Origin of the sequence: Clostridium boliviensis, assembly GCF_033342255.1 — a bacterium.
Classification (GTDB): domain Bacteria; phylum Bacillota; class Clostridia; order Lachnospirales; family Lachnospiraceae; genus Lacrimispora; species Lacrimispora boliviensis.
The window spans coordinates 173015-230685 of sequence record NZ_JAWONS010000099.1; the positions used below are offsets into that span (position 1 = coordinate 173015).

The window sequence follows — 57671 nt, forward strand, 5'->3', positions numbered from 1 at the left end:
CGATGCCTGATTTTTCGATGCTGATGGTTGAGGTGAGTGTAAATAGCGCTGGAAAGCTAAAATAAGGATATTTACCCAAAGTGCAGGGATCTGCGCTTTCCACAGGAGTATTAAGAAGGGAATGCCTGAGGTTTAGGGGGGTAATATTATCGCCAGTGCCGTATTGCGGGACAGAGACATTATTTATAATAAGATCATAATAATTATTATCAAGAATTTTTTTCAAAAAAGACCTCCCTTCGGATAAAAGGAGTATTTGTTTCATACTATTCAAAAAAAGGGAGAATATGTGAATCATGGTCGTATGGTGCAGCAAAGAGATCTACAGCTTCTGTATGTTGTACTGAGTATTAATTATGAACCACATCTGAGCATTAAATTTCATAATTGTCCAAAGAGACAGACCCAGAAGATTGTATTGTGTCACCAGCATAGTCTGTGCCTGAAAGCTTCTTGCATCATTAAACCATATGACATGTAAAATACCATCACTGTCCATATAATAGAAATAAGGTGATTGTGCCGTTTCATTAAACTGTATCGGTATGTTATTTATTGCAGCTATTTGAATTGCTCCGTCATTGCTGATAATATTAGCGCCTGTAACACCCGGAATATAAGGCAGTTCCCAATCATAACCAACCGTTGTGAATCCCAGTAATATATCTTCAGATGGAATGTTTGAAACTGCATAATTCAATAAATTAATTAATATATTAACCGGAAATATAGAGCTTGGATAGCCAAACGTTGTCGCCCAATCGTAGGAGGCAAATATGATTTTGTCTACATATTGAAATAATTCTGTATAGTTCAGTTCTTCAAGACTGATACCAGAGGTGTTAATGTTCGTAACAGGTGTAATAGTAATAAATATTTGATAGCCTTCTGGATGAAATATATCAGAGGCTTTCTTTAAATATGCAGAAAGTTTGTCGAGATTGTGGAACGAGATTTCTTCGATATAAATATTTATGCCATAATAACCTTTATTTTTTAGTATTTGCAGCGAGTTTTCAATAAGCAGGTCCTGTATCAAAGAATCATTTAAAATGTTATAGTTAGTTCTACGATTTATCTTCCCATCCTGGGTGATGGTTGAAACAAACATAATTGGTGCAACACCATATGATAATGCCATCTGGACCAGTTCCGTGTCGTCACCAGCAGGAATTATTTCCCCTTTGTCTGTCGCTGTATAATTAAATATTGACAGATAAGTCAGATAAGGAAGAGTTTTCTTCAAAACTGCTTTATCGATATAGGAAAAAGTATATCCGTTGGTAGCGATGGTTCTTGTTTTCTTCGTCTGATATGTAATCACAATAGTTTCTCCAGGGTTCAGATAGTTACGGTCTGAAAGTGTGGGGTTGTTCCTTAAAAGATCCATAACGGTAACACTGTACTGCTTTGCAATACTCTGCAAAGTATCACCGGCTCGAACTGTGTAGACTGTTTCTGGCTGAACAATTACAATCGTCTGGCCAATTGCTAAATTATCCGGGTTTGTGATGCCGTTTTCTATAATTAATCTGTCAACTGGGATATGATAATATTCAGATATTGAAACAATAGTTTCACCGGGTTGAACAACGTGTATGATCATGGCTTCCCTCGTATTCTTATTAATACAATTATATGCGCATCTTTCATGATATTTCTTCCCGAATGAAATATTTCAGAGTTTGTTGGAAAAATATGCTGGCAGACAAATATAACAAAACCACCGGAATCCCCTGCATATACAAGTGATCCCGGTGTTTTGGCTGTTTATAGAAAAATGGAAGTAATGGGGCTCGAACCCATGACCTTTCGCGTGTGAGGCGAACGCTCATCCCGGCTGAGCTATACTTCCATTTCGTGGAGATAGCGAGACTCGAACTCGTGGCCTATGCGTTGCGAACGCATCGCTCTCCCAGCTGAGCTATATCCCCTTGTCTAAATTATAGCATGAAGATTCTGAATTACAAGTATAATTTGTACAAATTGAAAAAAAGAGGCATCTAAATACACGATGCCCCTCAGGTTTATTCTTATAGAACTTTATTAATCTGATCGCCTTCCATCCACTTTTTCAGATTCTCAAATACAATATCTGCTCTTAACTTCATGGACTCTGCAGAAGCAAATGCGATATGAGGAGTAACGATGGTATTCTTGCTGTTTAACAGTGGGTGGGCAGTATCAATGGGTGGTTCGTTCTCAAAAACATCGATTCCTGCGCCTGCAAGAAAGCCGCTGTTTAGAGCCTCTGCAAGGGCTTCAGAATCCACAACAGGACCTCTTGCAGCATTAATGATAAACGCTCCACGTTTCATTTTGGCAATTGTATCCCGATTGATCAAATGACGGGAATCTTCATTCAATGGACAGTGGAGACTTACGAGATCGGAGCTTGAAAGGAGTTCTTCCAGAGATACAAATTCCATGAAGTCCGGTTCATTTCCACTGATGTTTCGCTTGTATCCGAGAACGCGGCATCCAAAGGCTTTGCAAAGCTCTGCAGTCCTTGTTCCGATTGCACCGGCTCCGATAATTCCCACTGTTTTTCCTCTTAGTTCGCAGCCTACCAGACCATCTTTTGTCTTTCCTTCCCGGCAGCGGGTATCTGTCTTTATCACATTGCGAAGTAGTGAGAGCATAAGACCTAATGTCAGCTCTGCTACAGCTTCCGTTGAGTAACCGGCAGCATTGCTCACTGCGATATGTTTGTTTTCAGCAGCTTCCAGATTCACATGATCAACACCTGTAAAAGCAACATCTATAAATTTTAAGCTCTTACATGCACTTATTACTTCTCTGCTCAGAGGCATATTAGCAATCATGATGACATCGGCATCCTGAGCTTCTTCAATCTGAACTTTCGCATCCGTATTCTTTTCAAAAGCTTTAAAGCTATGACCTGCATCGATGAATGGCTTTGCATATTCGTTCAGCAGGCTGTCTGGAATTCCAAGAGATTCTAATAGTACGATATTCATATGTATCACTCCGATCATTCATTTAATTACAGGATTTATAAAATGATCCTGTAAAAATAATTATAGCACCAGACCACTAAATAAAAAAGGAATAATCAGGTATTTTTGCCTGCTGTCTGTGAAAAGAGCTGGCCAGCTGATTGGCAGCATTCATACCCGTATACAATGCCCCCTGCATCCAGGCATGCTTTGTGGACAAATGTTCACCGGCGAAGAAAATCCTCTGATTAAATTCGGGCTTTTGCATTTCATAAGCAAACAACTGTTTCTGACCTGGGAGTGCCTCAGCAAAAGCCCCACGGTTATAAGGCTCATTATCCCAAACTACTGTCTTATGGTCTGCCACAACGGAATCTAAGAATCCTCCTGGTAATCCGTGTACTTCCTCCACGCTTTCTTTTATATATTCAAATCGAAGATTTTCTTTCATATTTCCTACTCTAGTCGCATTCATATGATAATTATAGGAAGCGATCAGTACACCAGGTTCATTGGGCGAACAGGAAGAAAGATCCGGACATAGAAGGTGATCTCCCGGATAGAAGATGTATTGAATCGGAAGATCTGTCCGTGAAAATCCTCCTACCATTCGTCCATAATCCGTATCTTGTTCCCAAAATCGTTCTCTGCATAAAAAGAAGGTCTTTTGTGAATTCGTATAATTATACTCTAAAATAGCCTGCATTTTTCGATTGCTGAAATATGGCTTGATGTCCACTTCCCTCAGAGTGGAGTAAGGGATTGCACATACAACGTAATCATAAGCATCGGCAGTGCTGCTTAAATCCTGTACATTGCGGTGGGTCAGTACAATCTTGCTGCTGTTTTGCATCTCATAAATGCCTGTTACCGTCTGACCGGGCCAGTAAGTAACTGTACCCAGACTGGAGGATGGAATCGCTTGATATTGGGGTGGTTTGTCAGTAAAGAAAGACTGGATAAAAGCATATGGCAGGTTTACAATTCCCCCCTCTATGGTATAGGTGTTACGGTAGTCCATGGTATACTCTTCCTGAACAGTTTCCGCGTAACTGATATCAAGTAAAGCTCCCGTTCCCGGATCCACTCCTGAGATCAGGCTGATTGCTCCCTGGCTCAATCCCAGATTTTCCAGAGTCTGCCGGACGGAATAGTTTGCAAGAGTCAGGTATTCTGGGGAATAATTCGGTAGAATCTGTATTAGCTCTGAACGGATATCAGGAGGAAGCTGCATCATCGGATATAAAAAGGCATAGTCATTGAGCTCCGGCCAGGGAGTGTTTCGCTCCTGGGGAGTTAAATTGTACAGGGGATAAAGGATCTCCTCAATGGAGTCTGTTGTTCTCAAACGGGTATTATGAACATATAAAAAGTTGTTGCGTTTCCTTAAAGACAGAGGAAAGGTATTTAAGCCGAACAAATTGATGTAGTGCCAGGTGGTTTGGTGGGTAACCGGTATTCTGTGAGCGCCGAATTCGTTATAATATTTACCTTCCTCATCAAAATAGTATGTATAAACTCTTCCTCCGATTCTGCTGTCATTTGCCTCCAGAATCGTAATATCGGCTCCCAGCTTTCGAAGCTCGAATGCAGCAGATAAACCGGCCAGGCCGCCGCCTATCACGCCGATTTTTACACCTTTTAGTTCTCCAGGCTGTGCATAATTTGTAATATCCGGGGGAGGACTCAGTAAACGGACAATATATTCATAATCTTCTGATCGGCCAGCCGTTTCCAATGAATTTTTAATCATTTCCAGCCGTTGTTCATTAGTGGGATTCAATACCTGATTCAGTTGAATATCCATAGATAATACCTCATAATGTCAATGTCAAGGGGACAATTGCTTTTTGAATTGTCCCCTTGATTGGTTTATTTTACTGCCTTCTCAGAAAATTCTGTTGTTACCAATTCCTCATAAGGAACACGGTCTTTCAGCTGACCCGCCTCCTCCAGAATATTCTCTAAAAGTTCAAAGCTGTCTTTGTTAAAAACAGTATCTTTTTTCCATGTATCCTGTGCTTTGTAACGGTCTACAATGGCTGCAATGGTTTTTACGTCGGTTTCCTTAAACTGGGGCTGTATTACCTTTGCAATTTCTTCAGATGAGTGGGAATTTACGTATTTCAGGCCTTTTTGAATTGCATTGGTGAATTTCTGCACTGCCTCTGGATTCTTTTCCAGAAAACTCTTTTTTGCGCTGTAGGCAGTGTAGGGAACATAACCGGAGTCCACGCCGAGAGAGGCGACTACAAAGCCGTTTTCTTCTTTTTCCAGTCCAGTGGCAAACGGCTCAAATTCAACGGTATAATCAGCGTCATCGCTGGTAAAGGCAGCGGCTGTCAAACCAAAGCTGATGCTTTGGTCAATGGTGAGATCAGCAGCAGGATCAATTCCGTTCTTTTTCAGAATGTATTCAAATACCATTTGGGGCATTCCGCCGGCTCTGCCTCCCAGTACTTTTTTCCCTTTTAAGTCCGTCCATTTAAAATCAGGCTGTTCGCTTCTTCCTACAAGGAAATTGCCTGCCCGCTGTGTCAGCTGGGCAAAATTAACTGCGTAATCCTGGGAACCGTTAGCATAAGTATAGATTGAGGCCTCTGAGCCCATAAAGCCGATATCCGCATCACCGGATATGAGAGCAGTCATAACCTTATCAGCGCCGGCTCCGTTTACTAAGGTCAAATGAATGCCCTCGTCCTCAAAATACCCCAGTTCAATGGCTGCATACTGGGGAGCATAAAAGATGGAATGGGCAACTTCATTTAATTTGACCGGTGTTAAGTCCGACGAATCAGCTTTTGAACCACAGGCGGTTAAACTTAGCAATGACACTCCGGTAAGAATGGCCATTATAAAAGAGTGACAGGCTTTTCTCATAAAATCCTCCTTATCAAATCTTAATACTACATTGTATTGCCGTTATATAGGAAAGTACCTTGTCTTAAAAAAATTTAAAGTATAAAGATCTGGGCGGATACATGGAAAAAAAGAGGCCTGATTTGTTTCCTGGACGTTGTTCTGCATCCGGACAGGCATCCGGCGACCATAAATGCGGTTAAAAAGATTGCAATTACTTTTTTCATTTGATTCTCCTCCATTCATCCTCCTAATAAAATCCTATGATGTCTGACAGGCAGAGTTTACGATGGAATGGATATTTTCTTATTTTAAGATGGTATATGCGGTAAAACTGTGATATACTGCTATAGTAAAATTTACAAAAGCAGGAGAAATGCAATGAAATATCGAATGATAGTGCTTGATTTGGATGGGACGCTGACGAACCGGGATAAAGAGATCACACCCAGAACAAAAGAAGCACTTTTTAAATTGCAACGGTTGGGCGGAGTGATTGTTTTGGCTTCGGGCCGTCCAACTTATGGAGTCATGCCCATTGCAAGAGAATTAAAGCTTCATGAGACTGGCGGTTATATCTTATCCTTTAACGGAGGACGCATCATAGACTGTAAAACGGGTGAAACCATTTTTGCAAAGGAACTGCCGGTTGCTTCCAACCAGAAGATCATTCGCATGGCGAAGGAATATGGTGTGAATATCTTAACCTATGAAGAGGACTTAATCATAACCGGGAATGCAGACGATGAGTATGTAGGTAAAGAATCTGCAATTAATAAGCTGGAGGTCAGGGAAGTGGAAGATATGGAAAGCTACGTAAGCTTTCCTGTGGTGAAATATCTGATGCTGGAAGAGGGAGACTATCTTGCTATGGTAGAGCCACGGGTTAAGGCAGCACTGGGACGTGATTACAGCGTATACCGGTCTGAACCGTACTTTCTTGAGATTCTGCCAAAAGGGATTGATAAAGCAGCAAGCCTGGAGCGGCTTCTTTTAAAACTTCATATGAGCCGGGAAGAGATGATTGCCTGCGGCGACGGCTACAATGATTTGTCCATGATCCGGTACGCCGGGCTTGGTGTGGCCATGGAGAATGCAGTTTTACCTGTGAGAAAGGCGGCTGATTATGTGACTGCTTCCAATAATGATGACGGTATTGCTTTGGTAGTGGAAAAATTTATGCTTTCCTGATATCTCAAGGGGTGGATTTTATAACGTTAATATGTTAATATACAGATAGACCATAAGGAATAAAAAGGGGATAGATCTCAATGAATAAAAAAATTAAGACAGATGCAGTTGACCATCTGTTTGAAGCTATTTTAACCTTAAAAACACCGGAGGAGTGTTATACGTTTTTTGAGGATGTGTGTACAGTCAATGAGTTGTTAAGCTTATCTCAAAGATATGAAGTGGCAAAGATGCTTCGTGAAGGCAGAACTTATCTGGAAATTGCAGAAAAGACAGGAGCTTCCACTGCGACCATCAGCCGTGTGAACCGTTCTTTAAACTACGGCAATGACGGATATGATATGGTATTTAAGCGTCTGGAAGAAAAGAAAGAGATATAATAAAGCAGGGGACAAGTCCGTTTTCCGGTTCTTGGCCCCTGTTCGTTTATTTTTTCTTATTAAATGCCTGGTCCTCTCCTAAACTGTCTATAAGCTGCTCGACCACCTGTTTCTTAACATATACATCAAAGGATAATTCACAGATCCAGGAAAAAAGCTGTAAGTATTCCAGATCATCACCCTCAACTCCTTTATCTTCAAAGGTTTTGCAGGAATGCTGGTACTTCTCCAGTATGTCGGATTTGATTCGCTTTAATTCGGTTTCTTCCTGAGAGAAGATCTCTTCATAGATTGTTTCTAAAGGCATGCCGTTGGAAGGATTAAAGTGTTTTTCCGTAATCGGATTAAAAAGCAGTTCAATATCATTAAATGATAATAAATTTTTAAAATAATAGATGAATATAAGAAGAAGCATATGTTCTTTCGTATATTTCTTTTTATAGGGAGCCGGAAGAAGATTGTTCTTGGCATAGTTGTTGATCATGGTCTTTGTTAAGACCTTATCATCAGTGTAGCGTTTCGTATCACTCAAATGCTTATCCATGAAAGTTGTGACCTGATCCATATATAAATCAATATTTGGTATGGAGTCCGGTTTGATATACCGCAATCCATCCAGATGCTCTAAGATATCCTGCATTCGCTCTTCGTTGGTTTTCATATGTCCTCCGTTCTGCAGGGAATCGCTCCGCACATGTGATAATCCCCTTCATCATATTATATAGTATTCAATACCAGATGACAAGGGGGAAAAGTACCCCCTGAACTAAATTTTTTTTAGCACACCAAAAAGATTTTCTTGACATTTAAGGAATGTGTGTTAATCTAGAACTATCATTGTAATAAACGAAAGGAGATACATAATTATGAAAAAAGTTTTGGCGACAGAAAAGGCTCCGGCAGCAATTGGTCCTTATTCTCAGGGAGTTCGCGGAGGCGATTATGTGTTCGTTTCCGGTCAGCTTCCCATAGACCCGGCTACCGGTACATTTGCAGGTGCGGATATTGCAGCTCAGACGAGACAGTCTTTGACAAATATAAAGGCCATATTGGAAAGCGGTGGTTTAACTATGGAGAACGTGGTTAAAACAACCGTATTATTAAAGGATATTAATGATTTTGCGGCTATGAATGAAGTTTATGCAACCTTCTTTCAGGGAGAATGCCCTGCCAGAGCAGCATTTGGAGTGGCAGCTCTTCCAAAAGATGCATTAGTGGAAATCGAAGCTATTGCCTATTGCGGAGAATAAAAGCAATACGGATCAGAGGACAGGGGGTGCCATATTTTGGTATTCCCTATTTTGCGTTATACCAGATTTTGTCCCTTTCAGGCAATAAACAGGAGCAGGATGTAGAAATAAAGGGCTTTTTGCGAAAGAAATGGGTTGCATATTGACAGACATATATTATAATTAATTGAGGAAGCTCGATTAGTCCATTTTTTTATCTTAATAAAGTAATTGATCCAGGAATTTTAGCAGGGAAGTTGGTACTTAAAGGATGAGATGTGAAGAAACGGCAGAAGAATATATAAGCCGTATCCCAATGTGGACGAAAAAAAAGAATTCACTGGAAGTGATTCGAACGTTTCTGATGGAGCTTGGCGAGCCGGATGAGGCCATGAGAATTATTCATGTAGCGGGAACGAATGGAAAAGGTTCTGTATGTGCCTTTCTGCAGTCCGTCTTTCTGCAAGCAGGATATCAGGTGGGGACCTTTACCTCCCCTCATCTCATAGAAATCAGAGAACGGTTTTGCGTAAATGGAGAGATGACATCAGAATCCGCCTTTTCAGACAGCTTTAAGACTGTACAGGCACTTTCAGAACGGATGATGAAAAGAGGGTACAGCCATCCGTCTTACTTTGAATTTTTATTTTATATGGCTATGGATTTATTCCGTAAATCAAACGTTGATCTTGTGATTTTGGAAGTGGGACTGGGCGGAAGGCTTGACACGACCAATGTCATCCGGCACCCGCTGGTATCTGTTATCACTTCTGTCAGCATGGATCATATGGAATATTTAGGTGATACAGTAGAAAAGATTGCCTCGGAGAAGGCCGGAATCATTAAAAAGAATATTCCGGTGGTTTTTGACGGGAACCAGCAGAATGTTTCTGAAGTGATCAGAAACAGGGCACTGGAGCAGGAATCTCCTTATTATGAAACAAGCAGCCACTGTTATCGGATAATCCGATTTGAAGATAACCGTTTTTATGTGGAATTTACAGGTGTGAATGGACATGTTTATCAGGCTGTTATTCCTTCTGTGGCCAGATACCAGGTAATGAATGCACTGTTAGCATTGCGGGCAGCGGAAGTATCCGGATTACTGAGTTCCGAGCGGGCCGGGGAGCAGATTAGAGAAGGTTTTTTGCGAATGAATTGGCCGGCAAGGATGGAAGAGGTTTATCCGGGAGTATTTTTAGATGGAGCACATAACCCGGGAGGAATTGAGGAGTTTGTATGGACAGCTTTAAACCTGTGTACAGACAGGAAAAAAAGAGCAAATCTTTTATTTTCTGCTGTATCCGATAAGAATTATCATGATATGATAAAGATGATCGGGAACAGCCTGCCATTAGATGAAGTGGCGGTGACTCATATCGATTCTGACAGGGGATTAGAAACAGATGTAATCTTTCGGGAGTTTGAGGAAGCAGCCTGCTGCACAATTACAGGCTTCTCAGGCGCAGAGGAGGCATTTTTCTATATGCTTGATAAACAGGATGACGATCATCTGCTGTTTTGTGCAGGCTCTCTTTATTTAATGGGTGAATTAAAAGCAGCTTTAAGGAGGAATGGATATGATTGATTTTGATTCTGAGATGAATGAGTACAGGCCCAGCCTGGAGGTTGATGCAGTGGAAGATGCCATTGTAAGAAGTGATATCACTGATATGAACGATCTTATAATGAATCTGATAAAAGAAGTCACCAAGGAATAGGCGGATAGAATATGGATTATGAAAGAAAAATCCGGGTGATAGCAAACAGCTATTATAATATGGGATTAGAGAAGGCTAAGCTAAGGGATTTATCCGGATCAGCCGATTGTTTAAAAAAATGTCTTCATTTTAATAAATATATGACAGATGCAAGGAATCTGCTGGGTCTCATTTACTATGAGGTGGGAGAGGTCGGCGATGCATTGGTTCAATGGGTCATCAGTAAGAATCTGCAGCCGGAGGACAACCGTGCCGATTATTACCTGGAATCGATTCAAAAGAAAAAAGGAACCATGGATCTGGAACGAAAGGCAGTGCGCCGGTTTAATCAGGCACTTGCCTATATCAAAAGCGGAAGTGAGGACCTGGCCATCCTGCAGTTGAATAAAGCAGTGGAGGACAAGCCTAATTATATAAAAGCCCAGCTTTTATTTGCACTGTTGTGCATAGTCAGGGAGGATCACCAGAAAGCGGGGAAAGCACTTAATAAGGTGCTGCAGATTGATCATAATAATACAAAAGCGCTTTATTACAAGTCAATTATGAAAGATACCGGTACCAGGATAAAGCCAGAGCGGGAACCGGAAAAAAGAAAACTCAAGAATGTGCTCTCCCATAGACAGATGCAGGATGATGATGTGATTATCCCGCCAAGCTATAAGGAAAACACCAGGGATCAGGCAATTTTAAATATACTGGCAGGCCTGCTGCTTGGAGCGGCAGTGGTGTTCTTTCTGGTTATGCCGGCGAATACCAAATCCATCAATGAAAATCATAACAAAGAGATGTTAAAATACAGCGAGCAGTTAAGCCAGGCCAATCAGAAGGTGGATCTTTTATCCCAGCAGCTTAAATCTCTGGAATCTGAAAAGAAGACAGCTGAGGAATCTTTGGCATCCTTAACCAACAACTCTGACAGCATCCTGGCTCAGTACCAGGCTGTGATCGGTATTTTGCAGGCATATAAAAAAGATGATTTTCCATCTGCAGTTAAAATCTATGCAGGACTTAATCCGGAACTGATTGCATCAGCAGATGTTCAGGCGATAATAGTCGAGATAAAAAAGGATATGACGCAGAATGGCTGCCCTATTTTAGAAGATCTGGGTGATAAAGCCATGAAATCAGGAGATAATCAGTCGGCCCTGAACTACTATGCGAAATGTATCGAGTTAAAACCAGACAGCTGGCAGGCAAAATTCAATACAGCTGTCATATACAAGGGAATGGATCAGAAGGACCAGGCCAATGCGTTGTTTTCTGATATCATCAATAACAGCAAAGACGAAACGTTATCTGCTAAGGCAAAATCAGAACGAGGGTTTTAATGGCAGAATTCGAAAAGACACTACAGAAGAATTATTTTTTTTGTGGTGTCTTTTTTTATTCATCCGGATTATTTTCGGCATATAAAAAACACTCTTCTCTGGTATTACGGACAGACAATAAGAAATGGAGGAGTATTGCATATGAATCAACCACACTTTACGTATGAGGCAGACGGACAGACATTAATTGTTCATCTGCCGGAGGAACTGGATCATCATAACTGTTCCGGGTTAAAATATGAAACAGATCTAATCCTTTCCGAGAATTATATCCGCCGTATATTATTTGATTTTTCAAGAACAAAATTTATGGATTCCTCCGGAATCGGAATCCTGCTAAACCGTTATAAGCAGATGGCATTAAGCGGAGGGAGTGTTGCCATCTATGGAGCAGGAACCCAGGCTCTTCGAATTTTAAAAATGGGTGGAATTTTAAAATTAATGAAATTATATGACTCTAAGGAAGCAGCAGTCACAGGTTGAGGAGGAACATATGTCTGAACAGAACAAACCAGAAATTCTGAAAATGGAATTGGAAGCCCTGTCCCAAAATGAAGAATTTGCCAGAGTAGCAGTAGCCGTTTTCATGGCAAGACTGGATCCTACTCTGGAGGAAGTGGATGATGTAAAAACAGCTGTCTCAGAGGCAGTCACAAATGCGGTCATCCATGGATACCAGGGGAAGGGAGGAATCATCTACATAGAGGTAATGACTGAGGGGCAGGAACTGACTGTTACTATTCGCGATACAGGGATAGGAATCAGGGACATTAAGCAGGCAATGGAGCCAATGTTTACCACTGATCCGGATGGAGTCCGATCCGGTATGGGATTCTCTTTTATGGAAGCATTTATGGATCAGGTGGAAGTGAAGTCAGAGCCAGATGCAGGAACTGCGGTGATCATGAAAAAGAAGATTAGCAGGTGAGCCCTATGGATGAGACCATGAGATTGATACAAATGGCTCACGATGGAGATAAAGCGGCAAGAGACCGGCTTGTGACCGAGAATTTCGGTTTGATCTGGAGCATTGTACGCAGATTTACAGGGCGCGGTTATGAACCTGAGGATTTATTTCAGATTGGAAGCATTGGCTTAATGAAAGCCATAGATAAATTTGATTTAACGTATGAAGTCAAATTTTCCACTTATGCCGTTCCCATGATTACAGGAGAGATTAAGCGTTTTTTACGAGATGACGGAATCATAAAAGTCAGCCGGTCCATTAAAGAGATGGGACTGAAAGTAAAGAATGTGCGGGAGGAACTGATTTACCGGTTTGGACGGGAACCTACAGTAGAAGAGATTGCTGGAGAAATCGGGGCCAGCAAAGAAGAAGTGGCAGCTTCCATAGAAGCAGGAGCTGAGGTGGAATCCTTATACCGTTCTGTCAATAAAAATGATGAAAACAGCCTGCTGCTGATTGATAAAATAGAAGAAGAAAGCTCAGCTCAGGAAGAACTTTTAAACCGTATGGTGCTGCGGGAACTGCTAACGGACTTGTCCGACAAAGACAGGGAGATTATAATCCGGCGTTATTATTATAATGAAACGCAAAGTCAGATCGCAGAGAAACTGGGAATTTCCCAGGTACAGGTTTCCAGACTGGAAAAAAAGATTTTAAAACAGATGCGCGAAAAATTGTAGAATAAAAAATTTTATACGGCTCATACTAATTCTGAAAAACCAGAGAAAAGGATGTGAGCATGTATGGAATCCATGAAACATAAATTTGTCATGACGCTTCTGGTCATATGCTTAATTGCAATTGCTGCAGCAATCTGGTATATGATCGCAGTGATGCCTGATGGTACCCAGAAGGAGGGAACGCTTGTTGATGCCGCTCCGGGATGGGAGATGGTGGTTTCATGAGCAAAAACGTGTATTTAAATATCAGTGAAATTACAGAAGTGCACCATAAGGAAGTACAATTAAAAGATGTAGCTGATATTTATTGTGACGATTCTGCTGTTATGAATAAGTGCAATGCACTGAGGATTAAAACCATTCATTCTGATCGTAACAAGCGTTATATTGAAAGTACGCTTGATGTGATTAAGAAACTGGTAGAGATGGATCCGGCTATTTCTGTCACTAACGTAGGTAAGGTTGACTATATTATAGATTACCATAAACCTAAGTCTCCAAACTGGGTCTGGCAGTGGATGAAGACAATATTTGTCTGTATTATCTGCTTTTGCGGTGCAGCCTTTGCGATTATGACATTTAATAATGATGTAAATGTTTCGGGCGTTTTTAAGGAGATTTACCAAATTATTATGAGAGAAGAGCCCAGTGGGTTTTCGATTCTGGAAGTGAGCTATTCTGTAGGTCTGGCCGTTGGGATTGTTTGTTTTTTTAATCATTTTGCAAAAATTAAGATTAATACAGATCCCACACCTCTGGAGGTGGAGATGCGTCTTTATGAAGATAATGTCAGCAAGACTTTGATCCAGAATGAAGGGAGAAAGGAGTCTGATATTGATGTTTCTTAAAGAAGTGTTGCTTTGTTTTATCGGATTAAGCGCTGGCGGCATCATAGCAGCCGGCGTTTTTGCCTTTTTGGCAATCATAGGTGTATTTCCTCGTCTGATTGGTTTTACTCATACGAAGAAACACATTATGCTTTATGAATCATGTATCATACTCGGAGGTGTATTGGGCAATATTTATGATATCTATGAATTTCCAATAGGATTTGGTGGTAATTTATTTTTAGGAATATATGGATTATCAGTAGGAATATTTGTTGGCCTGCTGGTTATGTCCCTTGCAGAAACATTAAAAGCACTTCCGGTGATCAGCAGAAGAATTAATCTGGGAGTAGGGCTGCAATATATTATTCTATCCATCGCCCTTGGAAAGCTAACCGGCTCTCTTGTGTTTTTTGCAGAGCGATTTGGTCAATAACAGCTAACAGTTACAGAATGGAGGAACATAATGGAAGTAAATAAAAAAGCTTATGAAGCCTATGTTAAGGAAGTGACTCCGGTTAATAAAAAAATCCCCAATATTATAAAGGCTTTTATAGTCGGAGGAATCATCTGTACAATCGGTCAGATCTGCACCACTCTGATTATGAATCAGGGAGTAGAAAAGGATACGGCGTCAGCCTGGACCACTTTGATATTAATTGCAGCCACTGTCATTCTTACAGGGCTTAACATCTATCCTAAAATAACTAAGTTGGGTGGCGCAGGAGCTCTGGTTCCAATCACTGGCTTTGCCAACTCCGTGGTGGCACCTGCCGTGGAATTTAAAGCAGAGGGTCAGGTTTTTGGTATTGGCTGTAAAATATTTACCATTGCCGGACCTGTAATTCTTTACGGAATATTAAGCTCATGGTTACTGGGTGTGATTGCCTATGTTTTAAAAGCATTTGGCATCGTGTAAAACGGAAAGAGAAATGGAGTGAGAAAAATGCAGGTTGGAAAAGCGAGCATTAAATTTGAAGAACCTCCGGTGATTGAGAGCATGGCTTCCATAGCCGGAAAAAAAGAGGGAGAAGGCCCGTTAGGTAAGCTTTTTGATGTAGTGGAACAAGATGATATGTTTGGGGCAGATACCTGGGAGAAAGCGGAAAGTGCTCTGCAGAAGCAGACGGCAGATCTGGCAATTGAAAAAGGGGATATCAGAAAAAAAGATATCCGGTATCTGTTTGCTGGTGATTTACTGGGTCAGCTGATTGCAACGTCGTTTGGTACGGTAGATTTAGAGATTCCATTGTTTGGTCTTTTTGGCGCATGCTCAACCATGGGAGAAGCCTTAAATCTGGGAGCAATGACAGTTGCAGGCGGTTATGCTGATAAGGTATTGGCAATGGCTTCCAGCCATTTTGCCACAGCTGAAAAGCAATTCCGTTTTCCACTGGGATACGGAAGCCAGCGGCCTTTTTCCTCGTCCTGGACAGTGACAGGCTGCGGTGCTGTTATTCTCACAAAACACAGAAAAGAGGGGATTGCGGCGATTACAGGTATTACAACCGGCCGCATGGTGGATATGGGTATTAAAGATTCCATGAATATGGGGGCAGCCATGGCACCGGCTGCATTTCACACTATTTTGCAGAATTTCGATGACTTTCAGGTTGATGAAAATTATTATGATAAAATTATAACAGGAGACCTGGGTAAAATAGGACGCACCATTCTTCTGGATTTTATGAAAAATAAAGGGCATAATCTGGAAACTCTCCATACAGACTGCGGCATTGAAATATTTGATCCTGATTCCCAGGATACACATGCAGGCGGAAGCGGCTGTGGCTGCGCAGCGTCAACTCTCTGTTCCTATATATTGCCTAAAATAAAGGAGGGAACATGGAAACGAGTTTTGTTTGTGCCGACAGGAGCACTGCTGTCCACAGTCAGTTTTAATGAAGGAGAAACCATTCCCGGCATTGCTCATGGAGTTGTTATTGAGCATATCGGTAATTAGTTCAGAAAGGAGACAGCTATGGAATACGTAAAAGCTTTTTTGGTAGGAGGAGCAATCTGTGCAGTGGTTCAGGTTGTGATGGATAATACCAAACTGATGCCTGGGCGGATTATGGTACTTCTAGTGGTAACTGGCAGCATTCTTGGAGCGCTGGGGATTTACCAGCCTTTTAGTGAATGGGCAGGAGCGGGAGCAACAGTTCCGTTGCTGGGGTTTGGTAATTCTCTCTGGAAAGGCGTATTAAAAAGCATGGGAGAGGATGGATTTCTTGGTATATTTAAAGGGGGCTTTACTGCTAGTGCAGTAGGAATATCAGGGGCCTTAATATTTGGATATATAGGATCAATCCTGTTTAAGCCGAAGATGAAAAGCTGAGTTGATAAAAAAAGAAGGGCATCAGACCTTTGCAGATCTGATGTCCTTCTTTTTTTATCAATAGTCTTCCCAGGGATATTTGGGTTTGCTGGTTTCTGGATATTTTGGCTTGCTGGTGCCAGGATTTTGTGGTACATACCCTGGAGCATATTGCTGGGGCGAGGTCTCATCGTCTTCGTAAGAACTGGTGCCCGGAGGGATAATAAACGAGTTTGCCGAATGTACTGTGCAGTAACCAGGCATTGCGTATTTAGAATCATCTGTCTGACCTGTCTCTCCGCTTGGCAGCACCATAAAGACTGCGGTTGTCCTTTCGTTCTCAGGGCAATAGGGAGAGGGCAGCTGATGGGATACGGAACATACGGTTGCTCTTACGTGAATGTTGCATACGTCAGTGGGAACCGTTCCCTTAGCAAAGTATTCTGTATAAACTGCATTGCCTCTGGGGTCCTCCGTACATACGCCGGTGACTGCCAGTTTGCCGGATTTCCGGCATATCTGTGCGGTCTCTATGCTGTCGGGAACGGGGAACCCTGGGTCAGACTTTCCTTCATGGACTCTGGTCATGATTTTCCGCCAGATTGCTTTGTGGAAGGAAGCACCCCCATTTTTCTTTGTCAGCTTCTGGTTGTCATCACATCCGGCCCAGATACCTGCTGTATAATAAGGTGTGTAACCGACAAACCAGATATCGTTGCTGGCGGAGGTTGTACCGCTTTTTCCTGCAGCGGACATACCTGGAATCCTGGCTGCAGGGCTGGTGGAACTGGGACCTGAACTGGAGAACTTCCGGCTGCTTTCCATGGAAGCCGCCATTGCATCCGTTAAGAGGAACGCAGTGGAGTCTTTTAAAACACGATGAGTCTCAGGTGTATTATCAATGAGAACCTTTCCGTCATGATCCAGGATTTTTGTGAAGAATACCGGTTTGGTATAAACACCTCCATTGGCAACGGTGGCAAATGCACCGGTCAGCTCTAAGTTTGATACGCCTTTTGTGATACCGCCCAGTGCCAGTGCCGGATTATAGTCGGTATCAGTTAAGGAGGTGATGCCGAAATTCCTTGCGTATTCAACACCAAGCTGTGGTTTAACTGTTTCCATCAGACAGCGGACTGCCACAATATTCATGGAATAAACAATGCCATCCCGAATACTTGAGTACCCCTGATAACCGGAGCTGTACCAGTTGGAGAAGGTTTTATTGCCGATGGTATATACGGAATCGTAATAAACCGATCCCAGAGTGGCACCGCAGGTATCCAGGGCAGGTGCAAAGGCAGTGAGTACTTTAAAGGTTGAACCGGGCTGACGATAGGTTTTGCTGGCACGGTTTAGTGTCAGACTTGCAAGCTTTTGCCCCCGGCCTCCGCTGATTGCTTTTACTTCTCCGGTTTTCTGATCCATGATTACGAAGGAAGCCTGTGGCTGTAAGGTCTTGTGAAGCCGCTCACCGATAATGGTATCCCCTTCTTTCAGCTGGTAGGCTTTGTAGCCCTGTATGTCCGCATTAATCTGTTCTTCGGTATCATATAAACCGTCGTAACTTTTATCTCCCTGTTCCTTGTGATACTTTTTGATGTTTTCTTCGGAATAATGAGTAGTTGTTCCATCCTTATGAGTTACGGACAGCCGGTATTCGATGGAATATCTTGCAGCTGAATAGTTCTCCGGATTATTGATTTCTTCATCCACGATTGTCTGAATTCCAGGGTCCTGGGTGGTATAGATGGAAAGCCCCCCGCTGTATAGCATATTGTGGGCCTGAGTTTCCGTATAGCCCAACTGATCCTTCATGGCAGTCATAACTTCTGATACCAGTTCGTCTGTAAAGTAACTGTATGGGGAGGCTGTTTCTTTTGTTACAGTGTCCACATTCTGGATTCTGGAATAGACATCATCGGCAAGAGCCTGATCTTCCTCATCTTTTGTGATATATCCCTGGTCATGCATATACTGAAGGATGACCTTCTGCTTTTCAGAGTTGCTCTTCTGACCGGATATGGGATTGAATTTAGACGGATTCTGTGTGATTCCCGCTAAAACCGCGCATTCGGACAATGTAAGCTCAGACACATCCTTGTTAAAGTATCTCTTGGCGGCTACTTTGACGCCCAGAGTATTATTGCCTAAATTAATGGTGTTTAAGTAGTTGGTAATAATCTGTTCCTTTGACATGACACCGTCAAGTTTGATAGCAAGATACCATTCCTGAAATTTTCTTTCCAGACGTTCCCCGAAACTTTTTTCCATACCACCGCCGAACACACTGTTTTTAATCAGCTGCTGTGTGATGGTGCTGCCGCCTCCGGCAGTGGAATCGCCTGTGAGAACACCTTTGACAGCTCTCATGATGGAACGCAGATCAATTCCGTTATGTTCCCAGAATCTGGAATCTTCATAGGAAACAAAAGCATGAACCAGATTTTTCGGAAGTTCCTCGTAAGTGGCTTCTTCCCTGTTTGAACCAGCAGTTACCAGAGTTTCAGTAACATTGCCCGCGCTGTCATAAACAGTAGTGGCATATTCGTTGGGGACAATGGTAGAGATGTCCACATCAGGAGCATTGTCTATAATTCCCTTCACCATGCCAAGTAAGACGCTTGCGGCTACAATGCTTCCGAACAGGCATAGGATAAACAGACTTTTAAAAAAGGCAAGAAAAACCTTTGTGGTATATTTCCTTGCTTTTGAATTGGCAGATTTGATCTTTCTCTCTGTCTCTTGCTTGCCGTAATTCATAGGAAACCTCCTTTACCGGATCATTATACCAAAAACTGTCGTGCAATTCAACACTTACCATTTTTGGAACAAATTGATCCATTTATACATGCAGCCTTGATCCTGATCATGTTTTTGGATATAATAGAAAGAGATTTTTTATAAACAGGAAATGAGGATGCTTATGAGAAAAGCTTATAAAATATTATACAAGGAAGGAACCGGTGAACTGACAGAAAAAAAGTCCCGTTTTATAGCCAGCTTCTGCCCTGTAAAAACAGAAGAAGAGGCACAGGCTTTCATAGAGGAGACGCGTAAAAAATACTGGGATGCCAGCCATAACTGTTATGCATGGGTTTTGGGAAAGAATGGGGAAGGGAAGCGCTGCAGTGACGACGGAGAACCCAGCCAGACTGCAGGAAAGCCCATGCTTGATGTTTTGGAAGGAGAAGAAATCGTTAATATCTGCGTGGTTGTAACCCGATACTTCGGCGGCACGCTTCTAGGTACGGGAGGGCTTGTCAGAGCTTACTCCGGCGCAGTAAAAGAAGGTCTCAAATCGTGTACGGTACTAACCCTGATTCCTGCCAGGAAACTCTTAATCGATACAGATTATAATGGAGTGGGGAGAATTCAGTATCTGTTAGGTCAGCTTAAACTTATAACGTTAAACAGTGAATATACAGACCGTGTTATGCTTACTGTACTTGTGCCGGATGAGGAGGTCTTAAAGCTTCAGACGGATATTACGGAGGCTACAGGAGGCAAAGTGGTGTTGGAGATATGTGATTCCATCTATTATGGCATGCATGAAAAAGAAGTCCTGCTGTTTCCGGAAGGTTAGTGGATTACAGAAAAGAGAAAAAAATCTTGCAATTATTTAATCCAGGTGATATACTAATAAATCGTGATAATGTAGATTGAACTAAGGGCATTCAAGGTCCTTAGTTTTTTATGATATGGGATAAATTGCCTGTATTATGTTTTGAATAACAGAAGGAAGAGTACATTTATGAAGATGAAGAGAGAAGACGTCAGGAATGTGGCAATCATTGCCCACGTCGATCATGGTAAAACCACGCTTGTTGATGCCCTGTTAAAGCAGAGCGGTATATTCCGTGAGAATCAGGAAGTGGTTGAACGCGTTATGGATTCCAATGATATTGAAAGAGAGCGCGGAATCACCATCTTATCCAAGAATACGGCAGTGCATTTTGGAGAGACAAAGATTAATATTATTGATACACCAGGACATGCGGATTTCGGCGGAGAAGTAGAACGTGTATTAAAGATGGTGAACGGAGTAATTCTGGTCGTAGATGCTTACGAAGGGGTTATGCCGCAGACCAAGTTTGTTTTAAGAAAAGCACTGGAATTAGGCCTTTCTGTGGTCGCATGCATCAATAAGATAGACAGACCGGAAGCCAGACCGGAAGAAGTGGAAGAAGAAGTGTTAGAACTTCTCATGGATCTCGATGCCAGTGAAGAACAGCTTGACTGTCCGTTCCTTTATGCTTCTGCAAAAGCAGGATTTGCAAAAAAACAGCTTGAGGATGAAGGCGTTGATATGGCTCCTTTATTCCAGACTGTTATTGATCATATTCCGGCACCGGAAGGTGATCCGGAAGCTTCTACTCAGCTTTTAATCAGTACCATTGATTACAATGAATATGTGGGACGAATCGGAGTTGGTAAAGTAGATAACGGAAAAATCAGAGTGAACCAGGAATGTGTCATCGTGAACCATCATGATCCTGACAAATTCCGCAAGGTTAAAGTAGGCAAGCTGTATGAATATGAAGGCCTTAATAAGGTAGAAGTACAGGAAGCAGGAATCGGTGCCATCGTAGCCATCTCAGGTATTGCAGATATTCACATCGGTGATACGCTCTGCTCCGTGGAAAACCCGGAGGCCATTTCGTTCCAGAAGATTTCTGAGCCTACAATTGCAATGAATTTCATGGTAAATGACAGCCCTCTTGCTGGACAGGAAGGTAAATTCATCACCTCCCGTCATTTAAGAGAGCGTTTATTCCGTGAATTGAATACCGACGTCAGCCTTCGTGTGGAGGAAACAGAATCTCCGGACTGCTTTAAGGTGTCAGGAAGAGGAGAACTTCATTTATCTGTTCTGATCGAGAATATGAGACGCGAAGGGTTTGAGTTTGCAGTAAGTAAAGCGGAAGTTTTGTATCATTATGACGAAAGAAACAGAAAACTGGAACCTATGGAAATCGCTTATATTGATGTACCGGAAGAGTTTACCGGAGCTGTCATTCAGAAGCTTACAAGCCGTAAGGGTGAACTTCAGGGAATGAGCCCGGCTAACGGCGGCTATACAAGACTGGAATTTTCCATACCTTCCAGAGGCTTAATCGGCTACCGCGGGGAATTTATGACTGATACCAAGGGTAACGGTATCATGAATACTGCATTTGATGATTACGCACCTTTTAAGGGAGATTTGTCCTACAGAAAATCAGGATCCTTAATCGCATATGAATCCGGAGAATCCATAACCTATGGACTCTATAATGCCCAGGAGAGAGGAACTCTGTTTATCGGAGCCGGAGTCAAGGTATATTCCGGTATGGTTATCGGACAGAATCCGAAGGCGGAAGATATTGAGATCAATGTCTGCAAATCCAAGAAACTGACCAATACCCGTTCTTCCGGTGCAGATGATGCACTGAAACTTACCACTCCTAAGGAGATGAGTTTAGAGCAGTCCCTTGATTTTATTGATGTAGATGAGCTGTTAGAGATTACCCCTGTCAGTCTCCGGATCAGAAAAAAGATTCTGGATCCAACCATGAGAAAACGTACTTCACAGAATAAAAAATCTTTAGTATAAATTGTTATAAACAGGAGAATGCTGACGCAGATCGCCGAAATATCGCCGATCAGTCAGCATTCTCCATTATTTTTTGTGCATTCTGCCTCCTTCTGTCGATATTTTTGGTATGCTTTTTAGCATTTTAGTGTAATCTGCCACATAAATTTAATATTAGCTGTGAAGCATATTAGCAAATTAGTGAAAGAAGAGGAGAAATACAATGTCAGAAAAAATGATTGAAAACAACAAAGTAAGCGTTATCGGAGAGATTGTCTCCAGCTTCACCTTCAGCCATGAGGTATTTGGAGAAGGATTCTATATGGTGGACATTGCTGTGAATCGTCTCAGTGAACAGGCTGATGTGATTCCGCTGATGATCTCCGAGCGTCTTATCGACGTGGAAGGAAATTACGAAGGTTGTACCATTGAAGTGGTTGGTCAGTTCCGTTCCTATAATCGTCATGAAGGTACAAAGAACCGTCTTGTTCTTTCGGTATTTGTCCGTGAGATCCACTTTATGGAAGAGTTTACAGACTATACAAAAACCAATCAAATTTTTCTGGATGGATATATCTGCAAGGCACCCATTTACAGAAAAACCCCTCTGGGCAGAGAAATTGCAGATTTACTCCTTGCAGTCAACCGCCCTTATGGAAAGTCCGATTACATACCCTGTATTGCATGGGGAAGAAATGCAAGATATGCTTCTGGTTTTACCGTAGGGACCAGAGTGAAGGTCTGGGGAAGAGTTCAGAGCAGAGAGTATACCAAGAAGCTTACGGACACGGAATGCGAGAAGAGAGTGGCATATGAGGTATCAGTCAGCAAGCTGGAATGTTCTGAATAAATTGTTTTTAATATATTAAGGAAATAATAAGAAAACTTGAAAAAATATTAATTATATGATACGATAAGCAGGTTCTAACGTAATAAGTAAATAATTGCTTTTTAGCTGTTATGAGGTGCTGAAAGATGAATCGAGGTATGATACAGGTGATATGCGGAGAAGGCAAAGGCAAGACGTCTTCTGCACTCGGCATGGGAATCGAGGCTCTGACGAAAAACAGGACGGTTATCATGATCCAGTTTTTGAAAGGCTGTCAGGGCGGTGGCTCTCCGGAAATCATAAAAAGACTGGAACCGGAGATGAAGATATTCTGGTTTGAAAAGTGCGATGGCTTCTTTGAGAACCTGTCTGTTGAACGTCAGGAAGAAGAGCGCATGAACATCCGCAATGGTCTTAATTTTGCCAGAAAAGTAGTGTCAACTGGAGAATGTGATATGCTGATTCTGGATGAAATTCTTGGGCTTTTAGACCAGGGGATTGTGGAGGCGGGTGAACTCATAAAGCTTCTCCAGTCCAAAGTTGATGAGATGGAGGTCGTATTAACCGGTAAGATATTTCCTAAAGAAATAGAACCTTATGTAGACAGTATTCTGGAAATCAGTCATGTTAAAGTTGACAATATAAAATAATAATGTTAGTATGGTAACATACATAATAGAGTAGAGGTTGCGTTGATTATGAGTACGCTGTCCGATGTATCAGGTACAGAGGAGGATGGGGGAAAGGATGAGACGCCGAAGAACGGTATGGCCTGGACATATCTGTTCTGGGCATATGGTTAAGAGCCATATGACTGTCATCCATATGGATGGGGAGCTACTTAAAGAACGAAGAGATTACCAGATTCTGGACTTTAAGAGCTGACCCTGTTGTCAGCTCTGTTTTTACGTTGTCACCCGGAAGGACAGAGCGTAACAGGAGCCTGATAAGCTTTTACTATGTATAATGATAAAGAATCAGGAGGATAAGACCATGGCAATTTATGAAGGTGCTGGAGTAGCGCTTGTAACTCCGTTTAAAGACAACGGAGATGTGAATTATGAGGTACTTGAAAGACTGGTTGAGGAGCAGATCACTGAGGGAACGGATGCGATTGTTGCATGCGGAACCACTGGGGAAGCATCTACGATGACTCATGAGGAACATCTGGATGTGATCAAATTTGTATGTGAGGTAACGAAACAAAGAATTCCGGTTATAGCCGGAACAGGCTCTAATTGTACAGATACAGCGGTTTATCTGTCACAAGAGGCAGAAAAGCTGGGAGCTGATGGACTTCTTTTAGTATCTCCATATTATAATAAAGCCACACAGAACGGTTTAAAGGCTCATTTTAAAGCTGTAGCAGATGCAGTAAAGATTCCGATTCTTCTATATAATATACCAGGCAGAACCGGGGTGACCATTAAAGCCCATACCATCGCAGATCTCTGCCTGAATGTTCCAAACATAGTAGGAGTCAAAGAGGCCAGCGGTGATTTTTCCGCAATTGCAGATATGTTAAGCCTGACAGACGGAAAAGCCGATGTCTATTCTGGTAATGACAACCAGATTATACCGATGATGTCTTTAGGCGGTAAAGGAGTTATTTCAGTACTTTCTAACATTGCCCCTGCAAAAACACATGAGATGTGCCAGGCATATTTAGATGGCGATGTGAAACGCAGTGCCAGACTTCAGCTGGAAGCCATTCCGCTGATTAATGCATTGTTCTGTGAAGTAAATCCGATACCTGTGAAAGCAGCGCTCAATCTTATGGGAAGACAGGCAGGTCCAATGCGTCTTCCTTTAACAGAAATGGAAGAAAATAATCAGGAAATATTAAAAAATGCCATGAAAGAGTATGGAATTTTATAACTCGTCTAAGATATACATATGGAGGAAATCATGATTAAGATGATAATGCACGGCTGTAACGGGGCTATGGGACAGGTCATTTCCGGTATTGCAGCAGAGGAAAATAATATAGAGATTGTTGCCGGGATCGATCCCAACTTGACAAAGGAAAATTCCTATCCTGTTTTTCCTTCATTAGAGTCCTGTGATGTGAAAGCAGATGTGATCGTTGATTTCACCTCTGCAAAAGCTGTGGAAGGTCTCCTTCATTACAGTGTAGAAAATCATATTCCGGTGGTTTTGTGTACAACAGGACTTTCTGACGATCAGGTAAAGCTGGTGGAAGAAGTATCAAAACAGGTGGCTGTACTTCGGTCTGCCAATATGTCTCTTGGAGTCAACCTGCTGATGAAGCTGATCAAAGATGCAGCATTGGTGCTTGCAGACGCCGGGTTTGATATTGAAATTTTAGAAAAGCATCACAATAAAAAACTGGATTCACCCAGTGGCACAGCACTGGCTCTTGCAGATTCCATTAACGAGACCATGGATCAGGAATTCCATTACGTTTATGACAGAAGCCAGGTGAGAAAGGCCAGAGATAAAAAGGAAATCGGTATTAGTGCAGTCCGCGGCGGCACTATTGTCGGGGAGCATGACGTCATTTTTGCCGGAACGGATGAAGTTGTTACGTTCCGTCACACTGCCTATTCTAAGGCAATCTTTGCACAGGGGGCTGTGTCTGCGGCCAAATTTTTAGCAGGAAAAAAGCCGGGACTTTATACAATGAAAGATGTAATAGAATCCTGATTTGTCAAAATTTCCCACTATAATTCATTTCTCCTTTACACATACTAACGATAGAATATGAAAGGAGAAAGTATTATGAAAAAAATAAAACATTACGTATTTGCAGTACTGGTTATTATGTCCGTAATGTGCCTGACCGCATGCGGAACAACAAAGGGAACGGATGGAACTAAAGATGCTACAAAGGCTGGAGCAACAACAACAGCTCAGACTACAGCTGCTACAACCACAGCTGGTGCTGGTGCAACAAAAACCGATGAAAGCATGTCAAGCGACGGTGTAGTCAATGATGCTGTAAAAGATGTGGAAAAAGGTGTTGACAAAATTACCGGTGAAAGTAATGGGCAGCCTACTACAGAAAGTACTACAGCTGCAGAGTAATTTTATTAATAAAAAGCTTCGGGCAGAAAGTAATGCTTGAAGCTTTTTTTCATTTCGTATATAATCAGAAGAGGACACCTCTTTTTTCTGTTATTCTGTTTTTCCGTTTCCCCTGCAGATCACAACTGGAGTATATCTATGAGAACAATCAGCAAAAAAATACGTATTTGGCACTATAATAATAAGAAAAAACCATGGAGAAATTTTAAATGGGCATTTGATCCTCCTAAAAAGCGGAGGGGACTATACTGCCTTTTGTATTGCTGCCTGGTCTTAGAAGGGGTATTTCTCTTACCGTGGGAGAGAGATAAAATATGCGGTGAATTGAAAAAACTATATACGGTCAGAGAGGATATTATCGAAGAGACAAGGAAAGAACTACCGTTTGAGGATGAGACAAAGACAGAATTAAGAGAACGCGGAATATCCATGGATTTAAAAGAAGGAGAAATCAAATTATGGCAGCGGGTGGAACGGCAGATTTTTGATGAATCAGATTGAGAAACAGTAATGCATACTGGTCATTAGTATTTATAATAATAAAACCAGTTGCATTCCGATTTTTACTGTATTATAATTTCTACTGAAACACCATAGTTTTATTTGAAAAACTTATAAATTAATTCAGAAAAGGACAGGTGGATACTGTGGAGAAAAAAGAAATGCTGTATGAAGGAAAAGCAAAGAAGGTCTATACGACTGAAGATCCGGATATATTGATTGTTTCTTATAAAGATGATGCAACAGCTTTCAATGGTCTTAAAAAGGGTACAATTGTTGGAAAAGGTGCAATCAATAACCGCATGACCAATTTTGTTTTCAAAAAGTTAGAAGCCAAGGGTGTTCCGACTCATCTGGTTGAAGAGTTAAATGACCGTGAGACTGCTGTGAAAAAAGTGGAGATTGTTCCGCTTGAGGTAATTATCAGAAACTATTCAGCCGGAAGTTTTGCAAAAAAGATGGGAATGGAAGAGGGGATTAAGTTTGCCTGTCCGACACTTGAATTCAGCTATAAAAATGATGATTTGGGAGATCCGTTTATCAACAGCTACTATGCTCTTGCCCTTAATCTGGCAACCCAGGAGGAAATCGATGCCATCACTAAGTATGCGTTTCTGGTAAACGAAGTTCTTATAGAGTATTTTAATACCTTAAACATCGATCTGATTGACTTTAAGATCGAGTTTGGCCGTTATCACGGACAGATTATTCTAGCTGACGAAATTTCTCCTGATACCTGCAGACTGTGGGATAAGGATACTCACGAAAAGCTGGATAAGGATCGCTTCCGCAGAGATTTAGGCGGAGTGGAAGATGCATATGAGGAGATCTTCCGCCGTCTTGGTATTCAGTAAACAGCACAGAGAGGGTAGACATTTCATGAGTAACGAATTAAACTTCAATATAGAGGAAGAGTTACATGAGGAGTGCGGCGTCTTTGGTATCTATGATTTCGACGGCAGTGACGTTGCTTCCACCATTTATTACGGTTTGTTTGCATTACAGCACAGAGGACAGGAGAGCTGCGGAATTGCTGTCAGTGATACCGAAGGTCCGAAAGGAAAAGTAAGTGCGCATAAGGGGATGGGGTTATGTAATGAGGTCTTTACTCCCGATGTTTTAGAAGGTCTTCATGGCAATATCGGGGTAGGCCATGTTCGTTATTCAACGGCTGGAAGCAGTACACGGGAAAATGCCCAGCCCCTTGTGCTTAATTATGTAAAAGGCACTCTTGCCATGGCTCACAACGGAAATCTGGTGAATGCACCGGAGCTGAGAAAAGAGCTTGAATACAGCGGCGCGATTTTTCAGACAACGATAGATTCTGAAGTAATTGCCTATCATGTTGCAAGGGAGCGGGTTAAGACTCCTTCTGTAGAGGCGGCCGTTGCCAATGCGATGAAGAAAATCGTGGGCGCGTATTCCCTGGTGGTTATGAGTCCCCGTAAGCTGATCGGTGCAAGGGATCCATATGGATTTAAGCCATTGTGCATTGGCAAACGTGACAATGCTTACATCATCGTATCAGAGAGCTGCGCCCTTGATACAGTTGGTGCGGAATTTGTCCGTGATGTTCTGCCTGGAGAGATTGTAACCATTACGAAAGATGGAATTGTATCAGATACCAGCCTCTGCTTTAAGGAAAGATCCAAAGAGGCCAGATGTGTTTTTGAATATATTTATTTTGCCAGACCGGACAGCGTATTTGACGGAGTGAGTGTCTATCATTCCAGGCTTTGTGCAGGCCGGGCGCTGGCAGTTGATTCACCGGTTGAGGCGGATGTGGTGGTAGGCGTTCCGGAATCCGGCAATGCAGCTGCACTTGGCTATTCGCTTCAGTCAGGAATCCCTTATGGAACAGCATTTGTAAAGAATTCCTATGTAGGCCGTACATTTATTAAGCCTAAGCAGAGCAACCGGGAGTCATCGGTAAGAGTTAAGTTAAATGTACTTAAAGAAGCTGTCGTGGGAAAACGGGTAATTATGATTGATGATTCCATAGTCAGGGGAACTACCAGTGCCCTGATTGTAAACATGCTCAGGGAGGCTGGTGCCAGTGAGGTCCATGTACGGATCAGTGCACCTCCCTTTTTACACCCCTGCTATTTTGGAACGGATATTCCCGATGAAGATCAGCTGATCGCTCATAACAGAAGTATTGATGAGATTCGCGATGTTCTTGAAGCAGATTCCCTGTCTTATTTAAATGTAGAACGTTTAAATGAAATGGCGGAAGGACTGCCCATCTGTACGGCATGTTTCAGCGGAAATTATCCCATTGAACCGCCAAAAGAAGACATCCGCGGAGAATACAGCAGATAATTAGAATCAGGGGCTGTCAGACCGGTTTGCGCTGCATAACCGGAAGGCGGTCCCTGTCTGCTCTTCCCATAATAAAAAAAATATGCTAAAATAGCCCTACAACGAACCCAAGGAGGAATAAAAGGAACATGACAGATCGATACCAAAGCCCGCTGTCTGAGCGTTATGCCAGCAAGGAGATGCAGTACATTTTTTCTCCTGATAAAAAATTTAAAACCTGGAGAAAACTGTGGATTGCTCTGGCGGAAGCGGAAAAGGAACTGGGACTTCCGATAACGGAAGAACAGATAGAGGAACTGAAGGCGTTTCAGGATGAGATTAATTATGATGTTGCAATACAGCGGGAGAAAGAAGTCCGCCACGATGTAATGTCTCACGTATATGCATACGGAGTACAGTGCCCGAAGGCAAAAGGCATTATTCATCTTGGTGCCACCTCCTGCTATGTGGGTGATAATACCGATATTATTGTTATGACAGAAGCGCTTATGCTGGTACGGAAAAAACTGATTAATGTGATCAGTGAGCTTGCAGCATTTGCAGACAGCTATAAGGATCTGCCAACTCTTGCATTTACCCATTTTCAGCCTGCTCAGCCAACCACAGTAGGTAAGAGAGCCACTTTATGGCTTCATGATCTTACTATGGATTTGGAAGATTTGGATTATCTTCTTGATTCCATACGACTTCTCGGCTCCAAAGGTACAACCGGAACCCAGGCCAGCTTTTTGGAGTTATTTGACGGAGACATGGACAGAGTGAGAAAAGTAGATGCCATGATTGCTAAGAAGATGGGATTTCAGGGATGCTATCCGGTATCTGGTCAGACCTATTCCCGTAAAGTTGACAGCCGTGTGATCAATGTTCTGGCGGGAATTGCTCAGAGCGCCCATAAGTTCTCCAATGATATCCGTCTGCTCCAGCATTTAAAGGAAGTAGAGGAGCCGTTTGAAAAGAGCCAGATCGGTTCATCAGCCATGGCTTATAAGAGAAATCCCATGAGAAGTGAAAGGATTGCTTCTTTATCAAATTACGTGATGTCAGATGTAATCAATCCCATGCTTGTTTCTTCTACCCAGTGGTTTGAACGGACACTGGATGATTCGGCCAACAAGCGTCTGAGTGTCCCGGAAGGTTTTCTTGCAATAGACGGAATTCTGGATCTGTATCTCAACGTGGTAGACGGTCTCGTTGTTTATCCGAAAGTGATTGAAAAACACATGATGGCAGAGCTTCCCTTTATGGCTACAGAAAATATTATGATGGACGCGGTTAAGGCAGGAGGAGACAGGCAGGAGCTTCATGAACGGATCAGAGAGCTTTCTATGGAAGCAGGCAGGAATGTAAAGGTGAACGGACTGGATAATAATCTTCTGGAACTCATTGCGGCAGACCCATCCTTTAATCTTTCACTGGAAGAACTGAAAAAAAGCATGGATCCGAAGAAATATGTAGGCTGTGCTCCTGCACAGGTTACCATATATCTTGATGAGGTGATTCGCCCTCTTCTTAAGGACAACCAGGAACTTCTTGGATTGACAGCAGAAATCAATGTATAAAATAACTGCGGACGGACTGATTTTTGCCGATGAGTCTGTCTGCAGTTTTTCGTTTGTCAGGAGGAGCAATGAGCAGCAGTCTGGAATATTATAAGGTTTTTTATTATGTGGCAAATTCAGGAAGTATTACACTGGCATCAGAAAAACTCTGCATCTCCCAGCCGGCAGTCAGCCAGGCGGTCCGGCAGCTGGAGCAGTCACTGGACTGCCAGCTGTTTATGCGGATGTCAAAAGGCGTCAGACTGACCAGAGAAGGAGAATTTTTATTTGAATATGTGAAATCCGGTTTAGAAAACATCTGGCACGGGGAAAATATGTTAAGACGGATGAGAGATCTGGAAACAGGGGAAGTAAGGATTGGTGCAAGTGATATGACACTTCAGTTTTATCTCCTTCCTTATCTGGAAAAGTTCCATGAACAGTATCCTGGCATTAAAGTCACGGTTTCCAACGGTCCTACACCAGAGACACTTCGTTTCCTTTACGAAGGGAAGATTGATTTCGGAGTGGTCAGTACTCCTTTTGAGGCCAGGGGTGAAGTAAGAAGCACTCCTGTTAAGGAAGTACGCAATGTTTTTGTTGCAGGAGAAAAGTTTCATTATCTGAAAGAGAAAAAACTGAGTTATGATATCTTAATGGAGCTGCCCTGTATATTTCTGGAAAAAAACACCAGTACCCGGACCTTTATGGATGAATTCTTAAAAAAGCGGGGAGTGGAAGTGGAGCCGGAGTTCGAACTTTCTACCAGTGATATGATCGTTCAGTTTGCCATGCGCAATTTAGGAATCGGCTGTGTGATGGCCGGATTTGCTGAGCGTGAGCTTGAAAAAGGAAATCTGCTGGAGCTGCAGTTTGAAGAGTCTATGCCGGAACGGCACTTTGCTATTATAACGGATAGTAAGACGCCTGTTTCTCCTGCTGGGAAGAAAATTTTAAAGCTTATGACCGATGATATAAGTTAAACTTATGTCAAATATAAATAATATTGACTTTACTTATGTGTTTCTTTGCGCTATCATAGGTAAGTAAAACGTATTTTTTCACTCATAGGAGGATTAATCGAATGGTAAGAGCAATCGTAGGCGCTAACTGGGGCGATGAAGGAAAAGGTAAAATCACAGACATGCTGGCAAAAGAGTCTGATATCATTATCCGGTATCAGGGTGGAAGCAATGCCGGACATACTATTATTAATAATTATGGAAAGTTTGCCCTTCACCTTCTTCCGTCCGGTGTTTTCTACAACCATACAACCAGTATTATCGGCAATGGCGTGGCATTAAACATACCTTATTTAATTAAGGAAGTGGAAGAGCTTGTAAGCAAGGGAGTTCCAAAGCCAAGTATTCTGGTTTCCGACCGTGCACAGATTCTGATGCCATATCACATTCTGTTTGACCAGTATGAGGAAGAGCGTCTGGGAAAACGGTCCTTTGGTTCCACAAAATCAGGGATTGCACCATTTTATTCAGATAAATACGCAAAAATCGGGTTTCAGGTAAGTGAACTCTTTGACGAAGAGTCCCTGAAGGAAAAGATTGTACGCGTTTGTGAGACGAAGAATGTTTTAATGGAGCATTTATATCATAAACCGGCTATTGATCCGGAAGAATTATTTATGACTCTCCTTGAATACCGTGAGATGGTGAAACCTTTTGTCTGTGATGTTTCCAAATATCTTCATGATGCTATTAAGGAAGGTAAAAATATTTTACTGGAAGGCCAGCTGGGATCATTAAAGGATACAGATCATGGAATTTATCCAATGGTTACCTCTTCCTCCACATTGGCAGCATATGGAGCCATCGGCGCAGGGATTCCTCCATACGAGATCAAAAACATCACCACAGTTGTGAAGGCATATTCCAGCGCGGTTGGTGCTGGTGCATTTGTCAGCGAAATTTTCGGAGATGAAGCAGATGAGTTAAGACGCCGCGGCGGTGACGGCGGTGAGTATGGCGCGACTACAGGAAGACCAAGACGTATGGGCTGGTTTGATGCAGTGGCTTCCAGATATGGCTGCAGAATCCAGGGTGCTACCGAAGCAGCGCTTACTGTTTTAGATGTACTTGGTTATCTTAATGAGCTTCCTGTCTGTATCGGATATGAAATTGACGGAAAAGTAACAAAAGATTTTCCAAATACAGTGGAGCTTAATAAGGCAAAACCGGTATATACCACACTTCCAGGCTGGAAATGCGAGATCAGGGGAATTAAAAAGTATGAGGATCTGCCGGAAAACTGCAGAAACTATATTGAATTTATAGAGAAAGAGCTTGAGACTCCAATCACCATGGTCTCCAATGGACCGGGAAGAGATGATATCATCTATCGATAAGATCGCGAAATAAAATAAGAGAATGGTAAAAAGGTTCCGGACTTTTTTACCGTTCTCTTATTTTATTGTTCTTTATCCGTTGAATCGGAATCCTCATGTTTATGATCCGGTTTTATGACCCGGGCAACAAGCTGAAAAACATATAAAAACACTGGTATCACTACGGTGGAGTAGATCGCTGCCATCAGCCAGTTCTTAGATTCTGCATCATGAGAAAATGCGGATACAAGGGCAATGAGATAGAGGGAGCAGATCAATACAACTCCCACAACAGCCATGGGGCGTTTCCATTTCATGGAGAAACCTCGCTTTCTGAAAAATTATACTGATTTTTATTATATCCCAAAACAGGAGGTTTGGAAAGAAATGTTTTGAAAATGTTCACAAAAACTTCAGATATTGTGAACTGTACATTTCTTTGATAATATAGTAAACTTTTAATAGATTAAAGACTGGGTGGAAGGAGTGCTGGGTTTCTTTGAAGAAAAGATGGTTAGCAGCAATATCGGCAGGAATCTTTCTGAGCGCAGGCAGCATAACGAGTTCCATGGCTTCCGAAGATATCAGCAAAGAGCAAAGCAGTGCCATTAATCTGCAGGAAGTTTCTAAACAATGGCAATGGAAGGAAGATTCCGGCGGCTGGAAATATACAAAAGAGGATGGAACTTATAAGAAGAACTGCTGGGAGAAGATTGACGATAACTGGTATTATTTTGCCTTTGATGGTTATATGAGTACAGATTGGACAGAAATACACGGTATGGAGTATCTGTTTGCAGAAACCGGAGAACTGCAGCTTGGCTGGTGCTATAACGACGAAGAGGAGAAATGGCATTATTATAATGAAGATGGGACAGCTCAAAAGGGCTGGTTTCAGGATCGGGACGGGAGCTGGTACTGGTTTAACCCAAGAGGTGTGATGGTTTCTTCTGGCTACAAGTATGCAACAGGCGGGCGGTATTATTTCTTTGATAACGGGCAGATGGCAGCCAATCAGTATGTAGGTCTTTCCTATATGGATGAGAACGGTAACCGTAATAAAGAATTTGATATTGTAGTTCAAGGTAAAAAGAAGAATGATGAGATTACCTTAGAGGTAAAGAATGCTTTTACAGAGGCCTCTAAGAATCTGCCAAGGGATTGGGTGAAGCGTTTTACGGAAAAAGGCTGGGAGATTCTTTATTATCCGGACAAGCGGTATTTTTCTGCTCCCAATACAGGAAGCGGCCTCTATTACGTTTGTCATCAGGTGGACACCACCTATAAGAAGATAAAAATATGTGATCCTTCGGATCTTACTGATGCATTTTGTGAGTTTATCGGATATGAATACGGCTGCTATGACCCTGCATGCCAGGAAGCTACGGATTTATCCATGAACAGGGCTTTGGTAGATGATTTTATTTATATACCGGATTACTACTCCAATGATATGAAGTTTTATTTTGGAAAGCTTGCATCAGCCTATCTGGAAAGTCCGTCAACCAGGTTGGAGATGGAAGAAGCTGCACCGGAAGTAACTCAGATATTAAGAAAAATATTATATGGGCAGAGTTGAATCACGAATCTTATAGCAGACATTTATGAGACTGCTATAGATTATACTGGTTCAGCGCTGCTTTTTTATTTAGATTATACCTACCCGGATGTCTATCAGATAATGAAGGATCAGAAATTTACCAATGATAAATAAAATAAGGGGAAAGCTGTTAACTGCAGCTTTCCCCTTATTTTATTCTGCCAGCTCACCCCACAGCTCATAAAGCTGTTCCAGGCGTTTGCTGATCGTTTCTTTTTCCTGATTTAATTCCATAAGTTTTGGGACATCGGTAAAGATTTCTTCCCTCACAAGCAGTTCATCGATTTCTCCATCTCTGGTTTCCAGCTTATGAATCTCATCCTCCGTCTTTTTCAGCTCGTTCTGACGCTTGCGGATCTTTGCCTGCTCTTCTTTCTGGGCTTTCCAGTCAAGCTTTATTCCGGAAACTTCTTCCCCTTTTATAGGAACGGCTTGCTCAGGCGGAGTGATCAGACCGGACATAACGTCTTTCTTTTCCAGATAATAATCATAATTACCGATATAATTAACCAGTGTCTGACTGGTGAGATCCAGAATCCGTGTGGCAGTTTTATTAATAAAATAACGGTCATGGGACACATACAGCACGGTACCTGTATAATTAACCAGTGCACTTTCCAGTATCTCCTTGGAAGTAATATCTAAATGGTTGGTAGGTTCGTCAAGGATTAAAAAGTTGGCTTCAGAGAGCATAAGCTTTGCCAGGGACACCCGCCCTCGTTCCCCACCGCTTAAATCCTTAATCCGTTTGTAAACGTCGTCTCCTGTAAAGAGAAATGCTGCCAGAATATTGCGGATCTGCGTGTTGTTCATGTAAGGATAGGTATCCTGAAGCTCATCAAATAAAGTTTTATCCATATGAAGTACCTGGTGCTCCTGGTCATAATACCCGATATGTACCTTGGAGCCCAATAACACTTCTCCCTGATCTGGTGGTGTCAGCCCGTTTAATATCTTTAATATAGTAGTTTTTCCTGTTCCGTTGCCTCCGATAATGGCAACCCGTTCTCCCCTCTTGATCTCGAATCCGATATGATCAAAGAGCAGATGCTCTGCGAACGACTTTTTTAAGTCCTTCACTGTTAAAACGTCATTGCCGCTGATTACGTTAGGTTCCAGGCGAATATGCATCTCATCGTTGACTTCCGCTGGTTTTTCCAGAAGTTCGATTTTATCCAGCATCTTTTCCCTGCTTTCCGCCCTGCGTATGGATTTTTCTCTGTTAAATGATTTTAATTTTGCAATAACTTCTTCCTGATGTTTAATTTCCTGCTGCTGATTGAGATAGGCCTTCATCTTAGCTTCCCGGATCATAGCCCGTTTACTGCTGTACTGCGTATAATTTCCCTGATATACAGATAAAATGCCGTTGTCAAGCTCAATAATCTTTGTAACTACCCGGTTTAAAAAATAGCGGTCATGGGCCACAATAATGACACTGCCGTCATAATTAATCAGATATGTCTCCAGCCAGGCAATGGAATCCATATCCAGATGATTGGTAGGCTCATCAAGGAGAATGATATCCGGTTTCGTCAGAAGAAGCCGTCCTAAGGCGACCCGGGTTTTCTGTCCGCCTGAAAGAGCCGATACAGGTTTTTGAAACTCATCCTCTGTAAAGCCCAGGCCTTTTAAAACACCTGTGACCTCGCTTTGGTAGGCATAGCCGTTTTGAAGTTCAAATTCATGGTTAAGACGGCTGTAAGCGGAGAGCATCTCCTCCAGTTCATCTCCGGTGGCATGTTTCATATCCATCTCCAGATTACGGATCTTTGTTTCCATATCCATAAGAGGCCGTTTTACTTCCAAAACTTCTTCATATACGGTTCGTTCCCCTCCCAGATCCTGATGCTGTGATAAATATCCTAAGGTTTTACCTTTGGATATGACCACTTCTCCTTCGTCAGATGCAAGTTCACCGATAATCATTTTCAACAGAGTTGATTTGCCTGCTCCGTTAATTCCTACAATAGCTGCTTTCTCGTGATCTTCTATATGAAAGGATGCGTGTTTAATCACTTCGTTGGTGCCAAACGCCTTACTGATATTGCTGCATGAGAGAATCATGGTTTATTTCCTCCTGAATAAAATGGGACAATAGCATTAGTATAATATAGGTCCATTTATTTTTCAAGGATACAATCGCAAAACTCGTTTGACATTATTTTATCACGCAGTTATAATGGTGTTAGTTTAATTCTAAGTAAAAGAAGGTGAAGACGTGGCAGATAAAGAAATTTCAAAAGCAGTGATTGCCAGGCTTCCCAGATATTATCGTCATCTGGGAGAGCTTATGGAAGATGGAGTGGAACGGATATCTTCCAATGAGCTGAGTTTGCGAATGAAAGTTACCGCTTCTCAGATACGCCAGGATCTGAATAATTTTGGCGGATTCGGACAACAGGGATATGGATATAATGTAAAATATTTATATACAGAGATAGCTAAGATATTGGGAATTGACAGACAGCACAATATAGTGATTATTGGCGCAGGCAATTTAGGACAGGCGATTGCAAATTATGCAAATTTTGAAAAGCGTGGTTTTTTGATCAAAGGAATGTTTGATATCAATCCACGTCTGATCGGTCTGGTTGTTCGCGGTATTGAGATCCGAAGCGTGGATGATCTGGAGCAGTTTGTAATAGATAATAATGTTCAGATTGCAGCCCTGACCATACCAAAGACCAAGGCACCGGAAATTGCAGACCGTCTTGTAAGGGCAGGCATCAAGGCTATCTGGAATTTCGCACACACGGATCTGACGGTTCCTGATGATGTTGTGGTAGAAAACGTGCATTTATCAGAGAGTCTTATGAGGCTGTCTTACCGGGTCTGCAGCATGCAGGACCAGAAAACCGAAGGAAAACTTCAACATACATCAAAGAACAGTTAATATGCCTGCCGGCAGCCAAAGAGAAAGTCTCTTTGCTGCCGGCTGTTTGGTTTCAGGAAAGGCGGGTGCAATATGAGATATCTGGTAACGGGAGAACAGATGAAGCGGGTGGACCGCTATACCATAGAGCAGATTGGCATTCCTTCGATGGTACTGATGGAACGGGCGGCGCTTGCTGTTTTTCGGGAAGCAGAGAAGTACGTGAGTCAGACAGATCCCATCTGGGTACTGTGCGGCAGCGGTAACAACGGAGCTGACGGTATTGCAGCTGCCAGAATGCTCCACATAAGCGGCTACAGGGTTCTGGTGATTCTGGCTGGCAGTAAGGAAAAGGGAAGCAGGGAATATCTAACCCAGCTTTCCATTGCAGATAAAACAGGGGTGAGTATGGTGGAAGGAATCAAAGACCTGACATCCGTTCGGTGCAGCCTGCTAATCGATGCTTTGTTTGGTGTGGGCCTGGACCGGGAAATTGCAGGATCTCATCTGGAAGTCATGAAAACCGTAATCAGCCATAAACCAGAGTTCACCATTGCGGTGGATCTCCCTTCCGGAATTCATTCAGATTCCGGACAGATTATGGGAATATCAATCCCTTCAGATGTGACCGTAACATTTGGCTATGAGAAGCTGGGAACCATGCTGTATCCGGGAAAAGAGTACAGCGGCAGAGTTCTTGTAGCTGATATTGGTTTCCCGCCTGAAAGCATAGATCATGTAAAATCCGGGTATTTTACCTGTCATCAGGAGGATACAGCCCTGATTCCCAGACGGCCCGCTTATTCCAATAAGGGAAGCTTTGGCAAAGTTCTGCTGGTTGCAGGTTCTAAAAACATGAGCGGTGCGGCATTTTTAAGTGCACTTGCAGCATACCGCACAGGAGCCGGCCTGGTCAGAATCTTTACAGTGGAAGAAAACAGGGAGATTTTACAGACAGGACTTGCGGAGGCTGTGATAGCCGTTTATCACCGGGACGATGCGCGAAAGAATACGGAAAGATTTCAACAGCTTTTACTGGAACAGTGCCAGTGGGCGAGCGTTATTGTTCTGGGTCCCGGTCTGGGGCAGGAGGATTACGTAAGAAATCTGGTGGAATCTGTTATGGTAAACGCCTATGTTCCGGTGATCGTGGATGCAGACGGGCTTAACACCATCGCTTCTTATCCGGGACTTACCAGCTATTACACTGAGAATATCATTATCACGCCCCATTTGGGAGAGATGGCAAGACTGACTGGAAGTAACGTGAAGTTAATGAAAGAGCATCTCATACAGACTGCCAGAGAATATGCGGACCGGTATGGTATTACCTGCATATTAAAGGATGCAGTGACCATCGCCGCTCTGAATGACCAGAGAACCTATGTAAACAGCAGTGGAAACAGTTCCATGGCTAAGGCGGGTGCAGGGGATGTTCTGACCGGTATCCTGGCCGGACTGCTGGCCATGGGAATGGAGGTACCGGATGCGGCCGCTCTGGGAGTATGGCTTCACGGGCTTGCAGGAGATATGAGAAAGAAAAAGTATGGAGAATACAGCCTTCTTGCCAGAGAACTGGCAGATGAGATTGGCATAATATTGCAGGAGCAGACGAGGAAATAAATCATGAAAACATATGGAAGGGTATTTGAAACGGTAGATTTAGATGCAATTAGGCATAACATGGAAGAGATGCAATCAAACTTAGAACCGGGAACGAAAATGATCGGAGTTGTAAAATCCGATGGATATGGTCATGGTTCTGTTCCGGTGGCTCTGGCAATTGATCCTTATGTGTGGGGCTATGCAGTGGCTACCGTGGAAGAAGGTGTTATTTTAAGAAAACACGGAATCACAAAACCAGTTCTGGTTCTGGGTGTGGTTCCTTATGATGGTTACCAGCTTCTTGTGGATTATGACATCAGTTCTTCTGTATTCCAGTTAAACAGAGCCAGGCGTTTATCAGATCTGGCTGAAAGAGCGGGTAAGAAAGCCGTGATACATCTTGCTCTTGATACTGGAATGAGCAGGATCGGATATCCGGTAACAGAGACAGCAGCAGAGGAAGCGGCAGAAATCTGCAGTTTGCCCGGAATACATGCAGAAGGATTGTTTACTCATTTTGCAAAGGCGGATGAGAAAGATAAAAAAGCAACAGATATCCAGATAGAAAAATTCAGGACATTTGTTGATATGCTGGCCAGAAGAGGGGTTACGATACCGATTTTGCACTGCTCCAACAGTGCAGGCATACTGGATTTGAAAAAGGCTAATTTCCATATGGTCCGTGCAGGTATTTCTATCTACGGCCTGTATCCGTCCATGGAGGTTTCGACGGAACCGGTCAGGTTAAAGCCTGCCATGGAATTAAAAAGCACCATATCCTACATAAAAAAGATTGAACCAGGAACTTCTATCAGTTATGGAGGAACCTTTACAGCGGGTCAGGAAATGACGATTGCCACAATTCCGGTAGGCTATGGTGACGGGTACCCCAGAAGTTTATCGGGAAAAGGAGAGGTCTTAATCAGAGGGCAGCGGGCTAAAATTCTTGGACGGATCTGTATGGATCAGTTTATGGTTGATATCTCATCCATTCAGGGAGCAGAAGAAGAGGATGAGGTGGTATTGGTTGGAACACAGGGGAATGAGCAGATTACGGTGGAAGAATTGGCCGAGCAATGTGGTGGTTTTCATTACGAAATACTGTGTGATATCACCAAACGGGTACCCAGGGTCTATTTGGCGAACAAAGAAGTGGTGGGGACCAAAGATTATTTTAACGATTTTTACAGCGACTTTTTAAAGGTGTAATAACCAACTCCATGTCCATATCATATGATAAGGTATGCGGCGGAAAAACTTAAGTGAATACACGAGTCATAATAGGTCAATAATAGACTTAAATAAATTGACGGAGTGTGGAGAATGTGATTATAAGACGTGGAGACATTTATTATGCCGATTTAAGACCGGTAGTAGGATCTGAACAGGGCGGGATACGCCCGGTTCTTATTATACAGAATGACATTGGTAATAAGCACAGTCCCACTGTGATCTGTGCAGCAATTACCTCAAGAATGAACAAGGCAAAACTGCCTACCCATGTGGAACTGGATACAAAAAAGTGCGATATGATTAAGGATTCTGTAATCCTTTTGGAACAGCTGCGGACCATTGATAAGCAGAGACTCAAAGAGAAGATCTGCCATATTGATGAGCAGCTGCAGCAGGAAGTGGACTGTGCATTAAGAGTCAGCTTAGAACTGAATACATAGTTCACCATTGACGGAATGCTGATAAAATGGTATATTCTTAAATAGTTGTGAGAAAAAATACGAAAGAAAATGAACAAAAGGAGTAGATTTTTCAGATGGACGATGGCAATCCGCTTATACGCGTGATTATTTTTATTGCTTTTATCGTATTGGATGCAATTTTTTATGGATTTGGTGCAGCAATTCAGAATGTAAATACGACAGAACTGGAACATCAGATGGAAGAGGGCAGCGAGAAGGCCGGAAAGCTGCTGCATATTGTTAACAGACCGACCAGATTTGTAAACACCATTCAGATAACCACCAACTTAATTGGAATGGTGACAGGTGCGTTTGTATTAGGACAGTTTGGGATACAGCTGGAAACAATATTAAGCAGGGGAAGCGATGGTCCCAATCGGTGGATATCCTTATTTAGTCTTTTCCTTGTAGGGGCTCTGCTGATTATACTGCTGATCAGCTTCGGCATTATTATTCCAAAGCGCTGTGCAGCGGAAAACCCTGAAAAGTGGGGTTACCGGATGCTTCCTGCAGTAACCTTCATTATGATCCCTTTAATCCCATTTGCGTGGGTTGCAAACCTGATTGCTTTCTTAGTTCTTAAGATGATGGGCATTGATATGGCATCAGACAGTGAGAACGTAACAGAAGAAGACATTATGTCCATGGTAAACGAGGGGCATGAGCAAGGGGTTTTAGAAGCCAGAGAAGCTGAGATGATAACCAACATCTTTGAACTCAATGATAAGGAAGCTGCAGATGTCATGACTCACAGAAAGAATCTGGTTTCCTTAGATGGTGACATCACTCTGAAAGAGGCGGTTAAGTTTATCCTGACAGAAGGGTATAATTCCAGGTATCCGGTTTATAAAAAAGATGTAGATGATATCATTGGTATTCTTCACATGAAGGATGCATTGATTGCAGCAGAGATAGAAGAGAATAACAGCCGTCAGCTGTGGGAGATTGAAGGTCTTTTAAGAGAAGCTCATTTTATTCCGGAAACTAGGAATCTTGATACACTTTTTAAAGAGATGCAGTCCAGAAAGATCCACATGGTAATTGTAGTTGATGAATATGGGCAGACATCAGGGATTGTTACGATGGAAGATATTCTGGAAGAGATCGTGGGCAATATCCTTGATGAGTATGATATGGATGAGGAATATATTGTGCCATCCGATGACGGCTCATACATTATGAATGGCATGACTACACTAGAAGATGTGGAACGGACGTTAAATATTGAATTCGATGAGGAAGATTATGAATCCTATGATACAATAAATGGTCTGCTGATATCCAGGCTGGACCGGATTCCCCAGGAAGGGGAGGAATGGGAAGTTTCCATAAAGGGGTACCGTTTTAAGATTCTTCAGGTGGAAAACAAGATGATCCAGACCTTACGGGTCTGGAAGGAAGATTCCGAGACGACTGCTGATGAAGAAAAAACGGTCAGAAAGATGGAACTGGAGTTAAAAGACTCTGAAAAAGAATCATAATGCGCACAGCTGCCATGGCTTTTTCGTTACAGGACGGAAGGGGTTTGGTGGCTGTGTATTGTTTTTTCTTGCAAGATGAAATAAATAGTGATAGAATAGAAAAGATGTTATTTTTGATTGAAATAGGAAGAAATAGAGAAAGAAAAGGAGTGTTTGAATCAATGTCAGGACATTCAAAGTTCGCAAATATTAAGCACAAAAAAGAGAGAAACGATGCTGCAAAAGGTAAGATATTTACTGTAATCGGAAGAGAACTGGCAGTAGCGGTTAAGGAAGGCGGACCAGACCCTGCAAACAACAGTAGGCTGCGTGATATAGTAGCAAAAGCGAAAGCCAATAACATGCCCAATGACACCATTGAACGTGGTATTAAAAAAGCGGCTGGAGATGCTGGTTCTGTAAACTATGAGACAATTACATACGAAGGATACGGTCCCAACGGGGTAGCGATCATCGTAGATACTCTTACAGACAATAAAAACCGGACAGCAGCCAATGTAAAAAACGCTTTTACAAAAGGCGGCGGAAATGTTGGTACCCCAGGCTGTGTATCTTTCATGTTTGATAAGAAGGGCCAGATCATTATAGATAAAGAAGAGTGTGATATGGATGCAGATGAACTTATGATGGTTGCTCTGGATGCTGGCGCAGAAGATTTTTCTGAGGAAGAGGACAGCTATGAAGTTCTCACTGCACCGGAGGAATTCAGCAGTGTACGTGAAGCATTGGAAGCAGCTAAGATTCCTATGATGCAGGCGGAAGTTACCATGATTCCCCAGACATGGGTGGAGCTGACGGATGAGGATTCTTTGAAGAAGATGAACAGGATTCTGGATCTTCTGGATGCGGAAGACGATGTACAGGCGACTTATCATAACTGGGATGAATAGAATCGGGAAGGGCTTGAACCGGAGACCGGAACAAGCCCTTTTTATGTAGAACAGCAGAAATTCTCAGACAACCTCAGTTAAATTCCGGACGGAATTCTGGATCTTGTCCACCAGCTCATGGATGCGCTCATAGACTTCACCGGAGTTTTTGGAGATTTCACCGAATTCTCTTGCTACAACAGCAAATCCAACTCCTGCATCTCCAGCTCTGGCCGCTTCAATGGAAGCATTAATGGATAGGATATTCTCCATTGACGCCACCTTTTGTAAGTCGTGGGTTTTGGCTGTCACTTCGTTTAAAGAGTTTTTAATACTATCGATCTCTGAATCCAGTATGCTGTCTCTTTTTCCGGAGATTGCCTGTATGTATTCCAGATTTACTAATTGATTGACAATACTGCCTAGCATCTGTGCGGAAGCTTTAATTGCTGCTTCCGATCGTACCGGCACTTTTCTTAGGGCATTAATATATTCATTTTCATCGATACCTAATTCTCTGGCGATAGAACGAAACTTTTCTTCATCGGGCGGTCCGGCTAAAACCTGTCCTCCGATAATCGACCCAACCTTCTCCCCTTTGATGACAATGTCAGAAGAAAAATCAATCAGTCCTGCGTGACAGAAATAAGTTCCATTTCCTTCCCGGTCACATTTCTCACACCGCTTTATTCCCTCTTCACTGTTCCTTGTATACTTCATACAAAAATCAGTGAAATTACTGCCTTCTGTAATATAATTCCCCTGTGTGTCCACCGCGATTGCTGCTAACCCTGTCGCTTCTGAAAACTGGTCCTGTATCGACTGCAATGCTTTCAGATCAATAAACTTTTTAACATCCATCATTTATTGTATGCCCCTCTCTTGTATTTGCGGTACCATTTTATCATTCTTATTATATAATAATAACAGGATAAATACAAGCAAGGAAGCAAGGAGTAATATCTTTTAAAATGGATTGAAGCTTAAGAAGTATTGTGCTACAATCACCGTGAAAAAGATAAAAAAAAGAGGCTCATAATTATGGAAAGTGACCGATTGTACCGGGTAGAGAAAAAGGATATTGAGAAATTAAAGCAGCTGTTGACAGAATGTTTTGAAGGGGACCCTCTATATTGCAATCTGATTCCTGACGAAGATAAGAGGAGACGTCTTCTCCCTGAATTATTTGAATGTGATATGGAAGAATTTTTTGAGACCTGTGAGATATATGCGGACTGTCCGGATATAAATGGAATTATGGTTGTGGATGACGAATCGGAAGTATACAATCCAGTACAGTATTATCTGGCGGAGGCAGCAGCGACTTTAAAAACAGACAGTTATCTGATCAGGGAAGACAGGTCGTTAAAGACGTTCTGGAACTTTTTACAGGGCAGGGATTATTTAAATTCCAGATGGACGGACCAGCTTCATCAGGAGGAGCGTCTTCATATCATTTATCTGGCAGTGAGACCGAGCATGCAGCATCACGGGATATCAGCCTGTCTGCTGAAAGAAGCCATAGAATTCGCAGACAGGAATCACCTGATGATATCGCTGGAAACGCATAAACAAAGTAATGTCAGTTTTTATGAACATTTCGGCTTCAGACTTTTCGGAGTGGTAGAAAAGCATTTTCATCTAAAACAGTACTGTATGATCAGAGAGATGCGTTAACGGTCAGTACAGATAGTAGGACAGGCTGTCTGTTATCTGAAAACCTGCTTTCTTATACAGGGCAACAGCCGCAAGGTTATCGCCGGAAACCTGCAGATAGATCGTATCTTTTCTTAAATCTGACGGAAGAGAACAATATGTTTTTAAGAACAGCTGCATGCAGGCAGTTCCAAGACCCTGTCCCCGCAGTGGTTCAGAAATTTCAAATCCATAGAAATAAGCTTTTTTTCCCTGAATGAGTAGAAAGCATTTCCCAACCGCTTTCTGATCTTTGTAAAACTCATAGTTAATCTGGTCTTTGCAAGTTTGATAAGAGATGGTAAGACCGGTTACTACGGGTTTATCTGGCCGTGGCCTGGAGCATTCCATAAAATATTCCCTGTAACAGAAAGAAGCCTCCATAGCCTGTAAAGTTTTGATGCCATCCTGCCAGTTCTCATAGACAGGAAAGATTAAATCGCTGTCAGGATAATCGTTTGTCAGTTCGTCAAGAAGCATGGTGAAATAGCCTTTCTGCCGTTCTCCGGGAAGTGTTAAGCCATAGCATTCCATGGTATCAGGATCGGTAAAAAAAGCGATAAGGGCGGATAGGAGGCAGTCATTTTCATATAATAAACAGCAGATGCAGTCCTCTTCAAGGGGGAAAGTAAAAGAGATATGATCCGTATTATTACAGGTCTCCTGCAAAATATTAAGATCATTTGTCTGCAAACGATCCGGGGCACTAGTTTTGATAAGCTTCATGGTTTTGCTCCTGTTTTGTTTTCGTATAGTATAATACAAGAAAATAGTAAAATTCAATCAAATATTTTCCATATTGCTGATTGTTTCTTTGAAATATGGGTGATAGAATAAACACATGGAAAGCAGTTGGAGGGATGAAATTGAAAAAAAGAGAAGAAATACCAGTTTGCGACACCTGGAATCTGGAGGATATACTGCCATCAGATGAGGCCTGGGAAGATTTATTTAATGAAACAGAGGGCTCGCTTTCAGGTTATAAGACATACGAAGAACATCTGGCTGATTCCGGCGAGATGCTTTTTTCCTGTCTTAATTTTGATGAAGAGATATCATTAAAGATTGAGACTTTATTCGTGTATGCAAGACAGAAATCAGACGAAGATACTGGAAATGCAAAGTATCAGGGATTATCTTCAAGGGCAAGGGCGCTGTCTTATCAGGCTGCAGGACTGTCCTCCTATATTGTTCCCGGGATTTTAACAATACCGGAAAACCTGTTAAAAGAATACCGGGAAACTGTACCTGCTTTGAAACGCTATGACCGTACTCTGGAAATCATATTAAAAAAGAAGGAGCATACGCTGCCGGCGGCTATGGAAGCGCTGCTGGCAAACTCCATGGAAGCGACTTCCGGTTCCTCGGAAATTTTTAATATGTTTAATAATGCAGATGTGAAATTTCCTGAAATCAATGATGAGAAGGGGAAACCTGTTAAAATTACCCATGGCAATTACGTTGCATTGATGGAAAAACAGGACAGAGAAGTGCGTAAATCCGCATTCTACGGTCTCTACGGGGTTTATAAACAGTTTGATAACACTCTGGCTGCCACATTTTCTTCCAATGTGAAACGGGCTGCATTCTACGCAAAGGCAAGGAATTATTCTTCTGCCAGAGCGCATTCACTGGCAGAGAATGAGGTCTCAGAGGAGGTTTATGATAATCTGATTCAGGCGGTTCATGACGGACTTCCTTATCTTCATGAATATGTGTCGATGAGGAAGAAGGCACTGGGAGCAGAATCTCTTCATATGTATGACCTTTATGTACCCATGGTATCCGGGGAAGAACGGAAAATCTCCTTTGAGGATGCCAAAACCATGGTACTTGAAGGGTTAAGACCATTGGGAGACCATTATCTTGCTCTTTTAAAGGAAGGTTTTGAAAAACGCTGGATTGATGTGTATGAGAATGAAGGAAAGCGCAGCGGTGCGTACTCCTGGGGGGTGTACGGAGTTCACCCTTATGTACTTTTGAATTTTAACGGAACCCTTGACAGTGTATTTACTCTTGCCCATGAGATGGGGCATGCGCTGCACAGCTGGTTCTCTGATAAAAATCAAACTTATATGGACGCTGGTTATAAGATATTTGTTGCTGAGGTTGCCAGTACCTGTAATGAGGCACTCCTGATCCGTCATCTTTTAGAGATCACTGAGGATAAAAAGGAACGGGCATATTTACTCAATCATTTTATGGACAGCTTCCGCGGTACTCTCTATCGTCAGGCCATGTTTGCGGAATTTGAAGACAAGGCTCACCGCCTTGCGGCCAGGGGAGAAGCGTTAACGTCGGAGACACTGTGCAAAATGTACCACCAGCTGAATGAGGAATATTTTGGCCCGGATATGGTTGTGGATCCGGAAATTGATTATGAGTGGTCCAGGATTCCACATTTTTACACACCGTTTTACGTTTACCAGTATGCTACCGGATTCTCGGCTGCGGTGGCTATCAGCAGCAGAATTTTAGCCGGGGATGAAAAGACTGTAAAGGGGTATTATGAATTTTTGAGCGGCGGTTGTTCCATGCCTCCTGTTGAACTTTTAAAACTGTGCGGCGTTGATATGTCCACAGCGGAGCCGGTAAAAGACGCTCTTTTGGTATTTTCAGGCCTTTTGGAAGAAATGAAAAGGCTTATTTAGGACTGGTTTCCGGGTAGAGGAGAGGGGGAGCAGGTATGAATCTGTATCAGATGATATTTAAGAGAAGATCGATTAAAAAATATAAGAAAGAGCCGGTACCGGAACAGCTGAAGCGGGATATCTTATATTTTGGAAATTGTGTATCAAGGTTATACGGCGACATTCAGGTAAAGATTGAGATATGTGATGGTTTACAAGAGGAACTGCCGTTAAAAGGGTTATGGAAGGTAGAAGCTCCTTATTATCTGGTCCTTTACTCTGAGGAGAAGGAAGGATATCTTTCCAATGCCGGATATATTATGGAACCTGTTCTGCTGTATATGACAGGTAAGGGGCTTGGAACCTGTTATCTTGCTAATGCAAAGAGTGCAAAACCGGCGCCGCCTGGGTTGAAACAGGTGCTGGCCATTGCATTTGGGTATCCAAAGACACTGCTTTACCGCGATCCTGCAACAGCAAAGCGCCTTCCTTTAAAGGAATTGTGCGTGTTTAAAGAAGAAGCAGGTGAATCTGTAAAGAACATTTTAAAGGCGGTACGGCTGGCTCCTTCCATTATGAATACCCAGCCCTGGAGATTTATCGTTTATCATGATAAAATCTATATTTTTTCCTGCAGAGAATTTTTGCCATCTCCATATCTGGTCTCTTTGCGGGAGATCAGTGTTGGCGTCATGCTTTCCCATCTGTCCATTGCTGCAGAAGAGATGTGGATGAATGTCAGCCTGGAAGCGGATAAGGCCATGGAAAAAAAATCATATAAAAGCGGTGCGTATGTTGCTACTGCATATTTAAAAGAATATAAGTTATGAAAATGCTTCATGACAGGACCAAAGAGAAGATGTGTGATATAAAATCTTCTCTTTTTTCGCATTAAGACTTTATTCTGGCGGAAAATAATGATAGAATGGCACTGTTTGTTTATTAAGGGTAAGTGAGGGTGAATTCATGAAGCGGGAAATTGATATAAAAGAGATATCAGACGGGAAAATATATGACTTAAATGACATGGTAAAAGCGGATTGCAAAGACTGTGAGGGCTGCTCTGTCTGCTGCAGCGGAATGGGGACGTCCATCGTGCTTGACCCACTTGATGTGTACCGGCTCACCGTGGGGCTTGGCTGTACGTTGGAAGCCTTGCTTGAGGATAAAGTGGAATTAAATGTTGTGGACGGAATTGTACTGCCAAATATCCGTATGGCAGGAGAGAGTGAATCATGCGGATTTTTAGACCGCCAGGGAAGGTGCAGCATACATTCCTTCCGTCCTGGTAACTGCCGCCTCTTTCCCCTTGGAAGAATTTACACGGATGAGGGGATCGGGTACTTTCTTCAGATATATGAATGTCCGAAGAAGAACAGAACTAAGATAAAGGTCCGAAGCTGGTTGGACAATCCAGACGGAAAGCGTTATGATAAATTTGTGGCGGACTGGCACGATTTCTTAATAAAGGCAGAACAGGAAATAATAAGAAAGAATGATCCGGGATTTACCAGTCAGGTGAGCATGAATGTTCTGAAAACATTCTATTTTACCCCCTATGAGAATGAAAAGGATTTTTATGATCAGTTTGGCAAAAGGCTTGAAGCCATTTCCTTCTTATGATAGAATTGGTAAGAATAGAGAAAAATAAGGGCGAAGAGAACCGAGGAGGAAAACATGATCAGGCAGTTAATTGACAGAATTCAAAAAACAAATGCACCGGTTTGTGTGGGACTTGATCCAATGCTAAGCTACATTCCCGATCACGTTACAAAGAAGGCATATCATGAACTGGGTGAGACATTAGAGGGAGCTGCAGAAGCAATCTGGCAGTTCAATAAAGAAATTGTGGATCATGTTTATGATCTGATTCCCTCTGTCAAACCGCAGCTTGCCATGTATGAACAGTTTGGAATTGAAGGCTTAAAGACATACGACAGAACGGTTAAATACTGCCGGGAGAAAGGCCTTCTTGTTATAGCAGATGGGAAGAGAGGGGATATTGGTTCCACATCTGCTGCTTATGCTGCGGCTCATATTGGTAAAGTAAAGGTGGGCTCTAAGAGTATTCCGGCGTTTTACACAGATTTTCTTACCGTCAACCCTTATCTTGGAACAGACGGTATTGCGCCCTTTGCAGACGTATGCAAAGCCGAGGACAAGGGACTTTTTGTTCTTGTTAAAACCTCCAATCCGTCCAGCGGAGAATTCCAGGACCGCCTGATAGACGGAGCCCCGCTTTATGAACACGTTGCTAAAAAAGTCGTGGAATGGGGCGCGGACTGTATGGATGGAACATACAGCAACATTGGTGCAGTGGTAGGCGCTACCTATCCTGAGATGAGCGCTGTTTTAAGAAAGATGATGCCGACTACCTATTTCCTTGTACCAGGATACGGAGCACAGGGAGGAACTGCTGAGGATTTAAAACCATGTTTTAATGAGGACGGTCTTGGTGCGATTGTGAATTCCTCCAGAGGAATTATTGCAGCTTATAAGCAGGAAGCATATAAAAAATTCGGTCCGGAACGTTTTGGTGAAGCGTCCAGACAGGCTGTGATCGATATGGTTTCTGACATTAACCGGGTGTTATAGGGAGGAATCATGGGAAAAATTAAAATCGAAGCAGCAGTTGCCAGCCAGGAGAGGCTTGCAGACGGTGTATTCAGCATGTGGATCGATGCGAAGGAAATTACGGACCAGACAGTACCGGGGCAGTTTATTTCGGTGTATACAAAAGACAGCTCAAAGCTGCTGCCTCGTCCGATCAGTATCTGTGAAGCCAATCGGGATAAGGGTCTTTTAAGAATTGTATACCGCATAGCAGGCGGAGGAACTGAAGAATTTTCCCATTATAAGACAGGCAGCCGGATTCATGTCCTGGGGCCGTTAGGGAATGGATTCCCTCTGGAAGCAGGCTTGCCGGGAAAGCGGGCACTGTTAATCGGCGGTGGTATTGGAATTCCCCCTATGCTGGAACTGGCTAAACATCTCACCTGCACCAGACAGATGGTTTTGGGATACAGGGACGAGCTGTTTTTAAATGAAGAATTTCTTCCTTATGGAGATACATTTCTTGCCACAGAAACCGGAATTGCCGGAACCAAGGGCAATGTAATGGATGCAATCAGTGAACATGGCTTACAAAGCGATGTGATTTTTGCATGCGGTCCGACTCCTATGTTAAAGTCCATACAGGCATATGCACTGGAGCATCATATCGAATGTTATCTGTCACTGGAGGAAAAGATGGCATGCGGAATCGGTGCATGTCTTGCCTGTGTATGCAAAAGCAGTGAGAGAGATGGTCATTCCATGGTTCATAATAAAAGAGTCTGCAAAGACGGTCCGGTATTTAAGGCTGAGGAGGTTGAATTCTAGATGAATATGAAAGTAAATCTTGCAGGTGTGGAATTGGACAATCCTGTTATGACTGCCTCAGGTACCTTTGGTTCCGGCGAAGAATACAGTGAATTTGTGGATTTAAACCGGTTGGGAGCCGTTGTCACAAAAGGAGTGGCCAACATTCCCTGGGCAGGGAACCCGACTCCCAGAATTGCAGAAACCTATGGTGGAATGATTAATGCCATCGGACTTCAAAATCCTGGTATGGATGTGTTTGTTGAGCGGGATATTCCTTTCTTAAAACAATTCAATACCAAAATCATTGTTAATGTGTGTGGTAAAACGACGGAAGATTATATTGAAGTGGTGGAGCGCCTTTCTCATGAACCGGTAGACATGCTGGAGATTAACATCTCCTGCCCTAACGTAAAAGAGGGTGGAATTGCGTTTGGCCAGGATCCTAAAGCAGTAGAGGCCATAACAAGAGAGGTTAAAAAGTATGCCAGGCAGCCGGTCATTATGAAACTCAGTCCCAATGTGACAGATATTACCGTTATGGCAAAAGCTGCGGAAGCTGGCGGAGCAGATGTGCTGTCTATGATTAATACGCTGACAGGAATGAAGATTGATGTGAACCGCCGGACATTTGCCGTTGCCAATAAGACAGGCGGGTTATCCGGACCTGCAGTTAAGCCGGTAGCAGTACGCATGGTTTACCAGGCTGCATGTGCAGTGAAGATTCCGATTATTGGAATGGGCGGTATCATGACTGCTGAGGATGCTTTGGAATTTATTCTTGCCGGAGCAACAGCGGTTTGTGTAGGAACGGCAAATTTTGTGAACCCCTATGCAACAGTGGAAGTCATTCAGGGTATTGAGGACTATATGAAAAAACATCAGGTAGATGACATTTACAAACTAATCGGTGCAGTGCGGTAACGGATAGATTTTTGAATAGAGAGGACAGCAAAATGGAACAGTATAAGCAGGAGTTTATTGAATTTATGGTGGACAGTAATGTCCTGAAATTTGGAACTTTTACATTGAAAAGCGGAAGAAAATCCCCATTCTTTATGAATGCCGGTTCTTATGTAACAGGAGCACAGTTAAAGAAGCTGGGAGAATATTATGCAAAAGCGATTCATGATAAGTTTGGAACTGAGTTTGATGTGCTGTTTGGACCGGCTTACAAAGGAATTCCTTTAAGTGTTACAACTGCAATTGCCTTTCATGAGTTGTACGGAAAAGAGATAAAATACTGTTCCAACAGAAAAGAAGAGAAAGATCATGGCGGAGACGCTGGAATTCTTCTTGGAAGTCCCATTAACGATGGTGACAGAGTTGTTATTATAGAAGATGTGACCACATCCGGTAAGTCTATTGAGGAAACCTTTCCGATTATCAAGGCACAGGGCGATGTGACGATTCTGGGTCTTATGGTATCCCTAAACCGAATGGAGAAGGGGAAAGGAGAACAGAGTGCACTTTCAGAAATCCAGGAAAAGTATGGATTTCCGGCAGATGCAATTGTGTCCATGGCAGAAGTGATTGAACATCTTTACAACCGGAAATATAAAGGAAACGTATTGATTGATGACACATTAAAAGAAGCGATTGATGATTATTACGAAGTTTATGGCGTAAAATAAGGAGAACGGGATATGGAAAGAGTTTATAAAACCATGAGAAATGCAGGTGCATTAAATATAGTTGTTGGAATTATCGTGACTGCAATCGGACTTACCGCAGGAATCATATCAATTATTAATGGAGCAATATTGCTGAAAAGAAAATCTGAAATTACATTTTAACCGTTATCAGGAGAGGCTGTCAGGAATAGCTTCCTGGCAGACATCTCTTTTCATGATAAAGATGGAGCTGTTATGATTAAAGATGCGACGAAACGGCAGAAGTTTGGTTGGGTGATTTTCATAATTTACCTGATCTTTTTGACGTATTTTCTGTTTTTCTCAGATTATTTTGGAAGAGGCGGTCATATACGGGAGGATTATGCTTATAATCTTGTTCCGTTTAAGGAAATTAGACGTTTTATCGTGTACCGCCACGTAGTTGGATTCTGGTCCTTCCTCTTAAATATCGTTGGGAACATAGCAGGCTTCATGCCCTTTGGTTTCTTTCTTCCGGTAATCAGCCGCAGGAGCCGCCGTTTTTTCAATACAATGCTGCTTAGTTTACTATTCAGCCTTTGCATTGAAACCACCCAGTTGATCTTCAAGGTAGGCAGTTTTGACGTAGATGATATGATCTTAAATTCGCTGGGAGGGATGCTTGGGTATCTCCTGTATAAAATAATACAACACATAAGAATAAGGAGGATGAGGCGTGGGAAAACAAAAAAAAGTATCCTACATTAGAAAACCTTTTGCAAAAAAAAGTTTTTTATCGTTGGGACTGGCTTTAGGAGCACTGGTTTTGGGGGTTCTTGGAATATCCAGCGCTGCAGTAACTGCCGGACAGGCGCAGTTAAATGTTGCGGCTGTCTGCTTTTGCAGCATGCTGATTTCCGCTTTTTCCCTGTTTTATGGTGTTCTGTCATTTTTTGAGAAAGAGAAAAAATACATACTGTCTAAGATTGGAATCTGCATCAGTGTCATACTGGTAATTTTCTGGACAGTTCTTCTAATTATTGGCATAAGGGGGTAAAATATGGAATATACAAAGATGTTTGAACAGGAAAATGAGGGAATCATGGAACGTTTCCTTCTGTCTATGGAACGGGTCAGCCAGATGTCTGAGGAACAGACAGTGTCTGAGCCATTTCGTGATTATTTTACAAGGACTGCATCATTTATCTGTCTCATGGGTGAGTACCTTGATTTTTTGAAGGAAGGCAGACAAAACTCCGCTTCTTTAACTGAATTAAAAGAATGGAACCATAAATTTTATGAAGACATTCTTCCGGAGTCTTATGAAACAAGTTATGCAAATCCGGCTTATGCAGTAAAAAAACTGGGCGATGGTATTGGCCAGCTCCTTTGTTACCTTTATAAGGAAATCAGAGGTGATATTGTTTTCGTACATGAAAGCAGGCTGACAGATATCACCATTCTAAATGAAACGTTAATAGAAATCTATAACATGTTTGAGGAAGGAGTACCAGAGGAGTCGTCTGTAAAAGAGGTGATTTACTGGTTCGTCAGTGATTATACCGATCATACAATTACCTACCGCATCAGAGAGGTACTGGATCCTTCCCTTTCCTTTGCTGCAGACATTATTCGTGACAGCGACTTGACGGATCTTCGCTATCTTTACCGTTTTGGTGAATATATCTCTGAATCCGAATGTCAGGTTGCGCGATATTTAAACTCTCTTCCGGAAGAGACGGTTCGTCTGATGGCGGATACCTATACGGAAGGATATAAAAAAGGGTTTGAGGTGATGGGCAGGGATATATCAAAGAAGAATGCTGTCCAGATCCGTTATGAGGTTGGTTTTGAGCGCATGGTCAAATATGCCATGGAGAATTTTGATAAGATGGGACTTCAGGTAATTTTATGCCGCGCAGCTGTCTGGGCAGTGAATACCAATGCCGGACGAAAATCAGGCTATTACAGCCAATCCCCCAACCGTCAGTATGATTATGATCACCGTTATGATGATGCCATTTATATGAACAAGGCATTTAAGGACAGAAAAGCGTCTGTACTGAAAGTTGCCTATGAAACGTATAAAGACCTGGCTGCCGGCTACGCAGGGCCCGCTGTCATAGAAACCTTTGGAAGAGAAGGATTTCATCCGGTTAATAAGCAGGAAGCAAACCGCCTTGATTCCAGGCAGGAGAAGCTGGCTGTTGAGATGGCAGGAGAGAATGCTGAAATATCCAATCAATATATTCCGGGAGATGAGACAAGCTTTACCATCATTGCATTCCCGGTTCCGGAGATCGGCGATAATTTCGAGGAGATATTTAACGAGACGATTTCCATTAATACCCTTGATTATGAAAAGTACAAAGGCTTGCAGCAGACGATTATCGATGCACTGGATGAGGCCGAGTATGTGGAAATTACGGGAAAAGGAGCGAATAAGACACACTTAACGGTTGCGCTTCACTCTTTAAAAGATAAGGAAAAAGAAACGAATTTTGAAAACTGTGTGGCAGATGTAAACATTCCTCTTGGAGAAGTATTTACGTCACCCAGACTTTCCGGGACCAATGGAGTTCTTGAAGTCAGCACCGTTTATATTACAGATTTTCAGTTTAAGGATCTGTCTATGACTTTTGAAAACGGCATGATTAAAGACTATTCCTGCAGTAATTTTGAAGATCCCAAGGAAGGAAAAGAACTGATCAGGCAGGTGATTTTAAAGAACCATGACACACTTCCTATGGGAGAGTTTGCGATCGGAACCAATACAACTGCCTACGCCATGGCCAGAAAATTCGATATTCTTGATAAGCTGCCTATCTTAATCGTAGAGAAAATGGGACCTCATTTTGCAGTTGGAGATACGTGCTACAGCTGGTCGGAAGACAGCAGATTCTATAATCCCAATGGCAAGGAGATTATTGCCAAGGAAAATGAGATATCTGCTCTGCGCAAAGAGGATGCATCAAAGGCATATTTCAACTGTCATACGGACATTACCATACCTTATGCAGAACTTGGCAGGATAGAAGCGGTTTGTGCAGATGGAAAACGCACCAGGATCATAGAGGATGGGAAGTTCATATTAAAAGGTACAGAAGAATTAAACCTGCCCTTTTCTCAACTTAAGGCTTTAAAACTTTAGTATTTCAGTGAGAACCATTAAGAAATATTAAAAACAGCCGATAATTTATAACGGAGTGGGAATTTTACAAAAGAGCTAAATGGAGGATACCAGATGAAGAATTTAAAGATTGGCAAAAGAATTACTGTCTCTTTTGGAGTTGTTTTTATTTTGTTTTTAGTTGTATCATGTATTTCCCTGTACAGTTTAATAGGGAATAATTCCAGATTTGTTGAATTTTATAATAACGGACATCAGGTATCGATGCTCACTGTGGAGATGAGACAGAATATTCAGTCAGCCGCAAAGAATGTGGGATATGCAACCATGAGTCTGGATTTGAATACCAGGGCTAAATATATTGATGAGTCCGAAGCAGATTTTAATAAATTAAAAGAAAATGTACAATTTTTGAAGGAACATTATAAAGGGGACAAAGCCATAGTCGACAGCATAGAAAAGACCTTAAGCGATACGGAACCCTTTAAAGATAAAGTGTTCACTCTGGCAAAAGAAAATAAGACCAGACAGGCTACTGAGATTTTCTTCGATTCGCTGGAGCCGAATTTTAATCAGATCCAGTCAGATCTTATTAAGATCAGTGATACAGCGAAACAGAATGCAGCCAATGATTTTTCCAGATCACAGACTGATATGGGTATAGCGGAAGTAATTGTCATACTGTTTCAGATTATCGGGGCAGCAGCGACCATCGTTCTTGCTATATATATGACAAGAAGTATAGTTGTGCCGGTAAAAGAGATTGAAAAGGCGGCTGCAGAGATGTCAAAAGGCAGTCTCCACGTGGAACTGGGGTATCAGTCAAAGGATGAACTGGGCGGTCTTGGCGACAGTATGCGTTCCACTATATCCAATATCGGAAGTATTATTGACGATATCATTTATATTTTAGGTTCCATGGCAGCTGGAGATTTTACAGTTGTCTCAAAGGACAGTGAAAAGTATATTCTGGACTATGAGCCTATTTTACTGGCCATAAGGAATATAAGGGATAACTTAAGTAATGCCCTTTCCCGTATTAATGAGTCGGCAGATCTGGTTGCCAATGGTTCTGAGCAGGTATCCTCAGGAGCCCAGGCACTGTCCCAGGGTGCGACGGAGCAGGCTTCCTCCATTCAGGAGCTGGCAGCAACAATTAATGATATTTCCAATCAGATCAATAAAAATGCGGAGAATGCAAAAGAAGCGCGGATGAGATCAGAAGAAGCCGCACATAATGTAACAAAGAGCAATCAGAAGATGATGGAGATGAATCAGGCAATGACTGAGATTAATACCAAATCCAGTGAGATTGGTAAGATCATCAGAACCATTGAAGATATTGCATTCCAGACCAATATTCTTGCATTAAATGCTGCAGTGGAAGCTGCACGGGCGGGCGAAGCCGGAAAAGGGTTCGCAGTGGTAGCCGATGAAGTTCGCAATCTGGCAAGCAAGTCAGGAGAAGCGGCGAAGAATACTACAATTCTGATCGAAGAAAGTTTACAGGCAGTGGAGAACGGAAACAGGATCACAGCAGAGACAGCCAAAGCAATGCAGGATGTTGTGGAAGGCACCCGCCACATTAACAATATTATAGAAGAGATCGCTGTAGCTTCTGATAAGCAGGCAGTTGCTGTAAATCAGGTTACGTTAGGAATTGATCAGATCTCAAGCGTTGTTCAGACGACTTCTGCCACAGCAGAACAAAGTGCAGCTGCCAGTGAAGAATTGTCAGGTCAGGCACAGATTATGAAAGGTCTGGTTGAGCAATTTAAGGTTTACAATGGAAATACCAAGCAAAGCAGCTTGCCGTTAAATACTGCAGTGGTTGGATCGGATGAGGATGAGATTTCTGTATACAACGAAGAATCAGATCCTATACCGGTACCAATCGATCCGGTTTATTTTGAAGATTCATCCACTTATAAAAACAGCAAGTATTAAATACATAACAGGTGTAAAAGCCGGAGGATGTGGATTCTCTCCGGCTTTTTGCGCCTGTTTTTTTGAATTACAGGGCATACTTAAAAATATGAAGAAAATTATTGACGGCGCAGAGAAAAGCTAGTATTATACTTAATAAGTAATGATTAATTAATTAGAGTTAATTATTAGATATACTTATTAATGGCATTACTCTTAATAATGAATAATACACGAATGGAAGAGGAAAAGGAGAAATTACTATGGCAAACGTATCAATTGTTATGGGAAGTGATTCAGATATGCCTGTTATGGCACAAGCTGCGGAGGTTCTGGAAAAGCTGGGTGTAGAATTTGAAATAACCGTCATTTCCGCACACAGGGAACCAGATATATTTTTTGAATATGCAAAAACAGCAGAAGCCAGAGGCATTAAAGTCATAATCGCCGGAGCAGGAAAAGCGGCTCATCTTCCGGGAATGTGTGCTGCATTATTTCCAATGCCCGTCATTGGGATTCCGATGAAAACCTCTGATCTTGGAGGCGTTGATTCCCTTTATTCCATCGTTCAGATGCCTTCCGGTATTCCGGTTGCAACCGTGGC

General features: G+C 42.3%; 61 protein-coding genes, 2 tRNA genes and 1 riboswitch (2 of these 64 running past the window's edge). Of the genes, 49 read left to right on the forward strand and 14 right to left on the reverse strand.

Going from position 1 to position 57671, the window contains the following annotated elements:
• The 8 genes from RZO55_RS04410 to RZO55_RS04445 all read right to left on the reverse strand — a co-directional run.
• A protein-coding gene (locus RZO55_RS04410; protein ID WP_318063081.1) for a S8 family peptidase crosses the window boundary here: on the reverse strand, positions 1-226 show its 5' portion. The gene continues 1448 nt to the left of window position 1, outside the view; the window shows 226 of its 1674 coding nt (coding positions 1-226); it begins with the start codon at positions 224-226; its stop codon lies off the left edge, out of view.
• A gap of 96 nt (positions 227-322) precedes the next feature.
• Entirely contained in the window at positions 323-1606 is a 1284-nt protein-coding gene (locus RZO55_RS04415; protein WP_318063082.1) for a LysM peptidoglycan-binding domain-containing protein, read from the reverse strand.
• Positions 1607-1781: 175 nt separating this feature from the next.
• Positions 1782-1855: transfer RNA gene (locus RZO55_RS04420), tRNA-Val, on the reverse strand.
• A gap of 6 nt (positions 1856-1861) precedes the next feature.
• Positions 1862-1934: transfer RNA gene (locus RZO55_RS04425), tRNA-Ala, on the reverse strand.
• Positions 1935-2033: 99 nt separating this feature from the next.
• Positions 2034-2981, reverse strand: coding sequence for an NAD(P)-dependent oxidoreductase (locus RZO55_RS04430; protein WP_318063083.1), 948 nt, complete (start codon positions 2979-2981; stop codon positions 2034-2036).
• A 76-nt stretch (positions 2982-3057) separates the two neighbouring features.
• Positions 3058-4767, reverse strand: coding sequence for a flavin monoamine oxidase family protein (locus RZO55_RS04435; protein ID WP_318063084.1), 1710 nt, complete (start codon positions 4765-4767; stop codon positions 3058-3060).
• A gap of 65 nt (positions 4768-4832) precedes the next feature.
• Entirely contained in the window at positions 4833-5840 is a 1008-nt protein-coding gene (locus tag RZO55_RS04440) for an ABC transporter substrate-binding protein (protein ID WP_318063085.1), read from the reverse strand.
• 74 nt (positions 5841-5914) lie between these two features.
• Entirely contained in the window at positions 5915-6061 is a 147-nt protein-coding gene (locus tag RZO55_RS04445) for a hypothetical protein (protein ID WP_318063086.1), read from the reverse strand.
• Between the two features lie 139 nt (positions 6062-6200).
• On the opposite strand from RZO55_RS04445, the gene RZO55_RS04450 reads away from it, so the two are divergent.
• Entirely contained in the window at positions 6201-7010 is an 810-nt protein-coding gene (locus RZO55_RS04450) for a Cof-type HAD-IIB family hydrolase (RefSeq protein WP_318063087.1), read from the forward strand.
• A gap of 80 nt (positions 7011-7090) precedes the next feature.
• Positions 7091-7390, forward strand: a complete 300-nt coding sequence (locus tag RZO55_RS04455; RefSeq protein WP_097005014.1) for a YerC/YecD family TrpR-related protein — start codon at positions 7091-7093, stop codon at positions 7388-7390.
• A gap of 46 nt (positions 7391-7436) precedes the next feature.
• On the opposite strand, the gene RZO55_RS04460 is transcribed toward RZO55_RS04455, so the two are convergent.
• Complete coding sequence (locus RZO55_RS04460) at positions 7437-8051, reverse strand: DUF1836 domain-containing protein (protein WP_318063088.1); 615 nt, start codon at positions 8049-8051, stop codon at positions 7437-7439.
• A 205-nt stretch (positions 8052-8256) separates the two neighbouring features.
• On the opposite strand from RZO55_RS04460, the gene RZO55_RS04465 reads away from it, so the two are divergent.
• The 13 genes from RZO55_RS04465 to spoVAE all read left to right on the forward strand — a co-directional run bounded on the left by RZO55_RS04465 (position 8257) and on the right by spoVAE (position 16480).
• Positions 8257-8640 (forward strand): RidA family protein, encoded by a 384-nt coding sequence (locus RZO55_RS04465; RefSeq protein ID WP_318063089.1) that lies wholly within the window; start codon positions 8257-8259, stop codon positions 8638-8640.
• A 295-nt stretch (positions 8641-8935) separates the two neighbouring features.
• On the forward strand, positions 8936-10207 hold the full coding sequence (locus RZO55_RS04470) for a bifunctional folylpolyglutamate synthase/dihydrofolate synthase (protein WP_318063090.1): 1272 nt from the start codon (positions 8936-8938) through the stop codon (positions 10205-10207).
• On the forward strand, positions 10200-10340 hold the full coding sequence (locus RZO55_RS04475) for a hypothetical protein (protein ID WP_166432574.1): 141 nt from the start codon (positions 10200-10202) through the stop codon (positions 10338-10340). Before RZO55_RS04470 ends, RZO55_RS04475 begins: the two co-directional genes overlap by 8 nt.
• Before the next feature lie 11 nt (positions 10341-10351).
• On the forward strand, positions 10352-11668 hold the full coding sequence (locus tag RZO55_RS04480) for a tetratricopeptide repeat protein (RefSeq protein ID WP_318063091.1): 1317 nt from the start codon (positions 10352-10354) through the stop codon (positions 11666-11668).
• Positions 11669-11809: 141 nt separating this feature from the next.
• Positions 11810-12151 carry an STAS domain-containing protein gene (locus RZO55_RS04485; protein WP_097005019.1) on the forward strand — a complete coding sequence of 114 codons (342 nt, stop codon included), beginning with the start codon at positions 11810-11812 and terminating at the stop codon, positions 12149-12151.
• A gap of 10 nt (positions 12152-12161) precedes the next feature.
• Positions 12162-12596: an anti-sigma F factor gene (gene spoIIAB / locus RZO55_RS04490; RefSeq protein ID WP_318063092.1), complete on the forward strand. Its 435-nt coding sequence runs from the start codon at positions 12162-12164 to the stop codon at positions 12594-12596.
• A gap of 5 nt (positions 12597-12601) precedes the next feature.
• Positions 12602-13315 (forward strand): RNA polymerase sporulation sigma factor SigF, encoded by a 714-nt coding sequence (sigF, locus tag RZO55_RS04495; RefSeq protein ID WP_318063094.1) that lies wholly within the window; start codon positions 12602-12604, stop codon positions 13313-13315.
• Positions 13316-13378: 63 nt separating this feature from the next.
• Entirely contained in the window at positions 13379-13540 is a 162-nt protein-coding gene (locus tag RZO55_RS04500) for a hypothetical protein (protein WP_318063095.1), read from the forward strand.
• Positions 13537-14163, forward strand: a complete 627-nt coding sequence (locus RZO55_RS04505) for a stage V sporulation protein AA (protein ID WP_318063096.1) — start codon at positions 13537-13539, stop codon at positions 14161-14163. Before RZO55_RS04500 ends, RZO55_RS04505 begins: the two co-directional genes overlap by 4 nt.
• Positions 14153-14578 carry a stage V sporulation protein AB gene (locus tag RZO55_RS04510; protein ID WP_336624254.1) on the forward strand — a complete coding sequence of 142 codons (426 nt, stop codon included), beginning with the start codon at positions 14153-14155 and terminating at the stop codon, positions 14576-14578. Before RZO55_RS04505 ends, RZO55_RS04510 begins: the two co-directional genes overlap by 11 nt.
• Before the next feature lie 30 nt (positions 14579-14608).
• Entirely contained in the window at positions 14609-15061 is a 453-nt protein-coding gene (locus RZO55_RS04515; protein WP_318063098.1) for a SpoVA/SpoVAEb family sporulation membrane protein, read from the forward strand.
• Positions 15062-15088: 27 nt separating this feature from the next.
• Positions 15089-16105, forward strand: a complete 1017-nt coding sequence (gene spoVAD, locus RZO55_RS04520) for a stage V sporulation protein AD (RefSeq protein WP_318063099.1) — start codon at positions 15089-15091, stop codon at positions 16103-16105.
• Positions 16106-16123: 18 nt separating this feature from the next.
• A complete protein-coding gene (spoVAE, locus tag RZO55_RS04525) occupies positions 16124-16480 on the forward strand; it encodes a stage V sporulation protein AE (RefSeq protein ID WP_318063100.1) in 357 nt (118 codons plus the stop codon).
• 57 nt (positions 16481-16537) lie between these two features.
• Here spoVAE and RZO55_RS04530 read toward each other — a convergent pair whose 3' ends face one another.
• Complete coding sequence (locus RZO55_RS04530) at positions 16538-19222, reverse strand: transglycosylase domain-containing protein (RefSeq protein ID WP_318063101.1); 2685 nt, start codon at positions 19220-19222, stop codon at positions 16538-16540.
• A gap of 163 nt (positions 19223-19385) precedes the next feature.
• Between RZO55_RS04530 and RZO55_RS04535 the strand changes: the two genes are divergently transcribed.
• The 13 genes from RZO55_RS04535 (at position 19386) to RZO55_RS04595 (ending at position 32631) form a co-directional block, all read left to right on the forward strand.
• Positions 19386-20045: a YigZ family protein gene (locus tag RZO55_RS04535; protein ID WP_318063102.1), complete on the forward strand. Its 660-nt coding sequence runs from the start codon at positions 19386-19388 to the stop codon at positions 20043-20045.
• Between the two features lie 168 nt (positions 20046-20213).
• The gene (gene typA / locus RZO55_RS04540; RefSeq protein WP_318063103.1) at positions 20214-22055 is read left to right on the forward strand and encodes a translational GTPase TypA; all 1842 of its coding nucleotides are present in this window, start codon (positions 20214-20216) and stop codon (positions 22053-22055) included.
• A gap of 202 nt (positions 22056-22257) precedes the next feature.
• Positions 22258-22884 (forward strand): single-stranded DNA-binding protein, encoded by a 627-nt coding sequence (locus RZO55_RS04545; RefSeq protein WP_318063104.1) that lies wholly within the window; start codon positions 22258-22260, stop codon positions 22882-22884.
• A gap of 125 nt (positions 22885-23009) precedes the next feature.
• The gene (locus tag RZO55_RS04550) at positions 23010-23513 is read left to right on the forward strand and encodes a cob(I)yrinic acid a,c-diamide adenosyltransferase (protein ID WP_318063105.1); all 504 of its coding nucleotides are present in this window, start codon (positions 23010-23012) and stop codon (positions 23511-23513) included.
• Positions 23514-23536: 23 nt separating this feature from the next.
• A riboswitch (Lysine riboswitch) is annotated at positions 23537-23711 on the forward strand.
• 145 nt (positions 23712-23856) lie between these two features.
• A complete protein-coding gene (gene dapA, locus RZO55_RS04555) occupies positions 23857-24741 on the forward strand; it encodes a 4-hydroxy-tetrahydrodipicolinate synthase (protein ID WP_318063106.1) in 885 nt (294 codons plus the stop codon).
• A 30-nt stretch (positions 24742-24771) separates the two neighbouring features.
• Positions 24772-25530 (forward strand): 4-hydroxy-tetrahydrodipicolinate reductase, encoded by a 759-nt coding sequence (gene dapB / locus RZO55_RS04560; protein ID WP_318063107.1) that lies wholly within the window; start codon positions 24772-24774, stop codon positions 25528-25530.
• A gap of 75 nt (positions 25531-25605) precedes the next feature.
• The gene (locus RZO55_RS04565) at positions 25606-25911 is read left to right on the forward strand and encodes a hypothetical protein (RefSeq protein WP_318063108.1); all 306 of its coding nucleotides are present in this window, start codon (positions 25606-25608) and stop codon (positions 25909-25911) included.
• 138 nt (positions 25912-26049) lie between these two features.
• Positions 26050-26412 carry a hypothetical protein gene (locus tag RZO55_RS04570; RefSeq protein ID WP_318063109.1) on the forward strand — a complete coding sequence of 121 codons (363 nt, stop codon included), beginning with the start codon at positions 26050-26052 and terminating at the stop codon, positions 26410-26412.
• 161 nt (positions 26413-26573) lie between these two features.
• A complete protein-coding gene (purC, locus tag RZO55_RS04575) occupies positions 26574-27266 on the forward strand; it encodes a phosphoribosylaminoimidazolesuccinocarboxamide synthase (RefSeq protein ID WP_439100022.1) in 693 nt (230 codons plus the stop codon).
• A gap of 25 nt (positions 27267-27291) precedes the next feature.
• Positions 27292-28734 carry an amidophosphoribosyltransferase gene (gene purF, locus RZO55_RS04580; RefSeq protein WP_318063111.1) on the forward strand — a complete coding sequence of 481 codons (1443 nt, stop codon included), beginning with the start codon at positions 27292-27294 and terminating at the stop codon, positions 28732-28734.
• Positions 28735-28862: 128 nt separating this feature from the next.
• On the forward strand, positions 28863-30293 hold the full coding sequence (purB, locus tag RZO55_RS04585) for an adenylosuccinate lyase (RefSeq protein ID WP_318063112.1): 1431 nt from the start codon (positions 28863-28865) through the stop codon (positions 30291-30293).
• 68 nt (positions 30294-30361) lie between these two features.
• Entirely contained in the window at positions 30362-31255 is an 894-nt protein-coding gene (locus RZO55_RS04590) for a LysR family transcriptional regulator (protein WP_318063113.1), read from the forward strand.
• Between the two features lie 101 nt (positions 31256-31356).
• Entirely contained in the window at positions 31357-32631 is a 1275-nt protein-coding gene (locus RZO55_RS04595) for an adenylosuccinate synthase (RefSeq protein WP_318063114.1), read from the forward strand.
• A gap of 62 nt (positions 32632-32693) precedes the next feature.
• Here RZO55_RS04595 and RZO55_RS04600 read toward each other — a convergent pair whose 3' ends face one another.
• Positions 32694-32927 (reverse strand): hypothetical protein, encoded by a 234-nt coding sequence (locus RZO55_RS04600; RefSeq protein WP_318063115.1) that lies wholly within the window; start codon positions 32925-32927, stop codon positions 32694-32696.
• A gap of 182 nt (positions 32928-33109) precedes the next feature.
• Here RZO55_RS04600 and RZO55_RS04605 point away from each other — a divergent pair, with 182 nt between their 5' ends.
• Entirely contained in the window at positions 33110-34189 is a 1080-nt protein-coding gene (locus tag RZO55_RS04605) for a cell wall-binding protein (RefSeq protein ID WP_318063116.1), read from the forward strand.
• A gap of 174 nt (positions 34190-34363) precedes the next feature.
• On the opposite strand, the gene abc-f is transcribed toward RZO55_RS04605, so the two are convergent.
• Positions 34364-36277, reverse strand: coding sequence for a ribosomal protection-like ABC-F family protein (gene abc-f, locus RZO55_RS04610; protein ID WP_318063117.1), 1914 nt, complete (start codon positions 36275-36277; stop codon positions 34364-34366).
• Positions 36278-36431: 154 nt separating this feature from the next.
• Between abc-f and RZO55_RS04615 the strand changes: the two genes are divergently transcribed.
• The 6 genes from RZO55_RS04615 (at position 36432) to RZO55_RS04640 (ending at position 42755) form a co-directional block, all read left to right on the forward strand.
• On the forward strand, positions 36432-37106 hold the full coding sequence (locus RZO55_RS04615) for a redox-sensing transcriptional repressor Rex (RefSeq protein ID WP_318063118.1): 675 nt from the start codon (positions 36432-36434) through the stop codon (positions 37104-37106).
• 72 nt (positions 37107-37178) lie between these two features.
• Positions 37179-38708, forward strand: a complete 1530-nt coding sequence (locus tag RZO55_RS04620) for an NAD(P)H-hydrate dehydratase (RefSeq protein ID WP_318063119.1) — start codon at positions 37179-37181, stop codon at positions 38706-38708.
• A gap of 3 nt (positions 38709-38711) precedes the next feature.
• The gene (gene alr, locus RZO55_RS04625) at positions 38712-39899 is read left to right on the forward strand and encodes an alanine racemase (RefSeq protein WP_318063120.1); all 1188 of its coding nucleotides are present in this window, start codon (positions 38712-38714) and stop codon (positions 39897-39899) included.
• A 116-nt stretch (positions 39900-40015) separates the two neighbouring features.
• Positions 40016-40363: a type II toxin-antitoxin system PemK/MazF family toxin gene (locus RZO55_RS04630; protein ID WP_097005881.1), complete on the forward strand. Its 348-nt coding sequence runs from the start codon at positions 40016-40018 to the stop codon at positions 40361-40363.
• A gap of 95 nt (positions 40364-40458) precedes the next feature.
• Entirely contained in the window at positions 40459-41865 is a 1407-nt protein-coding gene (locus tag RZO55_RS04635) for a hemolysin family protein (RefSeq protein WP_318063121.1), read from the forward strand.
• A gap of 161 nt (positions 41866-42026) precedes the next feature.
• Positions 42027-42755 (forward strand): YebC/PmpR family DNA-binding transcriptional regulator, encoded by a 729-nt coding sequence (locus tag RZO55_RS04640; RefSeq protein WP_318063122.1) that lies wholly within the window; start codon positions 42027-42029, stop codon positions 42753-42755.
• A 63-nt stretch (positions 42756-42818) separates the two neighbouring features.
• Here the strand turns inward: RZO55_RS04640 and RZO55_RS04645 are convergent, their stop codons facing one another.
• Positions 42819-43598, reverse strand: coding sequence for a PocR ligand-binding domain-containing protein (locus RZO55_RS04645; protein WP_318063123.1), 780 nt, complete (start codon positions 43596-43598; stop codon positions 42819-42821).
• A 177-nt stretch (positions 43599-43775) separates the two neighbouring features.
• On the opposite strand from RZO55_RS04645, the gene RZO55_RS04650 reads away from it, so the two are divergent.
• Positions 43776-44411 (forward strand): GNAT family N-acetyltransferase, encoded by a 636-nt coding sequence (locus RZO55_RS04650; RefSeq protein WP_318063124.1) that lies wholly within the window; start codon positions 43776-43778, stop codon positions 44409-44411.
• A 3-nt stretch (positions 44412-44414) separates the two neighbouring features.
• Here the strand turns inward: RZO55_RS04650 and RZO55_RS04655 are convergent, their stop codons facing one another.
• Entirely contained in the window at positions 44415-45155 is a 741-nt protein-coding gene (locus RZO55_RS04655; RefSeq protein ID WP_318063125.1) for a GNAT family N-acetyltransferase, read from the reverse strand.
• A gap of 134 nt (positions 45156-45289) precedes the next feature.
• Between RZO55_RS04655 and pepF the strand changes: the two genes are divergently transcribed.
• From pepF to purE, 13 genes are all read left to right on the forward strand, one after another.
• On the forward strand, positions 45290-47080 hold the full coding sequence (gene pepF, locus RZO55_RS04660) for an oligoendopeptidase F (protein WP_318063126.1): 1791 nt from the start codon (positions 45290-45292) through the stop codon (positions 47078-47080).
• A 35-nt stretch (positions 47081-47115) separates the two neighbouring features.
• Positions 47116-47889 (forward strand): nitroreductase family protein, encoded by a 774-nt coding sequence (locus RZO55_RS04665; protein ID WP_318063127.1) that lies wholly within the window; start codon positions 47116-47118, stop codon positions 47887-47889.
• A 136-nt stretch (positions 47890-48025) separates the two neighbouring features.
• On the forward strand, positions 48026-48682 hold the full coding sequence (locus tag RZO55_RS04670) for a YkgJ family cysteine cluster protein (protein WP_318063128.1): 657 nt from the start codon (positions 48026-48028) through the stop codon (positions 48680-48682).
• A gap of 54 nt (positions 48683-48736) precedes the next feature.
• Positions 48737-49654, forward strand: coding sequence for an orotidine-5'-phosphate decarboxylase (pyrF, locus tag RZO55_RS04675; protein ID WP_318063129.1), 918 nt, complete (start codon positions 48737-48739; stop codon positions 49652-49654).
• A 9-nt stretch (positions 49655-49663) separates the two neighbouring features.
• Positions 49664-50440: a dihydroorotate dehydrogenase electron transfer subunit gene (locus RZO55_RS04680; protein WP_318063131.1), complete on the forward strand. Its 777-nt coding sequence runs from the start codon at positions 49664-49666 to the stop codon at positions 50438-50440.
• Positions 50441-51343, forward strand: a complete 903-nt coding sequence (locus tag RZO55_RS04685; protein WP_318063132.1) for a dihydroorotate dehydrogenase — start codon at positions 50441-50443, stop codon at positions 51341-51343. It abuts the gene before it with no gap.
• A gap of 32 nt (positions 51344-51375) precedes the next feature.
• Positions 51376-52053 carry an orotate phosphoribosyltransferase gene (gene pyrE, locus RZO55_RS04690; protein WP_318063133.1) on the forward strand — a complete coding sequence of 226 codons (678 nt, stop codon included), beginning with the start codon at positions 51376-51378 and terminating at the stop codon, positions 52051-52053.
• 12 nt (positions 52054-52065) lie between these two features.
• Positions 52066-52215, forward strand: coding sequence for a hypothetical protein (locus RZO55_RS04695; RefSeq protein WP_166432620.1), 150 nt, complete (start codon positions 52066-52068; stop codon positions 52213-52215).
• Positions 52216-52287: 72 nt separating this feature from the next.
• The gene (locus RZO55_RS04700; RefSeq protein WP_318063134.1) at positions 52288-52779 is read left to right on the forward strand and encodes a VanZ family protein; all 492 of its coding nucleotides are present in this window, start codon (positions 52288-52290) and stop codon (positions 52777-52779) included.
• Complete coding sequence (locus RZO55_RS04705; protein ID WP_318063135.1) at positions 52748-53068, forward strand: DUF6142 family protein; 321 nt, start codon at positions 52748-52750, stop codon at positions 53066-53068. The genes RZO55_RS04700 and RZO55_RS04705 overlap by 32 nt, the downstream gene beginning before the upstream one ends.
• A 3-nt stretch (positions 53069-53071) precedes the next feature.
• Complete coding sequence (locus RZO55_RS04710) at positions 53072-55162, forward strand: aminopeptidase (protein ID WP_318063136.1); 2091 nt, start codon at positions 53072-53074, stop codon at positions 55160-55162.
• A 93-nt stretch (positions 55163-55255) separates the two neighbouring features.
• Positions 55256-57088 carry a methyl-accepting chemotaxis protein gene (locus RZO55_RS04715; protein WP_318063137.1) on the forward strand — a complete coding sequence of 611 codons (1833 nt, stop codon included), beginning with the start codon at positions 55256-55258 and terminating at the stop codon, positions 57086-57088.
• 242 nt (positions 57089-57330) lie between these two features.
• Positions 57331-57671, forward strand: partial view of a 5-(carboxyamino)imidazole ribonucleotide mutase gene (purE, locus tag RZO55_RS04720; RefSeq protein ID WP_318063138.1) — the 5' portion only. Its footprint extends 178 nt past the window's final position; the window shows 341 of its 519 coding nt (coding positions 1-341); its start codon is at positions 57331-57333; its stop codon lies off the right edge, out of view.

Bases quoted from the DNA above. Each gene is read 5' to 3' on its own strand.
- RZO55_RS04415 (WP_318063082.1), bottom strand. From the start codon at position 1,606: ATGATCATACACGTTGTTCAACCCGGTGAAACTATTGTTTCAATATCT.
- RZO55_RS04430 (WP_318063083.1), bottom strand. From the start codon at position 2,981: ATGAATATCGTACTATTAGAATCTCTTGGAATTCCAGACAGCCTGCTG.
- RZO55_RS04435 (WP_318063084.1), bottom strand. From the start codon at position 4,767: ATGGATATTCAACTGAATCAGGTATTGAATCCCACTAATGAACAACGG.
- RZO55_RS04440 (WP_318063085.1), bottom strand. From the start codon at position 5,840: ATGAGAAAAGCCTGTCACTCTTTTATAATGGCCATTCTTACCGGAGTG.
- RZO55_RS04445 (WP_318063086.1), bottom strand. From the start codon at position 6,061: ATGGAGGAGAATCAAATGAAAAAAGTAATTGCAATCTTTTTAACCGCA.
- RZO55_RS04450 (WP_318063087.1), top strand. From the start codon at position 6,201: ATGAAATATCGAATGATAGTGCTTGATTTGGATGGGACGCTGACGAAC.
- RZO55_RS04455 (WP_097005014.1), top strand. From the start codon at position 7,091: ATGAATAAAAAAATTAAGACAGATGCAGTTGACCATCTGTTTGAAGCT.
- RZO55_RS04460 (WP_318063088.1), bottom strand. From the start codon at position 8,051: ATGAAAACCAACGAAGAGCGAATGCAGGATATCTTAGAGCATCTGGAT.
- RZO55_RS04465 (WP_318063089.1), top strand. From the start codon at position 8,257: ATGAAAAAAGTTTTGGCGACAGAAAAGGCTCCGGCAGCAATTGGTCCT.
- RZO55_RS04470 (WP_318063090.1), top strand. From the start codon at position 8,936: ATGTGGACGAAAAAAAAGAATTCACTGGAAGTGATTCGAACGTTTCTG.
- RZO55_RS04475 (WP_166432574.1), top strand. From the start codon at position 10,200: ATGATTGATTTTGATTCTGAGATGAATGAGTACAGGCCCAGCCTGGAG.
- RZO55_RS04480 (WP_318063091.1), top strand. From the start codon at position 10,352: ATGGATTATGAAAGAAAAATCCGGGTGATAGCAAACAGCTATTATAAT.
- RZO55_RS04485 (WP_097005019.1), top strand. From the start codon at position 11,810: ATGAATCAACCACACTTTACGTATGAGGCAGACGGACAGACATTAATT.
- spoIIAB (WP_318063092.1), top strand. From the start codon at position 12,162: ATGTCTGAACAGAACAAACCAGAAATTCTGAAAATGGAATTGGAAGCC.
- sigF (WP_318063094.1), top strand. From the start codon at position 12,602: ATGGATGAGACCATGAGATTGATACAAATGGCTCACGATGGAGATAAA.
- RZO55_RS04500 (WP_318063095.1), top strand. From the start codon at position 13,379: ATGGAATCCATGAAACATAAATTTGTCATGACGCTTCTGGTCATATGC.
- RZO55_RS04505 (WP_318063096.1), top strand. From the start codon at position 13,537: ATGAGCAAAAACGTGTATTTAAATATCAGTGAAATTACAGAAGTGCAC.
- RZO55_RS04510 (WP_336624254.1), top strand. From the start codon at position 14,153: ATGTTTCTTAAAGAAGTGTTGCTTTGTTTTATCGGATTAAGCGCTGGC.
- RZO55_RS04515 (WP_318063098.1), top strand. From the start codon at position 14,609: ATGGAAGTAAATAAAAAAGCTTATGAAGCCTATGTTAAGGAAGTGACT.
- spoVAD (WP_318063099.1), top strand. From the start codon at position 15,089: ATGCAGGTTGGAAAAGCGAGCATTAAATTTGAAGAACCTCCGGTGATT.
- spoVAE (WP_318063100.1), top strand. From the start codon at position 16,124: ATGGAATACGTAAAAGCTTTTTTGGTAGGAGGAGCAATCTGTGCAGTG.
- RZO55_RS04530 (WP_318063101.1), bottom strand. From the start codon at position 19,222: ATGAATTACGGCAAGCAAGAGACAGAGAGAAAGATCAAATCTGCCAAT.
- RZO55_RS04535 (WP_318063102.1), top strand. From the start codon at position 19,386: ATGAGAAAAGCTTATAAAATATTATACAAGGAAGGAACCGGTGAACTG.
- typA (WP_318063103.1), top strand. From the start codon at position 20,214: ATGAAGATGAAGAGAGAAGACGTCAGGAATGTGGCAATCATTGCCCAC.
- RZO55_RS04545 (WP_318063104.1), top strand. From the start codon at position 22,258: ATGTCAGAAAAAATGATTGAAAACAACAAAGTAAGCGTTATCGGAGAG.
- RZO55_RS04550 (WP_318063105.1), top strand. From the start codon at position 23,010: ATGAATCGAGGTATGATACAGGTGATATGCGGAGAAGGCAAAGGCAAG.
- dapA (WP_318063106.1), top strand. From the start codon at position 23,857: ATGGCAATTTATGAAGGTGCTGGAGTAGCGCTTGTAACTCCGTTTAAA.
- dapB (WP_318063107.1), top strand. From the start codon at position 24,772: ATGATTAAGATGATAATGCACGGCTGTAACGGGGCTATGGGACAGGTC.
- RZO55_RS04565 (WP_318063108.1), top strand. From the start codon at position 25,606: ATGAAAAAAATAAAACATTACGTATTTGCAGTACTGGTTATTATGTCC.
- RZO55_RS04570 (WP_318063109.1), top strand. From the start codon at position 26,050: ATGAGAACAATCAGCAAAAAAATACGTATTTGGCACTATAATAATAAG.
- purC (WP_439100022.1), top strand. From the start codon at position 26,574: ATGCTGTATGAAGGAAAAGCAAAGAAGGTCTATACGACTGAAGATCCG.
- purF (WP_318063111.1), top strand. From the start codon at position 27,292: ATGAGTAACGAATTAAACTTCAATATAGAGGAAGAGTTACATGAGGAG.
- purB (WP_318063112.1), top strand. From the start codon at position 28,863: ATGACAGATCGATACCAAAGCCCGCTGTCTGAGCGTTATGCCAGCAAG.
- RZO55_RS04590 (WP_318063113.1), top strand. From the start codon at position 30,362: ATGAGCAGCAGTCTGGAATATTATAAGGTTTTTTATTATGTGGCAAAT.
- RZO55_RS04595 (WP_318063114.1), top strand. From the start codon at position 31,357: ATGGTAAGAGCAATCGTAGGCGCTAACTGGGGCGATGAAGGAAAAGGT.
- RZO55_RS04600 (WP_318063115.1), bottom strand. From the start codon at position 32,927: ATGAAATGGAAACGCCCCATGGCTGTTGTGGGAGTTGTATTGATCTGC.
- abc-f (WP_318063117.1), bottom strand. From the start codon at position 36,277: ATGATTCTCTCATGCAGCAATATCAGTAAGGCGTTTGGCACCAACGAA.
- RZO55_RS04620 (WP_318063119.1), top strand. From the start codon at position 37,179: ATGAGATATCTGGTAACGGGAGAACAGATGAAGCGGGTGGACCGCTAT.
- alr (WP_318063120.1), top strand. From the start codon at position 38,712: ATGAAAACATATGGAAGGGTATTTGAAACGGTAGATTTAGATGCAATT.
- RZO55_RS04635 (WP_318063121.1), top strand. From the start codon at position 40,459: ATGGACGATGGCAATCCGCTTATACGCGTGATTATTTTTATTGCTTTT.
- RZO55_RS04640 (WP_318063122.1), top strand. From the start codon at position 42,027: ATGTCAGGACATTCAAAGTTCGCAAATATTAAGCACAAAAAAGAGAGA.
- RZO55_RS04645 (WP_318063123.1), bottom strand. From the start codon at position 43,598: ATGATGGATGTTAAAAAGTTTATTGATCTGAAAGCATTGCAGTCGATA.
- RZO55_RS04650 (WP_318063124.1), top strand. From the start codon at position 43,776: ATGGAAAGTGACCGATTGTACCGGGTAGAGAAAAAGGATATTGAGAAA.
- RZO55_RS04655 (WP_318063125.1), bottom strand. From the start codon at position 45,155: ATGAAGCTTATCAAAACTAGTGCCCCGGATCGTTTGCAGACAAATGAT.
- pepF (WP_318063126.1), top strand. From the start codon at position 45,290: ATGAAATTGAAAAAAAGAGAAGAAATACCAGTTTGCGACACCTGGAAT.
- RZO55_RS04665 (WP_318063127.1), top strand. From the start codon at position 47,116: ATGAATCTGTATCAGATGATATTTAAGAGAAGATCGATTAAAAAATAT.
- RZO55_RS04670 (WP_318063128.1), top strand. From the start codon at position 48,026: ATGAAGCGGGAAATTGATATAAAAGAGATATCAGACGGGAAAATATAT.
- pyrF (WP_318063129.1), top strand. From the start codon at position 48,737: ATGATCAGGCAGTTAATTGACAGAATTCAAAAAACAAATGCACCGGTT.
- RZO55_RS04680 (WP_318063131.1), top strand. From the start codon at position 49,664: ATGGGAAAAATTAAAATCGAAGCAGCAGTTGCCAGCCAGGAGAGGCTT.
- RZO55_RS04685 (WP_318063132.1), top strand. From the start codon at position 50,441: ATGAATATGAAAGTAAATCTTGCAGGTGTGGAATTGGACAATCCTGTT.
- pyrE (WP_318063133.1), top strand. From the start codon at position 51,376: ATGGAACAGTATAAGCAGGAGTTTATTGAATTTATGGTGGACAGTAAT.
- RZO55_RS04695 (WP_166432620.1), top strand. From the start codon at position 52,066: ATGGAAAGAGTTTATAAAACCATGAGAAATGCAGGTGCATTAAATATA.
- RZO55_RS04700 (WP_318063134.1), top strand. From the start codon at position 52,288: ATGATTAAAGATGCGACGAAACGGCAGAAGTTTGGTTGGGTGATTTTC.
- RZO55_RS04710 (WP_318063136.1), top strand. From the start codon at position 53,072: ATGGAATATACAAAGATGTTTGAACAGGAAAATGAGGGAATCATGGAA.
- RZO55_RS04715 (WP_318063137.1), top strand. From the start codon at position 55,256: ATGAAGAATTTAAAGATTGGCAAAAGAATTACTGTCTCTTTTGGAGTT.